Source organism: Comamonas testosteroni, from assembly GCF_000761245.1.
Classification (GTDB): domain Bacteria; phylum Pseudomonadota; class Gammaproteobacteria; order Burkholderiales; family Burkholderiaceae_C; genus Comamonas; species Comamonas testosteroni_C.
Genome location: NZ_AWOR01000099.1, coordinates 57,672 through 115,342 on the forward strand (window position 1 = coordinate 57,672; position 57,671 = coordinate 115,342).

Below are 57,671 nucleotides of genomic sequence, written 5' to 3' on the forward strand. Positions count from 1 at the left end.
ATTGCATTGATGGTGTGAATGCACTCACTGCCGGCGAACAGCGATGGGTTGGCAGGTGTTCAGCATTGATTGTGCATAAAAAAGCCAGTGCGGCAGAGCGCACTGGCTTGGGGTGGAGACCTTGGCTATCAGTCTTCGTAGGCGTCCATGGGCACGCAGCTGCAAAACAGATTGCGGTCACCATAGACGTTATCCACGCGGCCCACGGGGCTCCAATACTTGGCGCGGCGCAGGGCAGGCACGGGATAGGCGGCGGTTTCGCGGCTGTAGCCATGTTGCCAGTCCGCGGCCAGCAAGGCCTCTGCCGTATGGGGGGCGTTCTTGAGCGGGTTGTCATCCCGGGGCAGTCTGCCGGCCTCCACCTCGGCAATCTCGGCGCGGATGGCGATCATGGCCTCGATGAAGCGGTCCAGCTCATGCAGGCTTTCACTCTCGGTCGGCTCCACCATCAGCGTGTTGGGCACGGGAAAGGACAGCGTGGGTGCATGGAAGCCGTAGTCGATCAGGCGTTTGGCCACGTCCTCGGCCATCACGCCGCAGCTGTCCTTGAAGTGGCGCAGATCCACGATGCATTCATGGGCCACGTGACCATACTCGCCCGCGTAGAGCGTGGGGAAGTGGTCCTTGAGCCGCACGCTGATGTAGTTGGCGTTGAGTATGGCGGTCTCGGTCGCCAGTTTCAGGCCCGGCTCGCCCATCATGCGGATATACATCCAGCTGATCGGCAGAACGGCGGCATTACCTAGAGGCGCTGCGCTGACGGCACCCACCTGGCGGACGTCGCCTGCAGTGGCATGCCCCGGCAGAAAGGGCACCAGATCTTCGACCACGCACACGGGACCGACGCCCGGGCCGCCACCGCCGTGAGGGATGCAGAAGGTCTTGTGCAGGTTCAGATGGCTGACATCGCCGCCGAACTCGCCGGGCGCGGCAAGACCTACCAGGGCATTCATATTGGCCCCGTCCACATAGACGCGGCCGCCATGGCTGTGCACCAGCTGGCACAGCTCCTTGACCTCGGTCTCGAACACGCCGTGCGTGCTGGGGTAGGTGATCATGATGCAGGCCAGATTGGCGCTGTGCTTCTCACAGGCCAGCTTCAGATCCGCCATGTCCACGTTGCCGTTTTCGTCGCATTGGGTGACCACGACCTGCAGGCCCACCATTTGCGCGCTGGCCGGGTTGGTGCCGTGGGCGCTGCTGGGAATCAGGCAGATATTGCGGTGCGCCTCGCCGCGTGATTCATGGAAGGCCTTGATGGCCAGCAGACCTGCGTATTCACCCTGGCTGCCTGCATTGGGCTGCAGGCTGATGCCCGCGTAGCCCGTGGCCTGACACAGCCAGTCGCGCAACTGCTGGTCCAGCTCGGCATAGCCTTGCAGCTGGCTGGCGGGAGCAAACGGGTGGATGTCGGCGAACGCTGGCCAGGTGATGGGAATCATCTCGCTGGTGGCATTGAGCTTCATGGTGCAACTGCCCAGCGGGATCATGCTGCGGTCCAGGGCCAGGTCCTTGTCGCTGAGGCTGCGGATATAGCGCAGCATAGCGGTTTCGGAGTGGTGGGTGTTGAAGACCGGGTGGCTCAGATAGGTCGTGCTGCGCTGCAGGGATTCGGGGATCAGCGAGGTCGGGCCCTCGTCCATGGCCTCGATGGTGGGCAGAGCCTGGCCCTCCTGGGCAAAGATGCTCCAGATCAGCTCGACATCGGACCGGGTCGTGGTTTCGTCCAGGCTGATGCAGAGATATTCATTCCAGGCCTTGCGTAGATTGACCCCCCGGGATACGGCACGAGCCGCCAGGGCATCGGTCGCATCCCGGGTATGCAGACTCAGTGTGTCGAAGGCTGTGTCGTGGTGACGGGCGCTGAAGCCCAGCCGGGCCAGGCCCCGGCTCAGGATCGCCGTCAGGCGCGCTACCCGCTGGGCAATGCGCTTCAGTCCCTGGGGGCCGTGGTAGACGGCATACATGCTGGCGATCACGGCCGGCAGGACCTGGGCCGTACAGATATTGGACGTCGCCTTTTCGCGGCGGATATGCTGCTCACGTGTCTGCAGCGCGAGGCGATAGGCGGGCTTGCCATGCGCATCGACGCTGACGCCCACCAGGCGACCAGGCAGGCTGCGCTTGTATTCGTCGCGGCAGGCCATGAAAGCTGCGTGCGGGCCGCCTGCGCCCATGGGCATGCCGAAGCGCTGGCTGTTGCCCACGACAATATCGGCATCCCATTGGCCGGGCGGTGTCAGCAGGGTCAGGGCCAGCAGGTCGGTTGCCACGATGGCGGCCGCCTGCTTGGCGTGAATGGCTTGCACATCGGCCTTCCAGTCCACGATCCAGCCGCTGGAGGCCGGGTACTGGATGACGGCTGCAAACAGGTCGCCCGCCAGCGCGGCCTCCCACTCCTGCTGGCTGTTGGCGATCACCACTTCGATGCCGATCGGCCGGGCGCGGGTCTCGATGACTTCAATCGTTTGCGGGTGCAGATCGCCGGCCAGCACGATGCGATGGCTTCTGGATTTGACAGAGCGCCTGGCCAGCGTCATGGCCTCTGCGGCTGCCGTGGCTTCGTCCAGCATCGAGGCATTGGCAATCGGCATGCCGGTCAGGTCGGTCACCATGGTCTGGAAGTTGACCAGTGCCTCCATGCGTCCCTGTGAAATCTCGGCCTGGTAGGGGGTGTAGGCCGTGTACCAGGCGGGGTTTTCGAGGATGTTGCGCAGGATGACGCCCGGCGTGTGCGTGCCGTAGTAGCCCTGGCCGATAAAGCTCTTCAGAACCTGGTTCTTGCTGGCGATGGCCTTGAGTTCGGCCAGCGCGGCGGCTTCGGTAATCGGCGGCGGAAGATCCATGGGCCTGGCACGAGCGATGGAGTCGGGCATCACATCGCGAATCAAGGCGTCCAGCGAGGGCTTGCCGATGGCGGCCAGCATTTTTTGCTGCTCCTCGGCGTCCGGGCCTATGTGACGGGGGATGAATTCGTGGCTGTTTTCCAGCGCTTGCAGCGAAGCGACGGGGGCGGGAGGCGACATCAGCATGGGAGGGACCTATTCTCAAATACTGTGACTGACGGTTTGCATGCCAGGCATGCGTGAATGCGGTATGCCTGAAGGCATACAGCCGGTGCTTCAAGCAGCGCTGACCTGTTCCAGCGCGGTGTTCATCAGGGCCAGGCGTTCGCTTTCCTGGTCGGCATATTCCCAATCGGGATATTTGCTGCGTGCCACCGTGTTCAGCCATTGCTGGCAGGCCAACGCAAGCAGGGCCTGCTTGTGCAGATCGGCATCGATGCGGCCTGCGATCTTGAGCTGACCAAAGGCGGTGGCCACGTGGGCGCGACAGACCGAGCGCAGATAGCTCTGGTTCATGTCGTCGCTGGCCAGCCATTGGGCCTTGGCCGCTTCGTCATGAGCCAGCATGTCCTGGGGCACGGGCAGATCCCAGTCGCTCAGTTGCTGACGCAGAAAGCGCAGGGTCTTGGCGGGCTTGCCGTCCGTCTGCTCCTGGTACCACTCTTCAAGTGCGGCCAGTGTGTCGCTGCCGTCATCGTTGCCGAAGGGGCTGAAGTCGTCACCGCAGTCGTAATAGAAGTCCTGGGCCGCGATGCGCGCAAAGGCCGGGTGACTGGTCTCGCGGGCGAGGCCGACGTCCGGATCGTCGAAATACAGAATGGTGCTCATGGCTGCATGCAAAAACGGCCTTCGCAATGCGAGGGCCGTTGATACGCTTAGTTGTCCTTGGCGAAATCGTTGTAGGCGGTCTCTTCCATCAGACCTTCGAGCTCGCCCACATTGCTCATCTTGACCTTGAAGAACCAGCCCGCAGCCAGCGGGTCGCTGTTGGCGAGCGACGGGTCATCGCGCAGGGCTTCGTTGACTTCGACGATCTCGCCGGTCACGGGCATGTAGACATCGGCAGCGGCCTTGACGGACTCGACCACGCCAGCCACATCGCCGGCCTTGAAGGAGGATCCCACGGTAGGCAGGTCCACAAACACCACATCGCCCAGCGCATCCTGTGCGTGTACGGTGATGCCGACGATGGCGGCATTGGTGTCAGCGGCGTTGATCCACTCGTGTTCTTTGGAATACTTGATGCTCATGGAAAGCTCCAGATGGGGGATTCAGGGGAATCGGGTGTTGTTTGAGAAAGGTCCAGCTCGCACTTTAGCGGTGTTCTGGCCGCTGTTTGGCAAACTGGCCCGTCTCATGCGCGGCGGCAGACCTAGCCGCGGTAGTAGCGGGTGGGAACGAAGGGCGTGGCGACCACCTTCATGGGCACGGGCTTGCCGCGCACCATGGCGAAGATTTCCGTATCGATGGCGGCATAGTCGGGCTCGACATAGGCCAGCGCCACAGGCTGGTTGAGCGTGGGGCTGAGCAGACCGCTGGTGATGTGGCCGATATGCTGTCCGTCCATGTTTTCCAGCACGGCGGGCTCGCGCACGGGAATGCGCTCCAGCGCGATCAGACCCACGCGCTTGCGGCGCAGCGACTGAGGGTTCTGCAATTGCTCCAGCACGATGGCCGCACCGGGAAAACCGCCCTCGCGCTCGCCGCCGCTGCGGCGCACCTTCTGCATGGCCCAGTTCAGCGCGGCTTCCACCGGCGTGGTGCTGGTGTCTATGTCGTTGCCGTACAGGCAAAGTCCGGCTTCTAGGCGCAGCGAGTTGCGCGCGCCCAGACCGATGGGTGCCACCTCGGGCTGCGCCAGCAGAGCTTCGGCAAAGGCTTCGGCAGCTTCGCCGGGCAGGGAGATTTCAAAACCGTCCTCGCCCGTATAGCCGCTGCGCGTGATGTAGAGCGCATGGCCTTGCCAGTCGAAGTGATTGCCGGTCATGAAGACCAGTTGCGTCACACCGGGAATCAGACGCGAGAGCGCCGCAGCGGCTTGCGGGCCTTGCAGGGCCAGCAGGGCGCGCTCGGGCAGTGGGACGACCTCGCAGCGGCTGGCGATGCTGCTCTTGATATGAACGATATCGGCCTCTTTGCAGGCACCGTTGACGATGAGGAACAGATCATCGCCGCGGTTGACGAACATCAGATCGTCCAGAATGCCGCCTTGCTCATTGAGCAGCAGGCCGTAGCGCTGCTTGTGCAGGCCCAGGTCCATGACATCGACGGGCATCAGCGATTCGAGCGCGGCAGCGGCATCGGGGCCGCGCAACAGCAGCTGGCCCATGTGCGAGACATCGAACAGGCCGGCGGCCTTGCGCGTGTGCAGATGCTCGGCCATCAGGCCTTGAGGGTATTGCACGGGCATTGAGTAGCCGGCAAACGGCACCATGCGGGCACCCAGCTTCTGGTGCAGGGCAAACAGCGGCGTGGAACGCAGATCGGAAGAAGTGGCAGCAGCAGTCACAGGCAAGCGCTCCGGTGGTCAAAACCAAATGAGTGGCCATGCATGACTGAGCCATGCTTGGCGGGCTTGCCCTGCTGTCCGCTTTACCTGAGAGATTCACTGCACGCATTGCATCGGGCAGTTTGCTCCTTCGGTGGATGCCAGCGCACATACGAAATGACGGCCTGCATCTCTCTCCAGCAAGGGACGCTGCAGGTTTGCACACCTTGCAGCGCTTGTCAGTCCTTTTGCCTGAGCGTTTTGACACCGGGTGGGGCGTCTGCGCCTTCGGCGGTGCGAGGCAGCTTCAAGCTGCCGGCACTCTCTCCTGACGTTGACGATTCTAGCGGTGGGCAGGGTGCCTGCACCACCGCAATGAATGGATTTTGGGGTTTTCGAGCACAGATCGTCGGAATTGAGCTTGCGCTTTCACTGCGGTTCCGTGTTCATGGTGGGCGTGCGAGGGACATCGACCTCTTGGCGTGGAAACACCAGTTGGTAGGGCTGCTCGAAGCAGGCCGTCACGGCCTGGCCCTGGCGCATGCCGGGCTTGAACTTCCAGCGTTCGAGCGAGCGCATGATGGACTTCACGATGCGGGGATCGGTATCGGCGGGCTGATAGGCCACACGGCCGAGCTGACCCTGAGCCGTGACTTCCAGGCGGAAGACCACCGTGGTTTCCAGCCCGTTTGGAAACCAGTGGGCGCTGATGAAAGGCGTGGTGTGACGGCGTGGCCGGGGTTGCTGATCGAGCTGGGCGGGAGGTGTGCAATCTGCATTGATCCAGGCAGGCCATTCCATGCTCTGTGGACGCTTTGGAGATGCCGCCGGGGCAGGTGTCAGCTCCGGCTTTGGGGAAACCGTGTCTGGTGTGTCGGCTCTCGCAAGCGGCTTGGGCTGGCTGTCATCAGGAAGGCTGGAGCAGGCGCCGAGCAGCAAGCTGAGCAGAGAAGCGGCGGCAAGGTGTGGGGTGCGCGTAAAGTCCATGAGCGCATTGTCGGCCATGTTTGTCGGCCATGTCGGCAGCGCTTTCAGGGTTGCGCCGGGCGCAGGTCCAGTCCCTTGCTGTCGGCCTCGGCGCAGGCGCGCCACCAGGCCGAGCCCGCATGCGGAGCGCCCAGGTCCAGGCGCTCGCCCATCATGGGCGTGGCGATCTCTATGCCGTGCTGTCTGCCCAGACTCAGGATCTGCTCGAACGGGTCCCACCAGGCATGCATGGCGAGGTTGAAGGTGCCGTTGTGTATGGGCAGCAGCCATTGGCCGCCGAGATCCCGGTGGGCCTGCACGGTCTGGGCCGGATGCATATGGACATAGGGCCAGTGGGCGTCGTAGGCACCGGTCTCCATCAATGTGACATCGAAGGGGCCGAAGCGCCTGCCGATTTCGGCAAAGCCGTCGAAGTAGCCGCCATCGCCGCTGAAGAAGACGCGCAGCGGCCTGTCGGCCTGGCGGTCTTCTATGGTCCAGGAAGCCCATAGGGTGCGGTTGCCGTCGCGCAGGCTGCGTCCCGAGAAATGCTGGGCGGGCGTGGCCGTGAAACGCAGGCCGTCGACCTCGCTGCCCTGCCACCAGTCGTGCTGCACGATCTTGTCGGCCGGCACGCCCCAGGCTGCCAGTCTGTCTCCCACACCCAGAGGGCAGAGAAACACTCCCACCTTGGGCGCGAGCACGCGAATGCTGGCACGGTCCAGGTGGTCGTAGTGGTCATGCGAGAGCAGCACGCCGCGCAGGGCCGGCAACTCGTCCAGGGCAATCGGCGGGGCATGAAAGCGCTTGGGGCCGGCAAACGATAGCGGCGAGGCACGCTCGGAAAACACGGGATCCGTCAGCCACCAGCCGCCGCGCAGCTTCATCAGCAAGGTCGAATGGCCCAGGCGATACAGGCTGCGTTCGGGCGCGAGGTCCAGCTCGGCCGTGCTCAGCGACAGCACCGGCAGCGCCTTGCCCGGCTCGGAATCGGCCGGCTTGTTGAAGAAGAACTTCCAGAGCGTCCCTGCATCGGGCTTGGGGCCGTCGGCCGGACGTGGATGTGTGTTGCGAAAGCGCCCGCTCGAGTACTGAGGCGAGTCCTCGTAGTCGGCGATGGGGGTGGAGAGGCTTGGTTTGCGAAACAAGATCGGACGCCTTAGTAAGACATTTGCTGCAGTTTGGGACGGTTTGCCGCGCTGCAAGAGCCGGCTTGCGAGAGGCCGTATCGCCGGGGCGGCCATTCCAATGATCCGATGGGGTGAATGCGACACTCGCTGCCTGAGGAGCAAATACACATGAATCCCATGGTTCGCAATCTGGAGAGCATGCTGGCGGCCGGCAAGGACGGTGCGCTGCTGCGCTATACCCTGGGCAAGGCCTATGCCGACGACGAGCAGATGGCGGTGGCGCGCGAGCATCTGCGCAAGGCCACGGCACTGGATGCCGAATACTCCGTCGCCTGGAAGCAGCTGGGCAAGGTGGAGCTGGCGCTGGGTGATGCGCAGGCGGCGCGAGCCGCCTGGCAGCAAGGGCTGAGCTGTGCCCAGGCCAAGGGCGATGCCCAGGTCGTCAAGGAGTTGCAGGTGTTTATGCGACGCCTGGACAAGCAGGCTGACGGCGCTTAGGAACTATCAAAAAAATAGCTGAAAGCGCTTTTGCATCAAGCGCTTTCAGCCAATTTGGTCTGATGTTAATCAGTGTGCGCCGGCGGCCGCGTCGGCGCCTCCTGCGGCAGCGGCCGGGCGCTTGGTGAACCAGATCAGCACGATCAGGCTCAGGAACAGGAAGGACGATGCCAGAAAGATGTCGTCGGCGGCCCGCGTGAAGGCCTGCTGATCGATCAGCCGGTTGATCTGGGCATAGGCCTGCTCGGCGCTCATGCCTGCTGCCTGCAGGTTTCTGACCGTGCTCGCAAACGTGCCCTGGCCCTGCACCAGCAGCTCGGTCAGATGCGCATGGTGCATGGAGGCCCGGCTTTCCCAGAGCGTGGTGGCAATCGAGGTGCCCATGGCGCCCGCCGTGATGCGCACGAAGTTGGACAGGCCTGCTGCGGCAGGAATGCGATCCGGCGTCAGCCCGCTCAGCGTGATGGTGGTCAGCGGAATGAAGAAAAAGGCCATTGCGCCGCCCTGAATCAGCGTGGGAATCAGGATATGGGCGAAATCGGTCTCCACGGTGAACTGCGAGCGCATCCACAGCACCATGGCAAACACGATGAAGGCAATGGTTGCCATCTTGCGCGGATCCCAGACACCGACCTTGCGGCCCACCATGGGCGTGAGCAGGATGGCCAGCAGGCCCACCGGGGCCAGGGCCAGGCCGGCCGAGGTGGAGGTGTAGCCCATCCATTGCTGCAGCCACAGCGGCAGCAGCACCACATTGCCGAAGAACAGGCCATAGGCGATCGACAGCGCGATCGAGCCGGCCGCAAAGTTGCGCCGCTTGAACAGGCGCAGATCGACGACGGGATGGGCGTCGGTCAGCTCCCAGACCACGAACACGGCAAAGGCCACCACGGCAATCACCGCAAAGGCGATGATTTCATTGGAGGCAAACCAGTCCAGCTCCTTGCCCTTGTCCAGCATCAGCTGCAGTGCCGCCACCCAGAGCACGAGCAGGGACAGGCCCACGGTGTCGATAGGCAGCTTGCGCGTGGGCGTTTCGCGGTTGCGGTAGATGCTCCAGGTCATGAGGGCCGAGAGCAGGCCCACGGGCACATTGATGTAGAAGATCCAGGGCCAGGAAATGTTGTCCGTGATCCAGCCGCCCAGCAGCGGCCCCACCACGGGCGCGACCAGCGTGGTCACGCCCCAGAGCGATAGCGCCACACCGGCCTTGGCGGGCGGATAGCTGGACAGCAGCAGGGTCTGCGACAGCGGAATCATGGGGCCGGCCACGGCGCCTTGCAGCACACGGAACAGCACCAGCATCTCCAGCGAGGAGGCAAAGCCGCAGAGCCAGGAGGTCAGCACGAACAGCAGCACGCTCATGGTGAACAGGCGCACGGCGCCGAAGCGCTGGGTGAGCCAGCCCGTCAGCGGCACGGAGATGGCATTGGCCACACCGAAGCTGGTGATGACCCAGGTGCCCTGGCTGGGGCTGACGCCCACATCGCCGGAGATGGCCGGAATGGCCACGTTGGCGATGGAGGAGTCCAGCACGTTCATGAAGGTGGCCAGCGATAGTGCCAGCGTGCCCAGAGCGAGCTGCGCGCCCTTGAGAGGGGCGATGGCAGGCGGCATGGGGCGGGCCGCCGGAGCCGGTGGCGAGGCGCCCGCTCCGGGGTCGTCAGAGGTCGTGGAAGTCATGGCTGATTCCGCGTCTTATTGCGCAGCTTGGGCTGCGGGCTGGGCGGGCTGAGCGGGTGCGGCCGGGGCGGGCAGATCGGCCAGCTGGGTCAGCGCCGGCAGCTTGTCGCCCGCGATGATGTGCTGGATGCGCTGCTCGGCCTGGGCCAGGCTGCCGTCATAGACCGTGGTCTGGGCCACGGGCTCGGTGCGCGGCGTGCTGGCCAGGGCCTGGCCGTCCTTGTCGCGGATGTCGACCTTCACGTCCATGGACAGGCCCACACGCAGCGGGTGCTGCTTGAGCGCTTCGGGCTCCAGGCTGATGCGCACGGGAACGCGCTGCACCACCTTGATCCAGTTGCCCGTGGCGTTCTGCGCAGGCAGCAGCGCAAACGCCGCACCCGTGCCCGCGCCCAGGCCCACGACCTTGCCTTCGTACGTGGTCTTGTCGCCGTAGACATCGGCGGTCAGCTCCACCTTCTGGCCCATGCGCAGATCGGCCAGCTGGCTTTCCTTGAAGTTGGCGTCCACCCAGAGCTTGTGCAGATCGACCACTGTTAGCAGCGGCGAGCCGGCGGCCACGCGCTGGCCCAGTTGCACGCCGCGCTTGGCCACAAAGCCGTCCACGGGCGCGATCAGGCGTGTGCGCTGCAGGGCCAGATAGGCTTCGCGCACCTTGGCTGCGGCCGCCATGACGGCGGGGAAGTCCTCGGCCGTCGCTCCCTTGGTCTGGGCTTCGGCGGCTGTCAGCTGGGCCTTGGCCGCGCGCACAGCGGCTTCTGCGGCCGCCACGGCGTTGCTGGCGGCCGTGGCCAGGGCCTTGGCATGGTCAAACTCTTCCTTGCCCACGGCACCGGTGGCCGTAAGCGGGCGGCGGCGCGCCACATCGTCGTTGGCCTTGGCGGCATCGGCCTTGAGGCGCAGCAGATCGGCTTCGCGCTGGGCCACCTGGGCGGCCAGCGGGGCGTTGTTGGCGTACAGGGTGCGAGTCTGGCGCGCGGTCTGGGCCAGTTGCGACTCGGCCTGGGCCAGTTGCACCAGATAGTCGGCAGGGTCCAGTTGCACCAGCAATTGGCCGGCCCTGACATAGTCGGTATCGTCGGCGCCGATGCTGATCACGGTGCCGCCGACCTGGGGCGTGATCTGCACCACGTTGCCGGCCACATAGGCGTTGTCCGTGGTCTGGTAGTTGCGGGCCACCATCCAGTGCCAGCCGCCCCAGGCGATGGCGGCCACGGCGACGACGGCCGCCACGATGGTCAGGCCCTTGCGGCGGCCCGCAGGGTTGGCGCTGGGTGTGGCTGCCGCAGGAGCTTGGGGAGCGTTCTGAGTAGGCTTGGTGTCGGTCATGATGTTGGCGCTTTGTTATCTGTGAAGCGGTTTTGCGCTATTGAAAAAGAGGAGCTGCTAACGCTTGTAAATAAAGGAATTGAAGGTGTTTTCACCTTGAATTCGTTAGTAGGAAAGCGATAGAAGCTATTGATTTTGTTGAGTGCGGTGTTTATTGCAGAGCAACGGCCGAGGTGTCGTCGCTCCAGCCGCCGCCCAGGGCTGCGGCCAGGGCCACACGGGTGTCCAACTCGCGTGCCTGCAGGTCCACGGCCAGGCGACGCTGGTTGATGAGCTGGGTTTCGGTGTTGAGCACGGTGATCTGGCTGCCCAGGCCGGCCTGATAGCGCTGCACGGCAAAGTCATAGGCCCGCTCGGCCTTGGATAGCGACTCGGTTTGCAGCTGCTGCTGGCGCTGCAGCGATTGCACGGAGGCAATGGCGTCGCCCGCCTGTTTGACGGCATCGAGCACGGCGCCGTTGTACTGGGCGATGACAGTGTCTAGATCGGCCTGTTTGCCGCGCAGCTGGGCGCGCAGGCGCTTGCCGTCGAAGATAGGCAGGCGCAGCGCAGGCGTGATGCCCATCTGGCGCGAGCTGCCCTGCAGCAGATTGTCCAGGCCCAGCGCGTTCAGGCCCACGAAGGCCGTCAGGTTCACATCGGGGTAGAAGTCGGCCTTGGCGGATTCAATGCCTTGCGTGGCCGCTTCCACGCGCCAGCGCGCTGCCACCACATCGGGGCGGCGGCCCAGCAGATCCGCGCCCAGTGCCTGGGGCACGGGCTGGATGCGCAGCACCGACAGTCTGGGCGAGAGCGCATTTTGCGCATCGGGCGCCTGGGCGCAGAGCACGGCAATCGTGCGGCGCGCCAGCGTGATCTGCTCGCCGAGCATTTCGATCTGGGTTTGGGCATCGGGCATGCCGGCCTGGGCCTGGGTCAACTCCACCTGGCTGTCCAGGCCCGCTTTGGTGCGCTGCTCGCTCAGGTTCAGCAGTGACTGGCGCTGACCCAGCGTGCGCTGTGCCACTTCCTTTTGGGCAATCAGCCGGGCCAGGGCGATATAGCTGCGCGCCACCTGTGCGGCCAGCTGGTTGGCGGCGGCGGCGCTGTCGGCCTTGGCAGCACGCGCCTGGCCCAGTGCGGCCTGCAGATCTGCGGCATGCTTGCCGAAGAAATCGGGCGACCAGGACAGGCCGGCCTGTAAGTTGCCGCTGTTGTAGATATTGCCCGCAATGGGGGCGGGAATCATGCCGTTGGCCGTGTAGCGCTGGCGTGTGGCGTCGGCGCTCAGCGTGCCGCGCACATCGCTGGCCGTGCTGCTGGCCGTGGCCAGGGCTGCGGCTTTTTCAAAGCGGGCGTTGCTGGCGGCCAGACTGGGGCTGCCGGCCAGGGCCTGATCGATGAGCTGATTGAGCTGGGCATCGCCCAGACCTGTCCACCATTGGGAGGAGGCCAGCGCCGTGGCGTCCGCAGCGCTGAGGCTGGCGGAGTCGTTCAGGCCGACATCGGCCGAGCCCAGTCGTGCCAGCGGCTGGTGCGCCGGCCCTTGCGAGGCACAGCCTGCCAGCGCGAGCACGGCGGCCAGTGCTGCGGTTGCCAGCAGCGAACGGCCGGGGGCGCACTCGGTGGCGGGTTTGCGTGAAGGTCTAGAGGTCATGGAAAAGTGCCAGTGGTTTTTATTGAAATAGGGCGGTGAAAAAGCAGGCAGCAGGCCAGCCTAGTGTCTGGGGTCGCGGCCTGCCTCGTTCGTTTGGATGGGGGGCTTGCCCGGCTCCTGGGTCAGGGCCTCGCGCAGCGCATCGCCGTTGACCAGCATGCGCTGCAGCATGGACAGCATCAGCGTGCATTCGCTGTGGCTGAAGCCGCGCAGATGGCCGTTGAGCACCTTGGTCAGCACCTTGGGCACCTGGGTGGCGACGCTGCGCCCTTCCTCGGTGAGCACCAGATGCACCACGCGCCGGTCGGTGGTGGAGCGCTCGCGACGCAGCAGTCCCTTGGCCTCGATGCGGTCCAGCGCGCGCGTCACCGAAGCCGGGTCCATGCCCAGGTCCTTGGCCAGCGTGCTGCTATTGGTGTCGGAGCAGACCAGCAGCTTGTACAGCGGCAGCCACTGCACATAGGTCAGTCCTTGCTCGGCCAGCTGGGCGTCGGCCAGCTGCAGGATGGAGCTGAGTACACGCCGCATGAGAAAGCCAATGCTTTTGTCCGGCGCGTAGACCCCTGCCTGGTAGAAGAAGCTGGACTCGTCCTGCGGGTCGATGATGGGGTCGGTCTGGTTTTGCAATGGCTCCACCAATATTTGCTTGGTCAATGATTGAGCTGGCAATTATTGTGCAGCTGCAAAAAAATGTCAGCAAGGTTTTGAATGGAGCGGGACCTGACTGCGCAGTTCCTGCTTTGGTTGCTATGAAAACAAAAGCAGTTTGCGCATTGTTGGTATGCACCAGAGCCTTGTCGGACTCATAAAAAAAAGCCCGGCCATGAAGACCGGGCTTGCACAAGACTGCTGCAGGCTCAGAGCGGAACGCGCAGCACGACCACGATCACCAGGCCCAGGGCCAGATTGAAGGAGACCCATTTGCGGATGCTCTCCAGCGCCTTGCCGCCAGCGGGCCAGTCCTTGAGCTGCACGGCCGCATCCAGGCGCTTGAACAGTGCAAAGCGGATATGGCCGAACACGGCCATCATCACCAGGCCCAGAATGCTCATCACGATCCAGTTGACCGGCATGTTGAACTGGCCGCCGGCCTGGGCCGCCATGGCGTGAATGCTGCCAATCATGCCGATGCCGGTGGCCAGCACGACGACCACCAACACCATGACCCAGGCAAAAAAGCGCTGCAGCACGCCATGCATCAGCGTCACGCGCTCGGGCGGCTGCAGGCCCTGGACGGCAGGGCGCAGAAAGAAATGCGCGAAAAACATGCCGCCCACCCAGATGATGATGGCCAGAAGGTGCAGAAGTTTGAACAGAATGAAAAGCATGGCTTGTGGGGCTTGATTGGGGAGATATCGCAAGCCTAACGGAGATCGTCCTACGGGTGGAACACACAGGCCGAAATAGCAGGGCTTTCGCTTTGCCCAGGCCTGATTAGACTTGGCTGCAAGCAACAGCAGCCAGCAATGGCGCAGGAGTCCTTATGTCAGAACAAGCCACCGTCGTCGCCTTCAAGCAGTCTTCCGGGCGGGTCGCCCTGCGCACCGGCAACGGCCGCTTTGTGCTGGCCGAGCAGACCGATTCCAGCGCGCTGCGCGAAGGACTGAGTCTGAACGGCAATATGAGCGAGTTCGGCCCCGAGGTCTGGAGTGACGACAGCGGACAGAACCAGTACGAAGTCTTTGTGCTGGGCTGGGATCTGTCGCAGGAAGGGGTCGAGCTCGAGATGTGAGTGCTCCTGAAAAAAGAGCTGCCAGCGCTTGATTGACAGGCGCTGGCAGCTCTTTTTTTTGGACTTTCCTGCAGCCGGGGCTTTCACCCCGGCGCGCCCTGTTACTTCTTCAGGTCGAAGCGGTCCAGTTCCATGACCTTGACCCAGGCAGCGACGAAGTCCTGGTAGAACTTCTGCTCGTTGCCCTTCTCTGCATAGACCTCGGCCACTGCGCGCAGAACGGCGTTGGAGCCGAAGATCAGGTCCACGCGGGTGCCGGTCCACTTCTTGGCGCCGCTCTTGCGGTCCACGCCTTCGTAGTTGCCATCCTCCAGGGGCTGCCACTGTGTGCCCATGTCCAGCAGGTTGACGAAGAAGTCGTTCGTCAGCTTGCCCGGAGTCTGGGTCAGCACGCCGTGGTTGCCGGCGGTGTTGATGTTGATGGCACGCAGGCCGCCGATCAGCACGGTCATCTCGGGGGCCGTGAGCGTCAGCAACTGGGCCTTGTCGATCAGCAGGGCTTCGGCGGGTGCCGGGAAACGTCCTTGCAGGTGGTTTCGGAATCCGTCGGCCTTGGGCTCCAGCGGCGCGAAGGATTCGGCATCGGTCTGCTCGTCGCTGGCGTCGCCGCGGCCGGGAGTGAAGGGCACGTTGATCTTCACTCCAGCGTCTGCGGCCGCTTTTTCAACGCCTGCGCCGCCGGCCAGCACGATCAGATCGGCCAGCGAGATGCGCTTGTCGCCGTCGGCAGCCTTGTTGAACTCGCGCTGGATTTCCTCGAGCTTGCCCAGTACCTTGGCCAGTTGCGCAGGGTTGTTGGCTGCCCAGTCCTTTTGCGGAGCCAGGCGGATGCGGGAGCCGTTGGCACCGCCGCGCTTGTCCGAGCCGCGGAAGGTGGAGGCCGAGGCCCAGGCCGTGGCCACCAGCTCCTGCACCGACAGGCCCGATGCCAGCAGCCTGGCCTTGAGGGCGGCCACATCGGCGTCGTTGACCAGTTCATGCTTGACGGCGGGAATGGGGTCTTGCCAGATCAGCTCTTCCCGGGGCACTTCGGGGCCAAGATAGCGTGCACGCGGGCCCATGTCGCGGTGGGTCAGCTTGAACCAGGCGCGGGCAAAGGCTTCGGCGAAAGCCTGTGGGTTTTCGAGGAAGCGGCGCGAGATCTTCTCGTAGGCCGGGTCCATGCGCAGCGACAGGTCGGTGGTCAGCATGGTGGGCTTTTTGTGGGGGCCGCCATGTGCGTCGGGGATGACATCGCCCGCGTCCTTGGCCACCCACTGAATGGCACCGGCAGGGCTTTTTTCCTGCACCCACTCGTACTTGAACAGGTTCTCGAAGAAGAAGTTGCTCCACTGTGCAGGAGTCTGGGTCCAGGTCACTTCCAGGCCCGAGGTGATGGCGTCTCCTGCCTTGCCGGACTTGAAGCTGCTGGCCCAGCCCAGGCCCTGGGCTTCCAGGCCGGCGGCTTCGGGCTCGGCGCCCACATGGCTGGCGGGGCCCGCACCATGGGTCTTGCCAAAGGTGTGGCCGCCGGCGATCAGCGCCACGGTTTCCTCGTCATCCATGGCCATGCGGGCAAAGGTGTCGCGGATGTCGTGCGCGGCCGAGAGGGGGTCGCCATTGCCGTCCGGGCCTTCGGGGTTGACATAGATCAGACCCATCTGCACGGCAGCCAGCGGGTTCTCGAGGTCGCGCTCGCCGCTGTAGCGGCTGTGCGGGTTCTGGGTGGGTGCCAGCCATTCCTTCTCTGCACCCCAGTACACATCCTGATCGGGCTCCCAGGTGTCCACGCGACCGCCGCCGAAGCCGAAGGTGCGAAAGCCCATGGTTTCCAGTGCGACGTTGCCGCACAGCATCATCAGGTCGCCCCAGGAAATCTGGTTGCCGTACTTTTGCTTGATCGGCCACAGCAGGCGGCGCGACTTGTCGATGTTGACGTTGTCAGGCCAGCTGTTGAGCGGGGCAAAGCGCTGCTGGGCGCGGCCCGCGCCGCCGCGACCGTCCTGAATGCGGTAGGTGCCGGCTGCGTGCCAGGCCATGCGGATGAACTGGGGGCCGTAGTGGCCGAAGTCGGCAGGCCACCATTCCTGCGAGTCGGTCATCAGGGCGCGCAGGTCGCGCTTGACGGCTTCATAGTCCAGCTTCTGGAAAGCCTGGGCGTAGTTGAAGTCTTCACCCAAGGGGTTGCTTTTGGCGGAGTGCTGGCTCAGCAAATCCACGCGCAGCTGATTGGGCCACCAGTCCTTGTTGCTGGTGGCGTTGCCTGCGGCGGCGGTTTCGCTGTTCTGTCCTTGGTGGAAGGGGCACTTGGATTCAGTAGTCATGGGGCTCTCCGTTTCAACGATCCGACAGGTCGGTAGGTCCAGGAAACAGATATCAATCAATGATTGATATCAATCAATACAACTCAATAGCTATTTGCGATTGGTTGAGATGAATTATCGGCGTGCGGCTGGCCTGAAGGGCGTGTTGTGCTATTGAAATTACTAAGCAGCGCCATAGGAAGAAATATGGGTCGAGCCTTGAGCCGACGGAAAGTCGGGTTCAGATACTTCGCAAAGTGGCTGAGACTGTGACTTTTTAAGCGTATGCGAGCCTGCCTGTTTGCACAAGCATGAGCCATCAAATCAGGTCGTTGACCTACCCGGCCTCAGCTGTGGCAGCGGCTCAGCCCGCTACCAGCTTGTGCACCAGATCGGCTGCGGTGGAGGCGCCGTATTTGCGCATCAGCCGGGCGCGGTAGATTTCTACGGTGCGATGACTGATGGCCAGTGCCTTGCCGATTTCCTTGCTGGTCATGCCTTCGAGAAGACGTGCCGCCACTTCGCGTTCGCGGCCCGTAAGCTCGGCCTTGACGGGGCGGTGGGCCGAGAGGTCCTCGAAGCTCCAGATGCCCGAGGCATGGGGGTCGTTGCGATCCAGCGTGCGGCCGCTGACATGGCACCAGAACACCTCGCCATTGGCGCGCTTCATGATGCGGTTGTCGGAATAGATGCCTGTGGTGTTCAGGATGGGAGCGATGCGCGCGCCCAGTCGCTCGTATTCGTCAACGCTGGGGTATAGCACCTGAAAGGTCTGTCCTATGAGTACTTCGCGCGAGGCATGGAACATTTCACACAATTGCCGATTACAGTCAATCATGATGCGGTTGCGCGAGATGACGAGACCTACAGGGGCGGCGTCGAACGCCAGCCGGTAATCCACAACCATGGTACTGCTCTTTACGAAAAACTACTTACTCAAGTACGTAGTATCGTAGCGCATCCAATTTCAAGGAGACATGTGTGAAAAAGCTCTACCCATCCGCAGAAGCGGCGCTGCAGGGCGTGGTGGCCGACGGACAATTGATGGCCGTTGGCGGCTTCGGCCTGTGCGGCATCCCCGAGGCCTTGATCGATGCGGTTTGCGCCAGCGGCGTCAAGAACCTCACGGTGGCATCCAACAACGCCGGCGTGGACGGCTTTGGTCTGGGCAAGCTGCTGGACACCCGCCAGGTCAAGAAGATGATCTCCAGCTACGTGGGCGAGAACAAGGAGTTCGAGCGCCAGTACCTGGCCGGTGAGCTGGAGCTGGAATTCACGCCCCAGGGTACGCTGGCCGAGAAGATGCGCGCTGGCGGTGCGGGCATTCCCGCTTTCTTCACCAAGACCGGTGTGGGCACGCTGGTGGCCGAAGGCAAGGAGCTGCGCGAGTTCGATGGCGAGACCTATGTGATGGAGCACGCCATCGTGGCCGATGTGTCCCTGGTCAAGGCATGGCGCGCGGACAAGAGCGGCAATCTGCAGTTCCGCCTGACGGCGCGCAACTTCAACCCTGCGGCAGCCACCTGCGGCAAGGTCTGCGTGGTTGAGGTCGAGGAACTGGTGGAAGTGGGCGAGATCGCCCCCGACGACATCCATCTGCCCGGCATCTATGTGCACCGCATCGTGCACAACGCCAACCCCGAAAAGCGCATCGAAAAGCGCACCGTGCGCGAAGCCTGAAACATGGTGGATGCGTCCTATTCGTCCTATTCGCCCGAGGCTGCCGCCCAGGCCGACGTACCGGTCTTTCGTGTGCTGGCTGCGCAGGAGCTGGAGCAACTGGAGCGCGAACGCTTGCTGGTGTGCCAGGTCGCGGCCCGTGAACTGGGGCTGAGCGACTGGAGCATGGACCGCTCGGGCCTGGCGCAGTTGCAGCAGTTGCTCGATCGCGGCCTGGTATCGGCCGACAACCTTTTGCTGGCCCGAGGACTGGGCGTGGTGCTGGGGGACGCGCTGAGCTGCGAAATGGACGATATGGACTGGCAGATGGTGAGCGACGAGTGGGGAACCGACCCCGTTGTGCGCTACCGCGAAACCAGCATCCAGGTGGGGGCTCGCGACATGGTCCTCAAACGGCTCGAAGACGGCCAGAGCGTCGATCTGCTGCACTTGCTCGATGGTGTGATTGCGCACCTGCAGCCCATGATCGACTCCGGCGATTACCAATAACGTCAATCAAGATTTATTCAGGAGGCTCTTATGCCCTGGACCCAAGACCAGATGGCCGCGCGCGCGGCCAAAGAACTCGAAGACGGTTTCTACGTCAACCTCGGTATCGGCATTCCCACGCTGGTGGCCAACCACACGGGCGACAAGGAAGTGTGGCTGCAGTCCGAGAACGGCATGCTGGGCATCGGCCCCTTCCCGACCGAAGACCAGGTCGACGCCGACCTGATCAACGCCGGCAAGCAGACCGTGACCACGCTTCCCGGCTCGGCCATTTTTGGCTCCGACCAGTCGTTTGCCATGATTCGCGGCGGCAAGATCAATCTGTCCATTCTGGGCGCCATGCAGGTGTCCGAAAAAGGCGATCTGGCCAACTGGATGATTCCCGGCAAGATGGTCAAGGGCATGGGCGGGGCCATGGACCTGGTGGCCGGCGTCAAGCGCGTCATCGTGCTCATGGAACATGTGGCCAAGAAAAAGGACGGCACGACCGACCTGAAGATTCTGCCCAGTTGCACCCTGCCGCTGACGGGTCTCGGTGTGGTGGATCGCATCATCACCGATCTGGGCGTGATGGACGTGACGCCCGAAGGCCTGAAGCTGGTGGAGCTGGCCGATGGCGTGAGCTTTGACGAGATCCAGTCCAAGACGGGTGTGACGCTGCTGAAATAAGCGGCGCTGCGCTCCCAGGCAAGAACCGCTGCGGCGGTTCTTTTTTTATGCCTTTTCTGCGGAATCAGCAGAATTAATAGCTGCCGGGGTCGATAGGGCAAGCGATGTAAGCTGTTTTTGCTTTAATTGTGACCCACGAATTATTGCAATCTGCAACAATCGAGTTTGATTGAGCAGACAGAAACAGAGCGCTTTGATGAGTGAGAACGCTGGTGCGCAAGGGCACGAGACCGATGTACATTTTTTGCGCGCAGTCACCGATATGGCCGAGCATACGGAGGTCATGACAGGCGATGCAATCTATACCGATAAGGGCATGAAGCTGGTGGACAAAGGCACACGTGTTGACAGTCGTCTCTATGACCGTCTGGTCATGCACAAGCTGCGTGACCCGATCGATGCCAACCTGGTCACGGGCGATCTGGTCGACGTGGCATCCCTGGTCGCTTTGGCGCGCCAGCAATGCGAGCAGGTCGATCTGCTGCATCGCATGGTGGCGTCCATCGGCGATGTCGAGCGTCTGCTGGCACCGCTCAAGAGCTTGCTGCTGCCCCAGGCCATTGCCTTCAAGCTCACCGTCATGCGTGAGCAGCGCACCGATCTCTACCAGCACAGCCTGCAGATGACTCTGGTGGCGATCTTTCTGGCGCTCAAGAACGGTTGGACCGAGCGCGAGTGCGTGCCGCTGGCCACGGCCGCACTGCTGCACGATGTGGGCATGCTCTATATGGACCCGGTCTGGACCGACCCGGACCATCGCTTGAGCGGCGAGGAGCGCAAACATCTGGTCGCGCATTCCGTCACCGCCATGCTGGTGGTGCGCAGTACCGAACTGTATTCGCGCGCCGTGGAAATCGCCGTGCTCGAGCATCATGAGCGCATGGATGGCTCCGGCTATCCGCGCGGCATCAAGGGCAACGCCATTTCGCCCATGGGGCAGGTGCTGCTGCTGGCCGAGGTGGTCTCGGCCTTCTTCGAAAAATTCACGGATATGCCGGGCCAGCGCCTGTCGCTCATGCTGCGCATGAACCACAAGAGCTATCCGGCTGATCTGGTGCATCTGATCTTGCCGCTGCTCTACGACGAAATCAGTCCCGGCAAGCCGCTGGCGCCGTTGCAAGCCGAGTTCTCGCACAGCATCGCGGCGCTGGAGGCCGCGCTGCGCAAATGGAGCGAGCTCAGGCGCGAGTTTCCCGAGCATTGGCAGCAAATGCCCGATGCACAGGCGGCGGTGCTCGTGGAGACCAGTCTTGCACAACTGCAGAAACAGCTGGCCGAAGCGGGCTCCCACCCCAGTCAGCAGCTGGATGTGCTGAGCTACCTCAAGGATGACGCCCTGGGCATGAGCGAGCTGGCCTTGGTCAACCGCGAAGCCCTGTGGCAGCTGCAGGCGATCATGAACGACTGTCAGCGCCGCTGGCCCACGCTGGGGGAGGGCGGCTCCACGCTGGAAGTCGCCGTGGCCGAATGGTGCGAGGCCTGTGCCCAGTTGATGCCACAGGCCGGCCGAAGCTCGGCCATGAATGCCGACAGGCAGTCGTTGAATTGACTGCATTGACAACGAGCTTCGCCCGGGACGGCTGTCCTCAAGCTTGATAGCCGCAGGCGCTTGGTTGACGGGCGCTACATAGGTATTTCTTCAAGATTTTGTGCATCACGTCGCAGTGCGGCGTGCTTTGCAGCGTCTGCTGGCGGCATTCTGAAAAAGTATTTTTGATAGCGCGTGATGTCCAATCAACAGGGGCCAGCCGCATCTGCTACCAGCCTTAGGGCTTTGTTTTGCGCAGAAATTCGGATAACTGTATATTTGTACAGTATCAAAGAGTTTTCGCATGCGCACCCAGCCCTTGACATCCTTGCCCCGTCCTGGCTCACAGCTAGGCATGACGGCGCCCGTCCGGCAGCAGGCTGGCGCAGATCAGGGCGTGCGGCCGGTTCTGCACGCTACGGGCAGCCCGCATGTGTCCGCCATACAGATTCCCGGAGTCTGGCGCGGCACCGACTGGCAACTGGGTGCCTGCCGGAATGTGTGGCCCAGTGGCCATGCGGCGCTGGACTGCGAGCTGCCCGGTGGCGGCTGGCCCGGCAACGCCTTGATTCAGCTGCAGCAACCCGCGCACTGTCATGCGGAGTGGGCCTTGCTGCTGCCCGCGCTGGCTGCAGGAGTGCGGCAGCATGCGGCTTCGCGCGGGGATGCGCGGATGGGGCAACTGGTGCTGGTGGCTCCGCCCTATCTGCCCTTTGCCCCGGCCTTGCAGGCCGCTGGCATTGACGCAAAGCGGCTGTGCGCGGTGCAGCCGGGGCGCAGTGCCCAGGATCTGGCCTGGGCCTGCGAGCAGGCGCTGCATTGCCGGGATGTGCTGGCGGTGCTGGCCTGGTTGCCCGAGCTTCCCGCATCCACGCTGCGCCGCTTGCAGCTGGCTGCCGCTTCGCAGGGCCGACCTCTGTGGCTATGGCAGGAGTCGCAGGCCGAGCCGCACAGCTCTCCCGCAGCATTGCGGTTGAGACTGGAGAGAGTTACGGCAGACTCCGCTGCCCAGCAGGCGCCGGGTTTGCAGATACAGATACTGAAGCGCCGTGGGCCTTTGCTGGAGCGCCCCATACCGCTCCCGCTTTCACAGTGGGCCTGGCAGCCCGTTTTGCAGGCACAGGCACAAAGACATGCGCGCCAGAGCGAGGAGGCTGCCATGCTCATGCAAGGGCGCATGACAGCCGCCGCTCCTGCCACGGCCTCGCCTTGGATGACGGAGGCATGAGATGGGCAGCGCAGAGCACTGGATAGCCTGGCCTCTGGCCTGCCTGAGCGAGTCAAGCCCGGTGCCCGAGAGTGCCTGCTGGTGGGCGCTGGAGTTTTCGCCGCGTGTGGCCTTGCTCGAAGACGCCTTGCTCATGGAGACCAGCATGGTGCAGCGCCTTTGGGGCGGGACCGAGGTCTTGCTGGCGCGGCTGGACAGTGCTTTTGCCCAGGCCTGTCAGGCCGCTGTGCCCGGCCTGCCGGAGTCCGGGGGCGGCGATGCGGCATTGCAGCCGCTGCGCGGACAGGGCAGCACGGCCTGGCAGGCTTTGGCACGGCTGCGGCTGCAGCAGGGTCGGCCTTGCGGCTCCATCCCTGTTTCCTTGTCCATGCCTGAGCCATCGCTGCATGCCGATGCGCTTCCGCTATGGACGCTGAGCGCCCTGGAGCAGCACAGCGCCGTGCTGCTGCGCCTGGGCTGCCGGTGCTGGGGCGATGTGCGCGCACTGCCGCGCGCGGGGCTGTCGCGCCGTATTGGAGCCAAGGCCTTGCGTGCGCTCGACGAGGCCTATGGCCTGCTGCCCCAGCCGCTTGACTGGCTGCAACCGCCTCAGCAGTTCGAGTTGCGCCACGACCTAGGTTATCCGGCCCACCATGCCGATGCCGTGCTCCATGCCGCGCAGCCGCTGTTGCGCGCGTTGCAGTCCTGGCTACAGGCCCGTCACCATGCGGTGCTGGCGCTGCAATTGCGCTGGCACCATGATCTGCGCCGTATCGACGGCCAGGAGCTGCCGGCCTGGGAAGCGCTTGTCATCCGCACGGCCCAGCCCACGCAGGGCATGGCACATTTGCAGCGTCTGCTGCGTGAGCACCTGGGCCAGCAGCGGTGGCGCGCACCCGTGGACATGCTGGAGTTGCAGGCGCTGGAGACGGTTGCCTGGGCGGCCGAGCCGCTGAGCTGCCTGCCTGCTGCCCAGGGCCAGAGCCCGTCGGACAGTCTGGCCTGGCATGAATGGGTGGAGCGCCTGAGCGCCCGCTGGGGCGAGGAGGCCGTGCAGATGGTGCAGCCGCTGGCCGACCACCGCCCCGAGCGCATGCAGCGCTGGCAAGCTGCTGCGACTTTGCTGCAGAGCAAGAATCCGGCTGCTGCAAGAGACGCTACCCAGGCTGGAGCAGGAGCGCAGCTCAGGCAGCAAGGCACGCATCGCGGCCGTCAGCCCGACTGTGCCGACCCCTGGCAAGCCCTGTGGCCGCCCTGGCTGCTGCCCCAGCCCCAGGCCTTGTCCGTGCAGGGCAATCGTCCCCAATGGCATGGGCCGCTGCAGCTCAAGGCTGGCCCCTACAGGCTGGAGTCCGGCTGGTGGGATGCGTCTGCCAATGCCCAGGCCGGCGCGCCGACCGGCCTCGCCGAGCGTGACTATTTCGTGGCCTATAACGCCGTGGTCGGACATGTCTGGATTTACCGCGAGCGCGTCCGTAGCGAACACCTGATGGGCATGACAGCCAGCCCTGCCAGCTGGTTTGCGCAAGGCATGTATGGCTGAGCAGATCATGGCCGAGCCGCCCGCTCCCGCTCTGCGCCTCGCAGGGCCGCCGCCTGCCGTCATACCTGCCAGTCCCGTGGCTCAGGGCATGGCCAGAGGGCCGCTGGCCTATGCCGAGCTGCACTGTCTCTCGCATTTCAGTTTCCTGCGCGGTGCTTCATCGCCTGCCGAGCTGGTGCACCGGGCCAAAAGCCTGGGCTATGCGGCGCTGGCGCTGACCGACGAATGCTCGGTAGCCGGTGCCGTGCGCGCCTTTGAAGCGGCGCGGGACTGCGGCCTGCATCTGATTCATGGCAGCGAATTCGCCTGGGGCCCGCTCAGGATCGTGGTGCTGGTGCGTGATCTGCAGGGTTGGGGCAATCTCTGTGAATTCATCACCGCTGCACGCAGCCGGGCTGACAAAGGGGACTATCTGGTCGATGAATCCAGCCCCTGGAAGCTGCTGAATCAAGGCTGCGAGTGCCTGCTGCTGCCGCAGCGCGGCAAGCTGGATGCATCGGATCTGATAGCTGTAATCGATTGTCTGAAAAGCGTTTCAGGCTATCTTGATGCTGAAAACCTTTGGCTGGGTGTGGGGCTGCATCTGGCGCCCGACGACAGCCTGTGGCTGCAGACTCTGCAGCAGGCGGGCGCGGCACTGGGGCTGCGCTTGCTGGCCTGCGGGGATGTCCATATGCATGCGCGCTCACGCAAGCCGCTGCAGGATGTGGTCACGGCGATCCGCATGGGGCGCACCGTGGCCGAATGCGGCTTTGCGCTGCAGCCCAATGCCGAGCGGCATCTGCGTTCGCGTCTGCGGCTGGCTTCGCTCTATCCCAGGGCCATGCTGGAGGCGACGCTGGAGCTGGCCGGGCGTTGCAGCTTCAGCCTTGCCGAGATTCGCTACCACTATCCGAAGGAGAGCGTGCTGCCCGGCATGACGGCCACGCAGACCCTGGCCTGGCTGACCTGGGAGGGCGCGGCGGGGCGCTATCCCCAGGGCATTCCCGAGAAAGTGCGCGATCAGCTGCACAAAGAGCTGGCGCTGATCGAGAACAAGAAGTACGAGATGTACTTTCTCACCGTGCATGACATCGTGCGCTATGCGCGCAGCGTCGGCATTCTCTGCCAGGGGCGCGGCTCGGCGGCCAATTCTGCGGTCTGCTACTGCCTGGGCATCACCGCGGTAAACCCGCATGGTGGCAATCTGCTGTTCGAGCGCTTTATCAGCAAGGAGCGCGGCGAGCCGCCTGATATCGATGTGGACTTCGAGCATACGCGGCGCGAAGAGGTCATTCAGTACATCTACGACAAATATGGGCGCGATCGCGCCGCGCTCACGGCCGTGGTCAGCTGCTGGCGCAGCCGCAGCGCGCTGCGCGATGTGGGCAAGGCACTGGGCTTGCCGGCCGATCTGATCGATGCCCTGGCCAAGGGGCAGTACTGGTTCAGCGAGCATGCCCAGGCGCATGCCGAGGCTGTCGAGGTGGCCGATTCGGCAGAGGAGGACCAGGCGCCCGAAGCTTTGCCCGAAGACTGGGTGCAGCGCAAGCTCCAGGAGGCCGAGGTGCTGGCACGCGAAATGAGTTGCGCAGTGGGCGCGCATCGGCTGCGCCTGTGGATAGAGCTGGCCTGGCAGCTCAAGGACAGCCCGCGCCACCTCAGCCAGCATGTGGGCGGTTTTGTGCTGACCGAGGGCAAGCTCACGCGTCTGGTGCCCGTGGAGCCTGCCACGATGGCCAGGCGCTCCGTTATCCAGTGGGACAAGGACGATCTCGATGTCGTGGGCCTGCTCAAGGTCGATGTGCTGGCCCTGGGCATGCTCACCATGCTGCGCAATGCTCTGAACGAGCGCGCCCGCTGGCGCGGCGAGCCATGGGAGCTGCACCAGATTCCGCAGGAGGATGCCGCGACCTACGAGATGATTTGCCAGGCCGATACCGTGGGCACTTTCCAGATCGAAAGCCGCGCCCAGATGAGCATGTTGCCGCGCCTGCAGCCGCGCACTTTTTATGATCTGGTGGTCGAGGTTGCCATCGTGCGCCCCGGCCCGATTCAGGGCGGCATGGTCCATCCCTATCTGCTGGCACGCGAGCGTGCGCGCCGCAAGCTGCCGCTCAAGCTGGAAAAGCCGGAGCTCGAAAATGCGCTCAAGCGCACTTTGGGCGTGCCTATTTTCCAGGAGCAGGTGATGCAGATCGCTATCGATGCTGCCAAGTTTTCGGCCGGCAAGGCTGATGAGCTGCGCCGTTCCATGGCGGCCTGGAAGCGCAAGGGCGGCGTACACAAGTTCGAGCGCCCGTTGATCGACGGTATGGTGGCGCGTGGCTACAAGCTGAAATTCGCTCAGGCCATCTTTGCGCAGATGCTGGGTTTTGGCGAATATGGCTTCCCCGAAAGCCATGCCTACAGCTTTGCACTGCTGGCCTATGCCAGCGCCTGGCTCAAGCGCCATGAGCCGGCCATCTTTCTGCAGGCTCTGCTCAATGCCCAGCCCATGGGCTTTTATTCGCCGTCCCAGCTGGTGCAGGATGCGCGCCGCCATGGCGTGCGTGTGCTGCCGGTCGATGTCTGCCATAGCCACTGGCATTGCACGCTGGAAGCCCCTTTGCAAGCCATGCGCGGCGTGGCCCAGCCCCAGCCGGCTGTGCGCCTGGGGCTAAACCGGGTTGCCAGGCTGGGCAAGGCCGCAGCGCTGCGAATCGAAGGTGAAGCTGCGCAGGCTGCGTGGAAGGACGTGAGCGATCTGGCGATCAGGGCCCGGCTGGACAAGGCGGACATGGAAGCCCTGGCCGCGGCGGATGCGCTGCGCAGTCTGGCCGGTCACCGCCGCCAGCAGATGTGGGATGCTGCTGCGCAGGTCGGCCTGCCGCCCATTTTTGCGCAGGCCGCCATTCATGAGCCCAGGCTTGAGCTACCCCAGGCTGCCGAGGGCGAGGAAATCATGTTCGACTATGCCGCCACCGGGCTGAGCCTGCGCCGCCACCCGCTGGCCTTGCTGCGTCCCAGGCTGGCGCGCCATGGGCTGAAAACCGCAGCCGAGCTGCGTCAGATGCTGCCAGGCCAGAAGGTGCGCGCCTGCGGCATCGTCACCGTGCGCCAGCGCCCGCCTACCGCCAACGGCACGCTGTTCATCACGCTGGAAGACGAAACCGGCGTCATCAACCTGGTGGTCTGGAGCCAGACCTTTGCCCGTTGGCGCTCTGCTTTGCTGGCCTCGCGCCTGCTGGCCGTGGAGGGCATCTGGCAGCGCAGCACGGCCCCGCAACTGGAGGCGTCGGAATCAGCAGGGGATATGCCTGTGGCACGGACAGGGGATGAACCTGCGGTTCGCCATCTGGTTGTGATGAAGGCCAGGAATGTGACCCGCTGGCTGGGGCGGTTTGCCGAGGTCGGACTGAACAGCCGGGATTTCCATTGAGCGCAAAGGGGGCTGAGCCGGTCACATTGGAGAGTCGGAGCCACAGAAAACGCAATCTCATTTTATTGATATGTCATAACGGATTCACGATCGCTTACCAAGATTGCGAGCTTTTCCGCCCTTTGAGATTGGCTTGCGTATGCAGACACCTGTTCATTTTTCCGCACACAAGAAAACATTCGTGCTTCGTGCCGTCGCCCTGGCAACAATATTGACTTTGGCTGGCTGTGGCGGCGGTGACGGTGGCAATCAAGACCAGCTGGCCGAGTACGTGATTCCTGGCCCGCCTGCAGGGCTGGGCACAGAGACGATCAACGTCACAGCGCAAGCGGCGACCAGCATGCCGGTGTCGCGCACCGATGTACCCAGATACCGCGAAGATGCCACCGTCTTCAACTCCGGCAGGCATGATGCAACGGCCAATGGCAACAACTCCTGCTACGCCGATCACACCACCAACAGCACGCTGCGCATTCTTTCGGGCTTCCTCGATATCTGGGAGCCTTCCGAGCGAAAGATGAACGGCTTCAAGAAATCCGATTTCACTGGCATCTTTGCGCCTGGCGCGACCACACCGGATACCAACGTCGCCGGAAAGCAGGGGTGTGAGGCTTTCGCTCTGACCACGTGGAACGGTGTCTGGCATGTGCTTACAGCAGACAACACCAATAGCACGCCAGGCCAGGCTCCGGTTGCAGGGACCACGGGAACGATCAAGAAGAGCGAGCTATTCCTGCAGAATATGGCGTACTCGTCCAAGCTGACCACGCAAACGATCTACACCGATGCGCAAAAGGAAGAGATCAAGCTGGACGACACCGGCAACAAGGTCACGCGCACGGTCATGGGCGGCTCGCTGGGGCCGCTGGGCCAGGCCTGGGATGATCTGGCAAAGAATCCCAGCTCAGGCTGGGGTGATACCAATATCCAGACCAACCCCGAGTTCGGAGCGGTGCTTCAGTTCGTTGACAACGCCACAGTCGGCAATATTGCTTCAGACAATGGGCCCAAAGGCTTTTACAAATTCGCCCGTCCGTATCGCTGGTCGGCTGCAGACAGCAGGCTGCCTGTCGTCAAAGTGCTGCCGGAGCTGATGTCGCGCCGCGCCGCAGGTGACGATGCCGCTGCGGCACAGGTCAAGGCTCAGCAGGACTCCGATTTCCCCAGCGGCCATACGGCCGAATTCGTGCGCTATTCAATGGCTATTGCCTATATGGCGCCGCAGCGTTTCCATGAAGCCCTGGCGCGCGGGCTTGAGGCTGGTGAGAACCGCATTCGTGCGGGCATGCACTCGGCGCTGGGCGTCATGGGCGGGCGCATGCTGGGCTCGTCCGTATGGATGCCCTTTCTGAAGGGCGCTGGCGATCGAGGTCTGAGCTATACCGAAGCACAGCGTCAGCTCGTGTTTCAGCAAGCACAAGCGCAGTTGCGAAGCAAACTGGGTGTGAATACCGGCGTGGAGCTTTGGATCGTTGCGCACTCGGCCAAGCCCGGCGAAGACCGCTTTGCGGATTTCGCGACCACCAAGGCGGAATATCTCAGGCGGCTGACATTCGGTTTTGCACAAGACAAGGCCAAGGCTGGCAAGCCTGCCGTTGTACCCAAAGGAATGGAAACCCTGCTGGAGACCCGCTTCCCCTATCTGACGGTTGACCAGCGGCGAGCCGTGCTCAAAACCACGGCCATCGATTCCGGCTACCCAGTGCTTGACGATGAAGAAGGCTTTGGACGGCTGAACCTGTTCGATGCGGCCAGCGGCTACGGCAGGCTGGAGGCAGATGTGACCGTCACCATGAACGACAGCATTGAAGGCTTCTGTGCTTCGGGCTTCTGCACTTTTGACCGTTGGCGCAACGACATCAGCGGCGCGGGCAAGCTGACCAAGCGCGGAAACGGCACTCTGGCATTGACAGGCGCCAATACATATAGTGGCGGCACCGTGGTTTCCGCGGGCACCTTGCGTGCGGACTCTTCCTCCGCGATAGGCACCGGCGCGATATACATCGATGGTGGTACTTTGGCGACCAATGGGGAGCAGCTCAAGGTGAGCGGCTCTTACACCCAGAAGTCGGGGGAGTTGAACTTGGCGCTGTCCAGCAGCACTGCAGGTACGTTGGCTGTGGCCGACCACGCTGCGCTGGCCGGTACTTTGAACGTGAGCTTCATCAGTGGCTACACCCCCAAGGCAGGTGACAAGATTGTGGTGTTGACCGCCAAAGGCGTGCACAACAAGTTCACCAGTGTGGTGGTGGATGGTTTTGCAAAGTCCTCTGCGAGCTATGGCGACACCAGTGTGACCATCACATTGGCCAGTTGATCGGGCTTGGGGTAGAAGGCCTGCGCGATCTCGTGGCGCAGGCCTTTTTGCGTTTGCAAAAGAGGCCCGCACTTCCAGGATGCAATGACGCAGCAGCCTTCCCGGGTCGTGGCCGCGGTTCATCCATATGACGAAATTTCGACCAGTGGTCTGCTCGAAAGCAATGGCCTTGCTATTTGCAGATGCGAGGAGGTGAGCTGCCGAGGTGATTTCTACAAAGCCTCTGCAGTCGTTGGCCAGCTACCTCAATCCAACGACGCAATCCCTTGATAATACTAATTACATTGTGTTGCGATTTGCGCTAAGCGAGTGACGCAGCAAGCTGCTTTGCCGGATCGGCCCCCATTTCATGTATTGGAGTGGCTGCTTTGCCGGCTATTTACTTTTATATGGAATGGATGGAAGCGATGAGATTGACCAAGCTGAACATTGGTGCCCGACTGGGCCTGGGGTTCGCAGTGGTGTTGGCATTTGCTGTGGTGATCACGGTTATCGGCATCTGGCAGCTGCACTCGGTGGGCAAGGCCACGCAGCAGATGATGCAGGAGCCGCTGACCAAGGAGCGCCTGATCAGCGACTGGAACAGCAATGTCAGCGTGGCCGTGGCTCGCACCACGGCCATCGCCAAGAGCAGCGACGCAAGTCTGGTGCAGTTTCTGGCGGCGGATGCGGCCGCCACTACCAAGAGCACGGCCAATGTGCTCAAGCAGATCGAGCCCCTGATCACCCAACCTGCGGAGCGCGAGATCCTGGACAGGATCATGCAGGTGCGCAAGACCTATCTCGCTAGCCGAGACAAGGTCAGTCAGCTCAAGGCCGAAGGCATGGCCGAAGAGGCTGAGTCCACGCTCATCAACAGCTATGTGCCCGCCGCCCAGGGATATCTGAAGCTGCTCGGAGAGCTGCTGAACCTGCAGCGCGCCAGCCTCGATGCCAAGGCGGCGGAGGTGGAGCAGATCGAAAGCAACAGCAAGACGTACTTCCTGGTTCTGGCCTTGCTGGCTCTGGCCATCGGCACTGTCAGCGCATGGCGTCTTACGCAAGGCATCACTGCTCCGCTCAAGCATGCTGTCGGCGTGGCCCGCCGCGTGGCCGATGGTGATCTCACAGCACAGATCCATGTGAGCAGCAGCGATGAAACCGGGCAACTCATGCAGGCCTTGCACGATATGAATACCAGCCTGGACAGGCTGGTGGGACAGGTGCGTCAGGGCACGGACAGCATTGCCACAGCGTCGGGCCAGATTGCAGCGGGCAACCATGACCTGTCAGCGCGCACGGAAGAGCAGGCCAGTTCCCTGCAGCAGACCGCTGCCTCCATGGAGCAGCTCACTTCCACCGTCAAGCAAAATGCCGATAACGCCAGTCAGGCCAATCAGCTGGCGCTGTCGGCCTCCGATGTGGCTGTCAAGGGAGGCATGGTGGTGTCGCAAGTGGTGGAGACCATGGGCGCCATCAGCCACTCATCGCGCAAGATTTCCGACATCATCGGCGTGATCGACAGCATTGCCTTTCAGACCAATATCCTGGCGCTGAACGCCGCCGTGGAAGCGGCACGCGCCGGTGAGCAAGGCCGCGGCTTTGCCGTCGTGGCGTCGGAAGTGCGCTCCCTGGCCGGCCGCAGCGCAGAAGCAGCCAAGGAAATCAAGCTGCTGATTCAGGCCTCGGTCACCAAGGTGGAGGAGGGCAGTGCGCAGGTCAGCCAGGCTGGCCAGACCATGGATGAAATCGTCAGCAGCGTGCAGCGCGTGACGGACATCATGGGTGAGATCACTGCCGCCAGCCATGAGCAGACCAGCGGCATCGAGCAGATCAACCGCGCAGTGGCCGAGATGGATCTGGTGACCCAGCAGAATGCGGCCCTGGTGGAAGAGTCCACCGCTGCTGCGCAATCCATGCAGCAGCAGACCAGCGACCTGTCGCGGATGGTCAGCGTCTTCCGCCTCAAGAACGTCTGATTCTGCAGAGCAACCGGGACCGAAGCCGACGGGCTTACCTGCGGCAGTGCAGGAGGCTGTATGCCTTCTGGCTGCCGCCGATCCCTGGCATGCAAAACATGGCTGGAACAATCCAGCACCATCTCGCCTGAAAGCATGCATGAGTCTTTCAATATGGGCAGTCCAGCAGATTTCTGGTTGCGGTACTGGAGACAGCGAGTCCTCCGGGAGGCCGGGCAGCAAGACGCGCCAAAGCAGTCAGAAAGCCCAGCGGCAGCAATTGAGCAAAAAACAGAGCCTGCTTACGGCGGTGGATGCTGCGGCAGCAAACCGGTTGCTGTCGTTCGAGACCCTGCAGTTCATGTCAGCTTTTCCTGAAGCCTCTCATTCTGGACAGGTCTATTGAACATTTCAGGCCGGCTGCTGCTGTGTGGTGCAGTGAATGCCGCCACCGCCTGCTGCGATTGCGTCAATGTTGAGTTGCACGATGTCGCGTCCGGGAAATTGCTCACGCAGGATCGCTTTCGTGTTGCGATCGGCTTGCACATCACCAAATTCAGGGCATAGCACCGCGCCATTGCATACATAGAAGTTGATGTAGCCGGCAGCAAAGTCCTTGTTCTCATACTGCGGCCGAACATGGTCAGGTCCTGGCATGGTCACAACTGCTAGCGGAAGACCACGTGCGTCCGTGGCTTTGCGCAGGATGTCGAGATGGCGACGTGTGACCGCATGCTCAGGCGACGATGAATCGCTTTCGAAACCGGCCACCACCACGCCAGGAGCGCAGAAGCGGGCATAAAAGTCGGTATGGCCATCGGTAATGTCTTGACCCGCAATACCTGGCAACCAGATGACTTTCTCGATACCGAGCACTCGGCGCAGCTCTTTTTCGCATTGCGCCTTGCCTACGCCAGGGTTGCGGTTGGCGTTGAGAACGCAGCTTTCCGTGATGATGGCCGTGCCGCGGCCATCGACTTCGATACCGCCCCCTTCCAGAACGAGGGAGCTTTCAAGAATGGGAACACCCGCGCGCCCGGCGACGAAGCCGGCCACCAGCGCATCGTCCTCGTAGTCCTGCTTTTCACCCCAACCATTGAAATTGAAGTTCACACCGGCTAACGCTCCGCCAACCCCTTTCACGAAGACCGGCCCCGTGTCGCGCATCCAGAGGTCGTCGATGGGGTGCACCACCAGCTTGACCTTATTGCCGCACAACCGCGCCGCAAGATCGTAGTCTTCCTCGTTGACAAGCATGTGAACGGGTTCAACACTGGCAATCGCTTGTGCGATGCGTACCAAGTTTGCCTGCGCGCCCGATTTCAGACGTTTGCCCCACACATCATCATTGGCGCCAAAGGCCATCCAGGTGGCAGAGTGGCGCTCCCCTTCGTCAGGCATGCGCCAGCTACCGGCTGCCAGAGCTGGCAATCCATGCATGCCAGCGGCTGTGCTGGCTGTCAGGCCAATAGCGGCATTCAGGAAATGTCGTCGTTGCATATGGCTCACCCGGTCTTAGATGATTTCCTGTTGCGTGGTGCAATGAATGCCACCGCCGCCGGCAGCGATAGGGTCGATATTGATCTGGATCACTGCGCGTCCTGGGTACAGCTGCGCATATATTTCCTTGGCAATCGAATCAGCTTTCGCATCCCCGAATTCGGGCAAGAAAATGGCGCGGCTGCTTGCATAGTAGTTGATGTAGCCAGCGGCGAAAGTGTCCGGATTATTTCCCGGGCGAATCTGGCCGGGTCCATCAACAACGGCGATTTTTAGCGGCTGATTGTCGATATCGGTGGCACTTCGCAAGATATCCAGGTGCTGCCTGGTCAGCGCATACTCATAGGAGTCAGGGTTCATGTCGCGGTGAGCAACCACCACGCCGGGACGTACAAAGCGAGCATAGAAGTCCGTGTGGGCATCAGTGATGTCCTTGTTCTTGATGCCGGGCAACCAGATGACCTTGCGAATACCCAGCAAACGGCGTAACTCTGCTTCGCAATCGGCCTTGCTCCAGCCTGGATTGCGATTGCTGTTCAGCACACAGCTTTCCGTGATGATGGCCGTTCCCTTGCCGTCAACCTCCAATGCTCCACCTTCAAGGACCAGGCGTGTGGCAAGCAGCGGCAATTTCACATAGGCACTTACCATATCGGCGACCAGGCCGTCATGGTCAAACTGCTGTTTTTTCCCCCAGCCATTGAAATTGAATTTCACACACGCTCGCTCGCCATTGGGCTTGCGTACAAAGACGGGGCCAGTGTCGCGCATCCATAAATCGTCAAGTTTGGCGGGAATAAGCGTGACACGCGGATCAAGCAACTGCCGCGCAGTTTCCAATTCACTTTGGCGAACCAGCATGTTGACGGGTTCGTAGGCTGCAATGGCGTTGGCGATACGCGCCAGTGCCAGTTGAACCTGCGGTACTTGCGCACGTGTCCAGATCGCGCTCGAGGCGCCATACGCCATCCATGTCGCCTTGTGTGCTTCGGCCTCGTCGGGCATAAGCCAGTCCTGGCCCTGATTGCTGGTGCTGCCGTTGTCCAAGGGCGGAGTGGCCGGGTTTGTGTCTGGACCGCTATCACTACCTCCGCCACACGCTGCAAGCAAACCCAACAACGCCATCGTGCCGCCACCCGACGCGCAGCTACGCATGAAATATCGACGTGTACTCATCACTCATCCTTATCAATCAAAAGAATCAATGCGAGGAAATTGCCACCGCATTGCAATGGACGGCATTGTGGTAGGAGTGTCGTATGAGGACAAGTGATATGATTTTGTTAAATGTATTAAGTTTTCTCATATGTCAGAGCATCGCATTCCTTCTCTGAAGTTGTTAATGGGGTTTGAGGCTGCAGCCCGACATGGCAGTTTCTCGCGTGCGGCTGACGAACTGCATGTGACACAGTCGGCAATCAGCCATCAGGTGCAGCAGTTAGAAGAGCAGGTCATGCAGCCGTTGTTCCGGCGGGCAGGGCGGGGGGTGGAACTAACCGTCGCAGGTGAAGTGCTGCTGCGCAGCGTTCAACGTACACTGACCGTTTTGCGCAGTGGCCTTGGAAGAATCGCCACTTATCTGGATCCGGGATTGGTGGTGCTGGTATGCCCGGCACCCTTGCTACATGGCTGGCTGCAGCCAAGATTGCGAGAACTGCAAGCTCAACTGCCCGAGCTATGTCTGCTGCTGTCCGTGGATGAGAGTGCCCGTTTTGTCGACGAAATTGATGTCGATATCGCTATCGGAAACAGGCCTCTTTTGCAGCCTGGCTTGCAGGAAATACCACTATTTCAGGATGAATGGGTACTCGTAGCGAACACCGATCTGGCACGGAAGTTAGCTGTAGTGCCGCAGACACAGCACCATTTGCATGCGGATTTGATATGTCTGGAAGAGAGTCTGACAAGTGACGTAACTGCTCAGCTGTTCCTGGGGCCGCTAGCACGCTTCAGGAAGCGAGCCATTTATGACGACGCTCGCCTCTTGACCGAGGCTGTTCTGGAAGGAGGCTGTATTGCTTGTCTACCGCGTCTATTGGTAGACGCCAGCCTCGCACGTGGTCAATTGCAAATACTTCCGGAATATCCGCGCTTGCCTGGCTCTACCTGGTGGTTGTCGGGGATGGAGAAGCAGGCGCGTTCGCAAATTGTCCTGCAGGTATTCAATTGGCTACGTGTGCAGAGTACTGAGCTTCATTCCTAGGCCCGGGGCATTCGAGATTTGATACATCCGTTCATTTTTTGATGACGCTCCACAATGAAGCCGTCACTGAGTCCGAGTGCGTTGATGACTTATTTTGGTCGTGCGTAGACAAGCAGATACGAATGAGCTCCGGCGCGAAGTCGAGAATCGGCGGCCTGCCCTTGCCTTCGTTTACCGGCTGCGTACTTGAGTCAGCAACTGCTTGCAGTTCACATCGTCGTCAGCGGCAGGCACGGTCAGTGGTACCAGAGCCAGTGCCGCTGGCGCAAAAACGGCAGCAGCCACTGCAGCACCGGCACGGGCCGCCAAGGGTCCTGGCTCCAGGCCGACATCGGGTTTGGCAAAGCTGCCGCGCACATAAAGCGGTGTGCGCAGTGAGAAGAACTTCCACTTCAGCGATTCCGGGACGATGCGCAGATTGAGCTGTTCCTGCGCCAGGTTGATCTCGCCCGTGGCTTCAACAACGGCCTCAGTCGTGGCCAGCTTGGCCATGCGCGGGCGGGCCATGCCTTGTTGCACATTGAAGTCGGCCACGGCACAGCGCAGCTGCACTTCCTTGTCGCTGCCAAACAGCTTGGCGATGACGATGGAGCCTACGTTCAGTCCCGCGAGGTCCAGCAGCTGCGAACTGAAAGTGCCGTCGCGCACAAACAGGCGTAGCGAGCCATTGCCTGTGCCCAGCCACTGTGCCAGTGACTCGCCTTGTCCGGTGAGCGCGACTGCGCCATCGAGCCGGCCCAGGCTTTTCTTCATCTTTTCAATCGTGGGAAACAGAGCGGAGAGCTTGAGCGACTGCACCTGTGCGTTGAGTTTGGCAGCAACTGGCTTGGCGTGGCTGTCCACGCTGGCGTCGATATTCAGCGTGCCTTCGGCAAGGCCGAACTTCAGCGGCGAGAGAGTGAGTCTGCCGTTGTCCAGCAGCGCATGCACGCTGAGGTTTTGCAGGGGCAGAGCTTCGGGCCGCAGGATATGGCTGCTTTCATAGCGCAGGTCGAGATCCATCTTGTCCCAGTTCTCGGTCTGGAACCGAACTTGCGGCAGTACCTTGCCGTTGACGGGCTGGGGCTTGTCGGTGCTGCCGGACGGGGCTGCGCCTATGACTGGGCCCAGATCCACCAGTCGCAGTTGTTTGGAGCGCAACTGTGCCGTCAGCTTTGGCCGGGGCTGGGCGGAGCGGTATTGGAGGTCGCCGCTCAAATCACTCTGACCTAGCTTGCCCTGAAACTTTTCGTATTGCCAGACGGCCTTGCCTGGCGCTAGGCTGCCGATCAGACGGCCGTTGGTCTCGAACGGCGGAGTGGCGGGCAGCAGCAAGCCGCTGAGTTCGAACAGGTCGGCCATGCTCTTGCCGCGCACCTGAACTTGAAAGTCCAGTCCGTCCAGTGTCTTGGGATTGTCGAGAATCCCCTCGGCAAATGCTTGCAGGCTGCCGACCTTGGCTGAAATGCGCAGCGGAAAGCGCAGTCTGTCCTGGCGCAGATCCAGTACAGGGCCCGCCAGACCCTGGGCCTGAATTTGCGCGCGGCTCTTGCCTTGGTGCAGATAGCCAGCGAGGCCAAAGCGCACGCCATAAGGCTGATCGGCACTGACCGGTCTGCGCAGCGTGTCGATACGGGCGCGCACGGCCATGTTCTTGACGGCGTCGGACCAGCCCAGAACGCCGTCGCTGATGCGCAACTGGCCCATTTCAAAACTCCACTTCGGGCCGCTGCTTGCCGGCTTGTCGAAAGTCCAGTTGTTCTCGCCCTTGTCGTTGCGGGCCAGCACCAGGTCGGGGGCCTGCAAAAGCAGGCTGTCAAGCTGTACATGCCGGCCCAATAGCGGCCAAAGGCGCAGGCTGGCCGTGGCATTTGCTGCGGTGATCATGGTGCGCGCATCGCGTTCGGGCGGTTGGCGGCCGGCATCGGCTATGGCGTCGTCGTCATCTACGCTTGTCTTTTTTTCGTTCACTGCCTGGCCTTGCTCGGACAGGCCAGCGGAGTTGAGTTCCTTGGGCGCCGCAGGCAATACCGGCTGCTTGCCATCGGATTTTTCAGGTGCTTGATGAACCAGCCAGCCTTCTGGCTGCGAGAGTGTCAGGTCACTGGCATGTACCACCACGCCGGGCACCCAGTGGCGCCAGCCCGTATCGAGAGGCTGTGGCCAGGTCCACTGCAGCTGCAGGTCACCCTTGATGGCAAAGTCTCGGCCCGTGGACGTGCTGACTTTTTCATTGATCCATGGCCTGAGCTTGTTCCAGTCCATGAAGGCAATCAGCAGTGCCGCAGCCAGAATCAAGGCCAGCAGCAGCGCCATCGCACTGGCTGCCCAGCGCAGCCAGTGGCGCGTCAGGCGAGGATGTGCAGGATTGGATTCAGAGGCTGAAGTGCTGGCGTTATCGACCATAGCGGTTGCATCCTTTTTGCCACATGCTATTACGCATAGGTGTACTGCCTCGTCATCCAATTGCCTGACGCACGCAGGTCCGTATGCTATGAGTTCAGAAATTGCCACCGGTCGAGGAAACGGTGGAGCAGCTCGAAGCCTCCTGGTGTTGTGGGCGCAACCGTCTGAAGCAATGGCTCCAGCGCATCAAGAAAGGCAGCTCCATTGCGCAAGAGACTTCAGTATCGACTTTCTGGCGCTTGTGCTTCTCCAGCGCACCGTGTCAGTGCGGTCAAACGGCAAGATTGCCGATGGACCAGGAAACACCAGTATCAAAGTTTGCCTTCAACTCGTCCGCAGCATGTTCCAGCTCGGTTAGAAACATCTCCATGGCCGCCGCCATCGCGTAGCCGGTGCGCTGATAGGCGCAGCTGTGCAGCAGCGCTCCGGCATCGTGCAGCGCACGCCAGCTCAGGCGCTCGGCTGCCACGTCTTCCGCCACATTGTCCGGCAGCATGAAGGCCAGTGCCTGGCCGCTTGCCACCAGGCGCCGGGCCATGGGGATGCTGCTGGTTTGCACCAGCGGCAGGGTCCGGCTCAGCGCACCGTCGCCCAGACGCTCCAGCATGCTGCGCAACTCCATGTCGGGAGTCATCATGATCAGCGGATAGGCTAGGCAGTCACGCAGACGCAGCAGTCGCGGCCGCATGCGCAGAGGGTGATCCGGAGCCATCACCACACCCAGGGGCTGTGCCCAGGAGCGCATCTCCTCGACACCGGCAGGAGGCGTTCGGCGCAGGCAATAGGCCACATCGATCTCGCCTTGCGCCACATGACGCAGAAGCTCTTCACCGATGCCGGCACGCACGCTGAAGGTGATGTCGGGATAGCGGTGATGCATGGCCGCAATCACCTGGGGCACGAGGTATTCGGCCGTCGCGTGCGGCACTCCCACGCTGACATGCCCGTGCCGCAAGGCATTCAGGTCTTCGACCTGGGCCAGGGCATTGTCAAAGTCTCGCTGGCTGCGCCTGACTGCTGCCAGCACGATCTCGCCGGCCACCGTCAGCTGCATGCCTCTGGGCAGTCGGTCGAACAGTGGCTGACCCACCTGCGCTTCGAGATTGAGGATCTGCTGGTTGACCGCTGCCGCGGTCAGGTGCAGCGTTGCCGAGGCCTTGCGCACCGAACCCCGGCGCGCCACCTCGTCAAAGCATCGAAAAGCCTGAGAAATTGCTGGCATGTCCTGAGTGTAAATTTTTTTCTGACGCCTCTTAAAAAACAAACAGCTATTCCTGACGCTCTTGAACTTCTAGAGTGGCAGCCATCAATCCCTTCTGACACAGAAAGAACCCCATGGCTACCACCGTTGACCAGGTCACCCAACGCCGACGCGGCACAGGTCTTATCGCTCATGACAGCGCTCTGAGCGCCGGCGGCTACACATTGATCGCCCCCCAGACGGCCGACGGGCATGTCTATCTCATAGATATCCAGGGGCAGGTGGCTCATGAGTGGAAGCTGCCCGTGCGCGCCGGTCGCCATGCGGTCATCCTGCCTAACGGCAATCTGGGCTACAACGGCAACCACCGTGAATCGCCGGACCTCTATGCGCCATGGTCCATGTGGCACGGCGGCGATTTTTATGAGGTCAGACTCGACGGGGAGGTGGTCTGGCGCTATGAAGATCCGGCTCATCACCATGATGCACAGTGGTTGCCCAATGGCCATTTGCTCTACGCTGCTTGCGCCCCTGTGCCCCAGGGCTTTGCAGAACGCGTGCCGGGCGGCAGCTCCCAAGGGCCGGACGAGGTGATGTACGGCGATGTGATCCGGGAAGTGGACCGCACAGGTCGATTGGTCTGGGAGTGGAAGGCCTGGGAGCATCTGGAGCCCGAGCACTTTCCCATTCACCCCGGTTTTGGCCGCTATCACTGGCCGTTGGTCAACGGCCTTGGGCTTGCTGTCGATGGAACGGTGCTCATGAGCCTGCGCACGACCTCGGGAATCATTGGCGTGGACAAGGCCAGTGGCAGCGTGAAGCTGCATATCCCGCCATCGGTTGTCTCGCACCAGCATGCCCCAGTTCCGCTGGCAAACGGCCATATCCTGACCTTTGATAACGGCAACTTCCGCCAGGGAGCCCATGTGGCTTTCTCGCGTGTGCTGGAAATAGATCCTGTCTCCACCAAGATCGTGTGGAGCTATCAGGATGAGATGGTCAATGCCTTCTACACCGCCTTCATGGGCAGCGCTCAGCGGCTGTGGAACGGCAACACGCACATCACGGAGTCAGCCACCGGGCGCCTGTTTGAAGTGACACCGCAAGGCGAGGTGGTCTGGGAGTTCATCCTGCCCTGGTTTGGCGAGTATCCCGATGCCGCTGCACGACGCACAGGTCCGGGCCGCTTGAACACGGTGTTCCAGACATGGCGCTACCAGGCAGAGCAACTGCCTTGGCTGTCCCGCTGAGCCATTCCAGTTCCAGCAGAAAGATCATCATGCAAATACGACGCAGACAGTTTGCAGCCTGGGCGCTGGGCGCTCCGCTGCTGCAGCAGCTATCACTGGCAAGCCAGGCGGCTGCCCAGCCCTGGCCTGTCCAGGCACTGACGGTGGTGGTTCCCTTCGCGCCCGGAGGCAGTGTGGATGTGGCCGCCAGGCTGGTGATGCCGCGTCTGGCAGAGCGCCTGGGCCAGCCCGTGATCATCGAGAACATGGTCGGCGCATCGGGGACTATTGCAACGCAGCGTGTCATCAAGGCCAGGCCCGATGGCTACACCTTGCTCTTCGGTGTGGCCAGCTCGGTGCTGGTCGCGCCCATGATCTCGCCGACCAAGTTTCGCTACGACGGTCTGCATGAGTTGAAACCCGTGGCACCCGTGGCCTCTTCGGTGTTTGCGCTGGTCGCCCGCCCGGGCCTGACTGCCGCCACTGCCGACGAGCTCATCCAGCTCGCACGCCAGAGCCCGGGGCGGCTGACCCTGGGCACCGACGGCGTGGGCACCAGCCTGCATCTGACGGGGGAGCTCATTCAGCAAATGTCCGGTATAGATCTGGTACATGTTCCCTACAGGTCTGGTCCGCAGGTGCTGACCGAGCTTGCAGGTGGTCAGATCGACCTTGCCGTGCTGCCTGTTGCGCTGGCTCAGCCGTTTGTCCTGGAGGGCAAAGTCAAGGCATTGGGCGTGACATCCCGCCAGCGTCTGGCCACCTTGCCTCAAGCGCCAAGCCTTTCGGAGACGTCGGCCCTTCGTAATCTGGAAGTCGAGGCCTGGCAAGGCTTGCTGGCTCCCGCGCATACGGATGCCCGTATCGTCAAGCGTCTGGCCGATGAAATCGCGATCCTGCAAGCGGACCCCGAGATGGCCAGAAAACTAACGGAAGCCGGCTTCAAGCCCATGCGCATGGGGCATCCTCAGTTCCTGGCCTATCTGGAGCAGGAGAAAAGAGTTCTGGAGAACACGATTCGCAAAGCCAATATCCGAACGGATTAGCATTAGTCGGCGCGAAGTCGCAACACTGTCTGACTAGGGCACAGACTGTCGCTGATCTGGTCGCAGTTGTGGTCGGCGCATCCAAGATGCTCCGAGCTCAAGCGCAATGGCGTGCTAGATGGAGCAGCTGCTTAGCAGACGCGCCGCTTCGATGGCGCGGCTCATGACGCCATGAACGCCAGCAATCGGGCCAGCCACTAAAATCCCGCGCCATGCATAACTCCCACGATCCCAAGGTTCTGCCTGTGCGCGATGGCGTCAGCCCTAGCTGTGTGGTGTTGCCCTCCCAGGGAGGGGGGCTGCTGATCGACTTCCTGTGCGACCGCCTGCCCGCCGTCGGGCGCGCAGGCTGGCTGCGCCGCATGGCTGCCGGTCAAGTGGTCAGCGAAACGGGGGGCATAGCCGGTCCGGACGCCGCATTCATGCCAGGGCTGCGCTATTACTACTATCGCGAATTGGAGGGCGAGCCAGAGATGCCGTTTGCGGCGGAAGTCATCCATCGCGATGCGCATCTGCTCGTCGCCGACAAGCCACATTTTCTGCCTGTGGTGCCGGCTGGCCAGTATCTGCAGAACACGCTGCTGGTCAGACTCAAGCGCGAGCTCGATCTGCCCGAGCTGTCGCCGATTCATCGCATCGACCGCGACACAGCGGGGCTGGTGGTGTTTTCGGTGCAGCGCTCCACACGCGGCATCTATCAAGGGCTGTTCAGGGACAGGGCCATTCACAAAGTCTACGAGGCCGTGGCGCCGTACCGTGCTGAGTTGAGCTTTCCGCGCGAGCACGCGAGCCGCCTGGAGGAGAGCGGGCATTTCTTTCGCATGCATGAGGTGGCGGGCGAGCCCAACAGCCGCACCCTGATGGAAGTCATTGAGCACAACAGCACCTGGGCGCGCTACCGGCTCAGTCCGGTTTCGGGCAAGCGCCATCAGCTGCGTGTGCATATGGCGGCGCTGGGCCTGCCGCTCAGGGGCGATGCCTTCTATCCCGTGGTCAATGACCCGGAGCCGGGCGACTATTCCAGGCCCTTACAGCTGTTGGCGCGCAGCGTGGCCTTCGATGATCCCCTGACTGGACAACGGCGCGAGTTCACCAGCCGGCGCAGCCTGCAGGCGCTGCCGCGCGACTGAGCGCAGTCTTTCCCGACCCTTGCCAGGGCAGGGGAAACGCCGAGCGCTGCAATTTATCGGACAAAACTGTCCGATAATTGGCGCCATGTCCACCACCCGCCCTCCATCCGCCGAACGCCGCGCCCAGTTGCTGGACGCGGCCGATGCCGTGTTTGCCGAGCATGGCGTGACCGCTCCCTTGGATCTCATCGTCGAGCGTGCCCAGGTAGGCCGCGCCACGCTGTATCGCCAGTTTCCGGACCGTCGCGCCATCATGCTGGCGCTGCTGGAGCGCTCGGTCGAGAAGACCCGGGCCGCCGCAGCCGCCTGGCACGACGACGACCAGGCCTTTTTCAAGCTGCTGGCTCTGGTGGGAGAGCGCATCGCTGTCTCCGCCACGCTGGTGGACTACTGGCGTACGGTGGACCAGAGCGACGCAGAAGTCATTTATGCGCGCCAGCAGATGTGGCTGGTGTTCGAGGAGCCCATGAAGCGTGCGGTGGCCAAGGGCCTGTGCAAGCAGGCCTTGAATGCCAAGGATCTGTCCCTGGTGTTCGGCATGCTGGGCGGTGCCCTGCGCGGCGAAACGCCTGCCCAGCGCAAACAACTGGCACGTCGCGCCCTGCAAATCATTCTGGATGGAATCAAGGCCTGAGGTTTATGAGTCAAGCTGCAGCACAGGCCACTGGGGCTCAAGCCAATCAAGAAGGCCCGAAACCTTCCAGCAGCCAGGCTTCAGCTCCTCCAGCCATTGCGCAAGGGCCCGTCATTCTGCTGCGCCGCCCGCCGGACTGGGCCGAGCATGAGAAGCCCGCGCTGCCGGGCTCGCCGGCCATGCCCCATCACGAGCCCTGGGTCCGCGTCTGCTATGGGCTGATTGCAGTCCTGGTCGGACTGACCGGTGGCCTTGGCAATGCCTTGTTCACTGCCAATCTGCCAACGATTCAGGGACAGCTCGGGCTGACCTCGGTCGAGGCCGCCTGGCTGACGGGCGCCTACGTCATGTTCAATATGACGGCCAATCTGCTGGTCTACAAATTCCGCCAGCAGTTCGGCATGCGCCTGTTCACCGAGATCGGTCTGGGCTGCTACGCCGCACTCAGCGTGCTGCATCTGTTGCTGGGCAGCTATGACAGCCTGATTCTGCTGCGCGCGGCCAGCGGCCTGGCTGCCGCGACTTGCTCGTCGCTGAGCACGCTCTACATGCTGCAGGCTGCACCACGCACCTATGTGCTCAAGATGCTGGTGATCGGCGTGGGCGTGGGCCAGCTGGCGACGCCGCTGGCCTGGATTCTGTCGCCGGGTCTGCTCTACAACAGCGAGTGGCACAACCTCTATCTGTTTGAAGCCGGCCTGGCGCTGATGTCCTTTGCCGCCGTGGTGCTGCTCAAGCTGCCTTCGGGCTTGTACATCAGGACCTTCGAGAAGCTGGACTTCGTCACCTTCAGCCTGATGGTGCCGGGCCTGGGCCTGTTGATTGCCGTACTGGTCCAGGGCTACTCGCGTTGGTGGTTCGATACGCCGGGGCTGGCCTGGATGCTGGTGGCAGCGATCGCGCTGCTCAGCGCAGCGCTTTACATCGAGCACCATCGCGCCAACCCCATGTTCCACACGCGCTGGTTCGCGCAGATGCCGACGATTCGTTTTGTGATCGGTGCCATCTTGCTGCGTTTTCTCACGGCCGAGCAAAGCTATGGCGTGGTGGGGCTGATGCGCACGCTGGGCATGACATCCGATCAGATGCAGCCACTGTTCATGGTAATTCTGCTTGGAACGCTTATAGGTGTTTCGTTGTCTGCTATCACTTTCGGTGTTCCCAATATGGGCAAGCAGATTGTGGTGGCGATTGCGCTGTTTGCCGTGGCAGCGTTTCTCGATCACCACCGCAGCAGCGTGGATCGTCCTTCGGACTTTTTCTTCAGCCAGTTTCTGCTGGCGGTGGGTTCGGGCGTCTTCATGGGCCCGCTGATGCTGACGGGCATCATCCAGGGCCTGAAGTTCGGCGCCAACCATATGCTCACCGCCGTAGTCACCATTTCCATGACCCAGGCCATGGGCGGTTTGCTGGGTTCGGCCTTGTTGAGCACTTACCAAACCTACCGTGAACAGATCTACTCCGTGGCCCTGGTGGCGCAGATAGACCCGACCGACCCCGTGGTGGCCGAACGGCTCAAGATACAGAACCAGATCTACGGCAAGGTTACGCCTGATCCCGCCATGCGCGCCAACCAGGGAACGCTGCAGCTGTCGCAAATCGTGCGGCGCGAAGCCAATGTGCGTGCCTATAACGATGTGTTTGCGTTGACGGCCGCCATCGCCTTGTTGTATCTGCTCTGGAGCCTGGGAGCCTCGGCGCGCGTGCGCCAGGCTGCCGCCATGGTGCGCGCCATGACACGGCAAAGCGGCAACCAGGTAGCGGCAGCCGCTGGGACCGACGGCACACCCCAGCGCGCACCTTCGGTGGCGCCGGTTGCAGAGCCTGAGGCAGCAAGCGCTCATGAGTCCGATGCATCGCAGCGTGTCACGGTGCTGGTGCAGCCCACGGCCACCGATGCCTATGGTGATGTGGAAGAGGGCGCTCAGACCGAGTCCGCCAGTCCGGCGCGGACCGTGGTGATCGAAGGTGCGCAGGCCCGGCGCCTTGCCGCCGCCGCGCAGGCCGCCGAGACCCGCGAGCGGGCCGTGCTGGCCAGCCGTGACCCCCTTCAGGACAATGCCCAGGCGCTCGAACTTGAGGCCGAGCTGGAGCAGGAAATCGACATGGACACCCGCAGCAGCCCTGCGGCCGCTGATGGCGGCCGGGATGGCTCCGGCCCCGAAGGCAAGGAACTCAAACCGATAACAGCAAGAGATTGAGCATGAGCGACAGTCAACAACCCCATTCCCCCGCTGCCTCTGCGGCGACAGCTGCCCCTTCACCCGCTGCAGCCTTGCCTCCCACGCCAAAGAAGATCAAGCCTTCTTTGCGCAGCGTGCTCATCATGCTGGTGGTGGCCTTGGCAGGCATGCTGCTCGTGCTTCGGGCCTGGAATCTCTGGCCCTTCAACAGCTCGGTGGTGACCACGGACAATGCCTATGTGCGCGGCGCCGTCACCGTGCTGGCACCGCAGGTCAATGGCTACGTGACCGAGGTGCTGGTCAAGGATTACGAGCAGGTCAAGGCCGGCCAGCCGCTGGTGCGCATCGACAGCCGCAGCTATGAAGCGGCCGTCGCCCAGGCACAGGCACAACTGGCCAATGCCCAGGCCCAGCTGAGCAATTCCGAACAGACACAGGCCCAGAACCGTGCCACGCTGAGCGCCAGCCGCGCAGGTCTGGCTGCCGTGGAGGCAGAGGCCCAGCGTTCGCAGGCGGAGCTCAAGCGTGTGCAGGAGCTGGCCGAGCGCGGCTCCGTGTCTCTGAACGAACGCGACAAGGTGCGTGCTACCTCGCGTCTGGCCGCGACCAATGTGGCCAAGGCCCAGGCCGACATCGCGATCAATCAGGAAAAGATCAAGGCCACGACCGTGGGCCGTGACTCTCTCAAAGCCCAAGTGCAGATGGCCGAGGCGCTGCTGCGCCAGGCCCAGATCAATCTGGACAACACCGTGGTCCATGCGCCCAGCGACGGACAGGTCAGCGAGGTATCGGTACGCAAGGGCCAGTACGTGGCCGCTGGTACGCAACTGATGTATGTGGTGCCGCCTACTTACTGGGTGGTGGCCAACTACAAGGAAACCCAGACCGCCCGGGTGCAGATCGGCCAGCTCGTGAGCTTCAGCGTGGATGCGTTGGGCGGCTTGCGCCTCAAGGGCCATGTGCTGGAGATTGCGCCGGCCACGGGTTCGGAGTTCAGCGTGCTCAAGGCCGACAACGCCACAGGCAATTTCACCAAGGTCGTCCAGCGTCTGCCCATCAAGATAGCCATCGACGAGGGCCAGGCCGATGCCGCGCGCCTGCGCCCCGGCATGTCGGTCATCGTGCGCCTCGATACTGCACAAAAAGTAGGGCATTCAGCGAAGACAACACAAGCGATTGAGGCCGATTTGGCTCAAAAATCTCAAGCGCCCGCAGTTTCCGCATCCGAACAGGCCAAGCCATGAAGAACGCCCTTCATACCGTGCGTGCCTTGCCCCTGGCGCTTGCATTGCTGATGGCCGGCTGCAGCGTGCCCAGTCAGACCCGGGCCCCAGACAGCGCTCAGCCTGCGGTGCCGGCCAGCTGGAGCACGGATCAGGCCGTAAGCGATGCCGATGCTGTCCAGGCCGGCTGGTGGCAGGCTTTTGGTGATGCGCAGCTGAGCCGCTGGGTGGAGCTGGCGCTTGCGCGCAACAACGATGTACTCACTGCCATGGCCCGGGTGGAGGAGGCACGCGCGAATCTCGATGTGACGGGTTCTGCCGCTGCACCGCAGCTGTCGCTCAGCGCACCGGGCTCGGCCAACCGCAGCCTGAGCGCGCGAACCGGCCAGATGGTGCATGTGCGCTCGGCCCAGCCCGTGTTGCAAGCGAGTTGGGAGCTGGATCTCTGGGACCGCCTGGGCAGTCTGAGCCGGGCTGCCGATCAGCGCTTGCAGGCCAGCCAGGCGGATCGCGATGCGGTACGTCTGACGGTGGCCGCGACCGTGGCGCAGGCCTATATCGCTCTGCGCTCGCTGCAGGCCCAGCTGGCCGTGGCCGAGGACACGGTGAAGTCGCGCGAGGACGCGGTGCGTCTGCTCACCGATCAGGTGCGTGTGGGTTATATCTCGCGGCTGCAGCAAAGCCAGGCGCTGGCCGAGCTGGAGAGCGTGCGGCAATCGGTGCAGCAGCTGTCTCTGGCGCTGCAGCGCCAGCGCATAGCGCTGATGCAGCTGGTGGGCGGCAGCGGTGATGACCAGGCACAGGGCTTGGCACGCTCCACCTTGAGCGACCATGCTAGGCTCGAGTCCATGAGCTTGCCCGCCATGCCTGCACCTGGCTTGCCGTCGGGCTTGCTGGAGCGCCGCCCCGATATTGCGCGGGCCCAGCTGCTGTTGGCGGCCAGCGACAGCAATCTTGCGGCACAGCGCGCGGCCTTTTTGCCCCAGGTGAGCCTGAGTGCGAACTTCGGCAGCCTGTTCATCAACGCGCTGGATTACAACCCGGCCCGAGTCTGGTCGCTGGGCGGCAGCATTCTGGCGCCACTGTTCAACGGCGGTCGCCTGCAGGGCCAGTTCGATGCGGCCTCTGCCCAGCGCGATCAGGCGGCCTATGCCTATCGCGGCGTGGTCATCAAGGCTTTTGGCGACGTGGAAACAGCTCTGGTCAGCTCCCAGCAACTGCAAGCGCAGTGGGAGCATGCCAAGGAACGCGAAAAAGTGCTGGGTCGTACCCTGGGCTTTGCCAAGGATCGCTATGAGGCCGGCTACGCCAGTTATCTGGAGGAACTGGATGCCCAGCGCAATCTGTTTGCCGTGCAGCAGGAAGTGCTGCGCCTGCGTCAGAGCCAGCTGGAGAACGCCGTGGCCCTGTACCAGGCGCTAGGCGGCGGCTGGCAAGCCGGCGGCTCGGCCCGGTTGCAACCCTGAAGTCCGGCATGGAAGCTCCTGAAATATGAGCTGCTTACGCTTTGCAGCAAAAGGTTTCAGGGTGTCTTGAAATAATACCAGAGGCCGGTTGCAGCCAGTGCCAGTACCAGCAGCCACAGAAATCCGCCCTGGCCTCGGGGGACTTCGCCGGGCGCGGTTGCCGTGGACTGAGAGCTGGTTTGCGCGCTGGCCCGCACCGATTGCCGTTGCAGGATCTGCCAGTCCAGCGCAATGCCATCCATGGCCGCATCGATATGGTCCTTGGCCTGGGCCAGACCCAGGCCTGTGGCCTCGCGCAGCAGCTTGATGGCTTCGAGCTTGTTGCCGCGTGCCATGGCGTCTTCCACCTTGGCCCTGGTCGCAGTGGGCACTGCGTTCTCGCCGGACATCAACGCCCCTATGGCTTCTGCATGATCGCCGCTCACGGTGACGTTGGTGATGGTCTTGCCATTGATGGTGGTGGTGGTGGTCTTGATGGAGGTAAAGGAGCTGCCGGGCGCGGTGTCGGCCCTATTCAGCTGGTCCAGCAGCAAAGTGGCATCATTCATGCCCAGTTTTTCCACCTGCTCGCGCAACTGCTGCACCGCTTGCGTCTGTTCTGCTGCACCATGCTGGACAAAGTCCGGATCGTCGCTGGCTTCCAGCAGGTCTTTGGCCTCCTTGAGCCCCAGCCCGCCTTGCTCGCGCAGCTGTTTGATTGCTTCGATCTTGTGACCGCTTTGCCAGTGCTTGAGGATCTCGGGCGGAATCTGTGTGGGCATGAGTTGCTCTTTATGTTTGTGGCTGTTGAACCTGGCGTCAGCCGCAGTCCACCTGCAGGTGGCTGAAGTCCCTGGTGCGCAGCCTGGCATCCTCGATGAAGGCCATGAGCCGTGCGCCGTCCTGCCAGCACCAGTGGAATTCCTCGTGCGACTGCAGCGTCAGTAGCGAGCGCCAGTGCGAGTTGCCGGGGCATTCCTCGGCCTCGGGTGTGGGGTCGTAGCCCAGACTGTCCCAGGAGGGGCGGCCCAGCAGATAGTCGCGAGGCAGATCGCCGCTTTCTTCAAGTCCATGGAGCCAGTCCTGGATTTCATCGAACTCCACTGGCCAGTCCTTGCGCAGCTCCTCGTGACGAGGAAGATCGACGCCGTTTTCAAAATGCAGCGCACGGCTGCCCGTGACCCACCGGTGGGGAGCCTGGATCTCACGCATGCCGCTGATATCCGGCCAGTAGAACGCCTTGAGATAGTCCTGGTCGCGCCAGAAGATGGCGTCGTCCTCGTCAAAGCCGTAGAACAGCGATAGCAGGCCGCTGGGCGGCAGCTCTGCTGGGCGACCGGGGCCGTCGGGGAGCTCGGCAAAGTTGATCTGTCCGACAAACAGGTAGTGGCCGTCCGGATGCTCGGGCCAGTCAAAGCCCGCAGGCACCACGGGCAGGCCACCAAAGCGGCTTTGCAGGGGCTCGCCCATGGTGGGGCCCAGGCGAACGGCGACGGCGGGTTGGGCCAGATTCAGGAAGTATTGCTTGTGCGCCTTCAGCAGTGGCGAGGCATCCAGGTGGTTTTCCAGCGTTGTGAGGTCCATGAAGCTTGGTGCATTGAGTTTGCAGGCCATTCTGGCCCAGACAGCGACCTGGCCTCGCCAGAGACCGTCCGCTAGATGCAACAAAACGTCTGTTCGTGGTCTTCCTGGAGTCTGATGCTTTCAAATTCATAGCTGAATGTGCAAGTATGCATTGGACTTGAGGCGAAATCGGTTCAGGGTTTCCAAGGGGCTGTTGCACGAAACCGTAACCGGCCTGTCCAGCTGATCGGTCCATGCCTTGTAGGTGCGCAGTGCCATGGCATGCAGCGGGCCTATGTGTTGCGGCAGTCGGGCCAGGATCTCGGCCTCGCTTTGCACGGCCGGGCCCTGGGCCTGCAGCAGCTCGTCATGGCCCGCGCCGCACCATTGACGTACGCTGTCTGCGGTCACTTCCAGATGGCCTTGAAACGCCCATTGCCGGCCATGCACAAAGCCCTTGTTCAAACAATGCTGTCCGTACATGGTGCGCCTGGCGGCCGCGGGGATGTCAAAGCTGTCGTAATGCCAGTTGAAGATGGTGGCTTGCGCTGGCAGGCTCATCAGTTGCTGGGCGCTGGGGGTGATGCGGACTTCGCTCCAGCCGATATTCGGACAGGGGTTGCGCCAGACGCCTGCGCCCATGGCGCGGGCCAGCATTTGTGCGCCAAAGCAGTGTCCTAGCACGGGGATGTCGTGCTGCAATGCACTTTGCAGCAGGCAGCGTTCCTCATCGATCCAGTGCAGCTGCTCGTTGGCGCAATGGTTGCTGCCCAGCACGATGATGCCGCGATAGTCGCGCGCATTGGCCGGGGATGCGCCTTCTGCACAGGGATCTATCAGCACATGGGCAATGTCTTGTTGGCGCAGATGGTCGAGCAGGATGCCGGGGCCTTGCGATGCTTCGTGCTGGAGGATGGCGACAGGCTTCATGGGAGGTGGGCTTGAAGGGCAAGCCGGTTGTGGTGAAGCCTTGAATCTAGGAATTAAGGCCTCAAGCCCTTGTATGGAATGTAGCTGTTGCTATCAAGATTGCATAAAGAAGGACCGCTCGGTCCGGCGCCATCCAGGCTTTCCAATTTCCGCCAGCGTGCCATACTGGGCTGCCGGCTCGCTGGCGTGAGGCGGTCTCTATCACTGCAAAAGCATGGTTATGTCACAGAGCAAACATGGGCTTCAGGGGGATGGAAAAGCCGGGCAGGGCAGCAGCCCGTCGGCATTGACACTGGCTGCGCTGGGCGTCGTGTTCGGCGATATCGGCACCAGTCCGCTCTATGCGTTCAAGGAGGCTTTTACCGGCGTTCATGGGCTGACGGTGGGCCCCGAGAATGTGCTGGCCGCGCTCTCGGCACTGCTGTGGGCCGTGATCGTCATCGTCGCCATCAAATATGTGTGGGTGGTGCTCAGCCACGATAACGATGGCGAGGGCGGCGTGCTGGCGCTGACTGCGCTGGCTCACCGCGTGATGGGCGATCAGTCGCGGCGCTCGCGCTTTGTGGTTGCAGCCGGAGTGTTTGCTGCCGCACTGTTCTATGGTGACGCCATTATCACGCCGGCCATTTCCGTGCTCTCCGCCGTGGAGGGCATGAGTATCGCCACGCCGGAGTTCGAGCATTTCATCGTCCCCATCACCATAGGCATTCTGATTGGGCTGTTCTCCATTCAGATGAAGGGCACCAGCGTGGTGGGGCGCCTGTTCGGCCCGGTCACCATTGTCTGGTTTCTCTGCATTGCCTGGGCAGGCGTGGCCAGCATTGTGCAGACACCGATGGTGCTGCAGGCCGTCAATCCGCTGCATGCGCTTCGCTTCGCCCTGCAGCACACGGACAAGGCCTTCTTTCTGCTCTCGGCCGTGTTTCTGGCCATGACAGGTGCTGAGGCCCTCTATGCCGACATGGGGCACTTCGGCAGCCGGGCTGTGCGCTTGGGCTGGTATGGGCTGGTATTCCCGGCTCTGATGCTCAATTACTTCGGCCAGGGTGCCTTGCTGTTGCGCGATGCGGCGGCCGCCAGCAATCCCTTCTTTCTGCTGGCATCGCCATCCTGGCTGCTGATTTTTGTGGTGCTGGCTACGGCTGCCACGGTGATTGCCTCTCAGGCGACCATCTCGGGCGCTTATTCCATGACGCTGCAGGCCAGCCGTCTCGGGTATCTGCCGCGTGTGCGGGTGCTGCACACCTCCGATCAGGAGCAGGGCCAGATCTATATCCCCAGCGTGAACTGGCTGATGCTGCTGGCCGTGATCGCGCTGGTGCTGGCCTTCAAGTCCTCGGGAGCATTGGCGGCGGCCTACGGTATTGCGGTCTCGGGCACCATGCTGATCACCACCATGCTGGTGGGCTTTGTGGTCTATCTGGGACGCAGCCGTGCAAGAGCCGTCACGCTGGCAGCTCTGGCCTGCTTTGCAGTGCTGGAGATAGGCTTTTTTGCCTCCAACCTGACCAAGCTGGAGCAGGGCGGCTGGTTGCCGTTGACCCTGGGCGCCATCATCTTCATCGCGCTGATGACCTGGCGTGACGGTACCCAGCTGGTGGCCGAGCACAGGCGCCGCCTCGATATTCCCATGAGCGATCTGATGAGCTCGCCCATGAGCGGCGTGCCTGTGGTGTCAGGCACGGCGGTCTATCTGACTTCAGACCCCAAGCTGGTGCCGAATGCGCTGTTCCACAATCTCAAGCATTTCAAGGTCATGCACGAGCAGACGGTGTTTCTCCATGTGATCAACGAGAACATACCCTATGTGCATGAGGGCGAACGCCTGCAGCTCAAGTCCATGTGCAACGGAGTGTGGGCACTGGACATCCATTTCGGCTTTCGCGAGCAGCCCGATATTCCGGCAGCGCTGCAGCGCATCACCCCGGATGCCGATGGCGAGATGCCGAACCTCGACCCCATGACGACCAGCTTTTTTGTGGCCAGGGTGCAGGTGGTGGATGGGCCGGGCGGTCTTTCCGCCTGGCGCTGCGCGCTGTTCGGCTGGATGTCCCGTCAGTCGGCCAGCGCCGCCACTTATTACAAGCTGCCTGCCAACCAGGTGGTGGAGCTGGGCACGCAGGTAGTGCTTTAGATGGCGTAAAGGGCAAGCCAGTCATGCACTGGCTGCTATCTTTATAGAGTAGCCTTAATCGCCCAGTGCATCCAGAGCGCGGGCCGAGTAGACCATGGCGGCGCCTGCATTCAAGGCCACGGCCACGCCCAGAGCTTCGGCAATTTCCTCCCTGCTGGCCCCTGCGGCCTTGGCGGCCTTGGTGTGCACGGCAATGCAGCCGTCGCAGCGCGTCGTCACACCCACGGCAATGGCAATCAGCTCGCGTGTCTTGGCATCGAGATGACCGGTCTTCTTGCCGGCGCCGGACAGGGCCTTGTAGCCCTCCATGGTGCCTGGGCTCAACTCGGAAAACTCTCCCAGCCTGCCTGCCAATTCCTTGCGGTATTCGTTCCAGTCCAGCATTGCCAGCTCCTTGTTGAATGAAGCATTGATTGTGTGCTACTGGCACCGGGCATTCAAGCAGCAAGCGTTTCGTCCGCTGATTGGCAATCTTGGGTTCGAAGGAGTCAGCAGGGATTTTCAGGCTGTATGAAAATACAGGTCTCATAGTTGGCATCCAGCCGTCTTTTCGCCGAGCATTTTGTGAGCGTCACCGTGACCGCATCCCAAGCCGCCATTCTTCCGCCGCACCGTTTCTACTATCTGCACAACTTCCAGCAGGCGCTGGACTGGTTGGCGCAGCGCTATGGCGATCTGCTCAGCGAGCAGGAGGCCGAATTCATCGGCGGCTTCGCGCACCTGCCGCAGAACTCCAGGGCGCTGCTGGTACGCATGCTGATGCGGCGCGGGCCCTGGTTTCGCGCCAGCAAGCTCGCCTACGAGGAGATTCCGGTGACGGTCGACGCCGCAGCGCCCCTGCTGGAGCTTGGCTGGCTCAGTGCCACCGAGCCCATGGAGGCGGCTGAACTGTTCGGCCTGCACACCAAACCCGAGCTGCTGCAGATCTTGACTGGCTTTGAGCTGTGCTCTTCCATGCGCAAGGCCGAGATGCTGCAGTTGCTGGCCGAGATGCAGCCCGAGCCCCGGCCCTATGCCGTCTGGCACCCAGAGGCCGTGGAACCGGTATGGCGCGTCATGGTGGGCGAGCTGGGGGAGCGTCTGCGGCTGATGTTCTTTGGCAACCTCTACCAGGACTGGTCGGAGTTCGTGCTGGCCGACCTCGGTATTTTCCGCTACGAGCCGGTGGTGCTGGACGCTGACTCGCGTGCATTTCAGCACCGCGAAGATCTGGACTTCTATCTGGAGATATCGGCCCGGCGTCAGGCTCTGGATGAAGGCGTGGAGCCCGCTCAATTGCTGTCCGCGCTTATTGAAAGTCATAGCGAAAACCCGTGGCTGGACATGCGCAGGGCCAAGGTTTTGCTCAAGCTTGGCCAGGTGTGCGAGAGGCTGCAGGACTGGCCCCTGGCGGCTCGGGCCTATACGGCCAGCCGTTATGCGGGTGCACGCCACCGTCATATTCGCGTGCTGGAGCGCATGCAGTGCTTTGATCAGGCGCTGGCGCTTGCCAGCCAGGCGCAAGCAGCGCCTGAAAGTGAGGAGGAGCGTCAGCGCGTGGCGCGCATGCTGCCGCGTCTGAGCCGCAGCCTGGGACTGGGGCACACGGGGCGCCAGCGAACTCTGGCCCCGGCCGTGGCAGCCCTGCGCAGCGATGTGCTGCTGGACCGACCCGCCCAGCCCATGGCGGTGGAGTACGCGCTGCAAGCCCATTGGCATGGTGCTGATACGCCCGTGTTCTATGTGGAGAACGCGTTGGTCAACTCTCTATTCGGTTTGCTGTGCTGGCCCGCCATCTTTGCGCCGCTGCCGGGGGCGTTTTTTCATCCCTTCCAGAGTGGGCCGGCCGATCTGGGGGCACCGGATTTTGTGCCGCGTCGCCAGTCGCTGTTTGATGCCTGCTTGGCAGAGCTGGAGGACGGTCGCTACCAGGCCACGATTTGCCAGCGTTTTGCCGACAAGCAAGGAGTTCAGTCGCCGTTTGTGTTCTGGGGCACATTGACGCAAGAGCTGCTGGAGCTGGCGCTCGATTGCATGCCAGCCGCCCATCTGCGGATTCTGTTCACACGGTTGCTGCTGGACGTGAAAGCCAACCGCACCGGCTTTCCTGATCTGGTGCGCTTCTGGCCCCGGCGGTCCGGCGCCGATTCACGCTACGAGCTGGTGGAAGTCAAAGCGCCGGGAGACAAGCTGCAGGACAACCAGATTCGCTGGCTGGCCTATTGCTCGGAGCAGGGCATTCCCGTGCGCGTCTGCCATGTGCAATGGCGTGACGAAGGCAGCATTCCATGAAGCCTGCGCTTAGCGTGGCAGTACGCGCACTGTGCGAGTTTACGGCGCGGGGCGGCGATCTGGATCTGCGCTTCACGCCCGCGCCCAGTGCACTGGAGGGCATGGAAGGCCACGCCGTGGTGCAGAAACGGCGTAAAAACATCAGCGGCTACGAGACAGAGCTGGTGCTCGGCGGTCGGTTCCAAGAGCTGCAGGTTCGCGGCCGGGCCGATGGCTTTGATAGCGTGCAGCAGCAACTCGAAGAGATCAAGACATACCGGGGGCGGCTCGACGGCGTGCGCCCTCATCACCGGGCCTTGCACTGGGCCCAGGCCAGGGTCTATGGGCATTTGCTGTGTCAGGAGCGCGGCCTTGAGCGGCTCAAGCTGGCGCTGGTCTATTTCCAGATCGGCAGCGCAGAGGAGACTGTGCTGGTGGAGGAATGTTCTGCCACCGAACTGCAAGCCTTTTTCGAATCGCAATGTGCCCGTTATCTCGACTGGGCACGCAGCGAGGCCGCCCACCGTCAGGCGCGTGATGAGGCCATGGCGCAGCTGCAGTTCCCCATGCCGGCCTTCAGAGCCGGACAGCGGGAGCTGGCCGTGGCTGTCTATCGCACGGCCCATGCCAGCGCGGGCGGCCGCTGTCTGATGGCTCAGGCCCCGACCGGCATTGGCAAGACCCTGGCCACGATTTTTCCCATGCTCAAGAGCATGGCAGCAGTCATGGCCAAGGGCGCCTCGGAGGCTGATGAAGCCGGTCTGGACAAGCTGTTCTTTCTCACTGCCAAGGGCACGGGCCATGGACTGGCACTGCATGCGCTGGGCCAGTTGCAGCAAGCCTTGCCGCAGCCCATGTCGGCGGCCGCCGCGCCGCCGGTTGCGTCCTTGCGCGTCTTGGACATGCAGGCGCGCGACAAGACCTGCGAGCATCCCGACAAGGCCTGTCATGGAGAATCCTGTCCGCTGGCGCGCGGTTTTTTTGAGCGACTGCCTGCGGCCAGGCTGCAGGCGCTGCAACTGCCGCTATGGGATGCGCCGGCGCTACGGACTCTGGCCTTGGAACATGGAGTCTGCCCCTATTACCTGTCGCAGGAGCTGGCGCGTTGGGCCGATGTAGTGGTGGCCGACTACCACTATTACTACGACAGTGCCGCCATGCTCTATGCGCTGGCCTTGCAGCAGGACTGGCGCGTGGGCGTGCTGGTGGACGAGGCGCACAATCTGCTGGAGCGCGCGCGCAGCATGTACACGGCACCGCTGTCCCAGTTTGATCTGGCACAAGCCCGCCAGGCCGCGACCGGAGCTGTCAAGAAGGCACTCGATGCGCTGCAGCGTCAGTGGCTGGCGCTGAACAAGGCCCAGGATCAGGCCTGTTATCAAAGCTATGAGAGCATCCCCGTCGCACTGCTGGGCACTGTGCAGCGGGCCGTGGGTGCAATAGCGGATCAGTTGGCGGAGCAGGAGGCAGACGGCCATGCGGCCACAGTGGGGCAGCCCGCGCTTGCCGACCATGCCTTGCTGGATTTTTACTGGGAACTGCTGCATTTTCAGGCCCTGGCCGATCAGTTCGGGCCGCATGCGCTGTTTGACGTTCAGCTGAGCGCGCAGCCCATGCGTTCGGGCCGCGTGCGCACCCCGGCATCCACGCTGTGCATTCGCAACGTCCTGCCCGCGCCGCATCTGGCGGCGCGCCATGCAGCGGCACAGGCCACCGTGCTGTTTTCAGGCACGCTGAGTCCGCCCGGGTTCTACCGTGACCTGCTGGGACTGCCCGCCGATACTGCCTGGCTCGATGTCCCCGCACCGTTTGCGGCCCGGCAGTTGCAGGTGCATATTGCTCGCCATATCTCCACACGCTGGCGTGATCGCGAGGCCTCTCTGGCTCCCATGGCGGATCTGATCACGCAGCAGTACGCGCGTCAGCCCGGCAACTATCTGTGTTTTGTCAGCAGTTTTGAGTATCTGCAGCAAGTCGCTGCAACCTTGGAGCGGCGGCACCCGCAACTGCCGCTTTGGCAGCAGCAACGCGGAATGGACGAAGCAGGGAGGGCCGAATTCCTGGCCCGCTTTGTCGAAGACGGCCAGGGTCTGGGTCTGGCCGTTCTGGGCGGGGCTTTCTCCGAAGGCGTGGATCTGCCCGGCAGTCGTCTGATCGGTGCTTTTGTTGCTACGCTGGGTCTGCCCCAACTCAACCCTGTCAACCAAGCCATGCAGCGCGCCATGGATCACACGATGGGAGTGGGGCTGGGCTATGACTACACCTATCTTTACCCGGGCTTGCGCAAGGTGGTGCAGGCAGCTGGCCGGGTCATACGCAGCGAGCACGATCGCGGCGTTCTGGTGCTGATGGACGACCGCTTCGCACGTGCCGAGGTGCGTGCGCTGCTGCCCGCCTGGTGGCAGATCGAGGGGGGACCGAGGTTTCTGAACCCATGGTAGCCAGAAACGCTCGCTCACATCTCCGTTTGTAATCCTGCTCGAACGGCTTTCGCATGCCTTGATACTCGGGGCAAAGGAGAAAAAGGCCATGAATTCCCGCGAAACCTACGACTCTCAAACCCACGCTAACGGGGAAGAGGGCAGCCAGGGATGGGATGCAATCGATGGGGCGCTGCAGACGGTTTATGGCGATCAGCAGCCCGCGCATTTCGGGACGCTGATCAAATTTCGGCTTGGAGGAGAAGAGCCGCTGGACGGCGTCAGCGTCTATCGCAGCGAGCAGGGCGCGCCGCACTGGCACTATGTCAGTTATGGCTTCAGCGACCTGTATGGCGATCTGGATGACAGCTACGACATCGCTCCAGGCAAGCCCAGTGGCTATGGTTTCGAGTTGAGTTTCAGGCTGATGCGTGCCGCCAGTGAGCAGGAACCACCTAGTTGGCCTGTTAACTTTTTGCAAAATATTGCTCGATATGTATTTCGCACCGGCAATGTGCTGGCCCCCGGGCACTGGATGACGGCCAACGGCCCGATCAAGGCCGATGCCGACACGCTGCTCACTGAGATGGGCTTTGTGCAGGATCCCGAGTTGCCGGCCATTCATACGCCCTATGGCGACCTGATGTTTCTGCAGCTGGTGGGGTTGACCAGTGACGAGTTGCGCGAGGTACGCAGATGGAATGTGCTGGGAGCGCTGCAGTCCCTGCAGAGTTATATGCCGCTGTGGATCACCGATCTGGCCCGACCCAGTCTGCATGACTTGCCCGATGTGCAGCTCGCCATCGACGCGGGGGCGGTACGAGAAGGCTCCAAG

45 protein-coding genes and 2 riboswitches (1 of these 47 only partly in view) are annotated in these 57,671 nt (G+C 62.5%); of the genes, 24 read left to right on the plus strand and 21 right to left on the minus strand.

Annotated features, from left to right (window positions below; translation table 11 throughout):
- Positions 1 to 128 precede the first annotated feature (128 nt).
- From gcvP to P353_RS25635, 6 genes are all read right to left on the minus strand, one after another.
- Complete coding sequence (gene gcvP, locus P353_RS25610; protein WP_034375870.1) at positions 129 to 3,032, minus strand: aminomethyl-transferring glycine dehydrogenase; 2,904 nt, start codon at positions 3,030 to 3,032, stop codon at positions 129 to 131.
- 90 nt (positions 3,033 to 3,122) lie between these two features.
- Entirely contained in the window at positions 3,123 to 3,674 is a 552-nt protein-coding gene (locus P353_RS25615) for a MolR family transcriptional regulator (protein ID WP_034375872.1), read from the minus strand.
- Between the two features lie 47 nt (positions 3,675 to 3,721).
- Positions 3,722 to 4,096 (minus strand): glycine cleavage system protein GcvH, encoded by a 375-nt coding sequence (gcvH, locus tag P353_RS25620; RefSeq protein ID WP_034375874.1) that lies wholly within the window; start codon positions 4,094 to 4,096, stop codon positions 3,722 to 3,724.
- 122 nt (positions 4,097 to 4,218) lie between these two features.
- Entirely contained in the window at positions 4,219 to 5,355 is a 1,137-nt protein-coding gene (gene gcvT, locus P353_RS25625) for a glycine cleavage system aminomethyltransferase GcvT (RefSeq protein ID WP_198529157.1), read from the minus strand.
- A 64-nt stretch (positions 5,356 to 5,419) separates the two neighbouring features.
- Positions 5,420 to 5,545, minus strand: a riboswitch (glycine riboswitch).
- A gap of 19 nt (positions 5,546 to 5,564) precedes the next feature.
- Positions 5,565 to 5,675: riboswitch (glycine riboswitch) on the minus strand.
- An 88-nt stretch (positions 5,676 to 5,763) separates the two neighbouring features.
- Positions 5,764 to 6,135, minus strand: coding sequence for an energy transducer TonB (locus P353_RS30115; RefSeq protein ID WP_232776918.1), 372 nt, complete (start codon positions 6,133 to 6,135; stop codon positions 5,764 to 5,766).
- Positions 6,136 to 6,365: 230 nt separating this feature from the next.
- A complete protein-coding gene (locus P353_RS25635) occupies positions 6,366 to 7,448 on the minus strand; it encodes an MBL fold metallo-hydrolase (RefSeq protein WP_034375882.1) in 1,083 nt (360 codons plus the stop codon).
- A 150-nt stretch (positions 7,449 to 7,598) separates the two neighbouring features.
- Here P353_RS25635 and P353_RS25640 point away from each other — a divergent pair, with 150 nt between their 5' ends.
- Complete coding sequence (locus tag P353_RS25640; protein WP_034375885.1) at positions 7,599 to 7,928, plus strand: hypothetical protein; 330 nt, start codon at positions 7,599 to 7,601, stop codon at positions 7,926 to 7,928.
- Positions 7,929 to 7,997: 69 nt separating this feature from the next.
- Here the strand turns inward: P353_RS25640 and P353_RS25645 are convergent, their stop codons facing one another.
- From P353_RS25645 to P353_RS25665, 5 genes are all read right to left on the minus strand, one after another.
- Entirely contained in the window at positions 7,998 to 9,611 is a 1,614-nt protein-coding gene (locus P353_RS25645; protein WP_034375888.1) for a DHA2 family efflux MFS transporter permease subunit, read from the minus strand.
- Between the two features lie 15 nt (positions 9,612 to 9,626).
- Positions 9,627 to 10,940, minus strand: coding sequence for an HlyD family efflux transporter periplasmic adaptor subunit (locus tag P353_RS25650; RefSeq protein WP_034375890.1), 1,314 nt, complete (start codon positions 10,938 to 10,940; stop codon positions 9,627 to 9,629).
- Between the two features lie 151 nt (positions 10,941 to 11,091).
- The gene (locus tag P353_RS25655; RefSeq protein ID WP_034375892.1) at positions 11,092 to 12,576 is read right to left on the minus strand and encodes an efflux transporter outer membrane subunit; all 1,485 of its coding nucleotides are present in this window, start codon (positions 12,574 to 12,576) and stop codon (positions 11,092 to 11,094) included.
- Positions 12,577 to 12,636: 60 nt separating this feature from the next.
- Entirely contained in the window at positions 12,637 to 13,203 is a 567-nt protein-coding gene (locus P353_RS25660; RefSeq protein ID WP_052085025.1) for a MarR family winged helix-turn-helix transcriptional regulator, read from the minus strand.
- A 230-nt stretch (positions 13,204 to 13,433) separates the two neighbouring features.
- The gene (locus tag P353_RS25665) at positions 13,434 to 13,904 is read right to left on the minus strand and encodes a CopD family protein (protein ID WP_034375895.1); all 471 of its coding nucleotides are present in this window, start codon (positions 13,902 to 13,904) and stop codon (positions 13,434 to 13,436) included.
- Between the two features lie 155 nt (positions 13,905 to 14,059).
- Here P353_RS25665 and P353_RS25670 point away from each other — a divergent pair, with 155 nt between their 5' ends.
- The gene (locus P353_RS25670; RefSeq protein ID WP_034375897.1) at positions 14,060 to 14,308 is read left to right on the plus strand and encodes a hypothetical protein; all 249 of its coding nucleotides are present in this window, start codon (positions 14,060 to 14,062) and stop codon (positions 14,306 to 14,308) included.
- Between the two features lie 101 nt (positions 14,309 to 14,409).
- Here the strand turns inward: P353_RS25670 and katG are convergent, their stop codons facing one another.
- Complete coding sequence (gene katG / locus P353_RS25675; protein ID WP_034375899.1) at positions 14,410 to 16,611, minus strand: catalase/peroxidase HPI; 2,202 nt, start codon at positions 16,609 to 16,611, stop codon at positions 14,410 to 14,412.
- Positions 16,612 to 16,954: 343 nt separating this feature from the next.
- Positions 16,955 to 17,497 carry a PAS and helix-turn-helix domain-containing protein gene (locus P353_RS25680; RefSeq protein ID WP_003055436.1) on the minus strand — a complete coding sequence of 181 codons (543 nt, stop codon included), beginning with the start codon at positions 17,495 to 17,497 and terminating at the stop codon, positions 16,955 to 16,957.
- A 74-nt stretch (positions 17,498 to 17,571) separates the two neighbouring features.
- Here P353_RS25680 and P353_RS25685 point away from each other — a divergent pair, with 74 nt between their 5' ends.
- The 10 genes from P353_RS25685 (at position 17,572) to P353_RS25730 (ending at position 31,766) form a co-directional block, all read left to right on the plus strand.
- Positions 17,572 to 18,270: a CoA transferase subunit A gene (locus P353_RS25685; protein WP_034375901.1), complete on the plus strand. Its 699-nt coding sequence runs from the start codon at positions 17,572 to 17,574 to the stop codon at positions 18,268 to 18,270.
- A gap of 3 nt (positions 18,271 to 18,273) precedes the next feature.
- A complete protein-coding gene (locus tag P353_RS25690; protein ID WP_034375903.1) occupies positions 18,274 to 18,759 on the plus strand; it encodes a DUF3806 domain-containing protein in 486 nt (161 codons plus the stop codon).
- 30 nt (positions 18,760 to 18,789) lie between these two features.
- Positions 18,790 to 19,428: a 3-oxoacid CoA-transferase subunit B gene (locus tag P353_RS25695; RefSeq protein ID WP_034375906.1), complete on the plus strand. Its 639-nt coding sequence runs from the start codon at positions 18,790 to 18,792 to the stop codon at positions 19,426 to 19,428.
- Positions 19,429 to 19,624: 196 nt separating this feature from the next.
- Positions 19,625 to 20,977 (plus strand): HD-GYP domain-containing protein, encoded by a 1,353-nt coding sequence (locus P353_RS25700; protein WP_034375908.1) that lies wholly within the window; start codon positions 19,625 to 19,627, stop codon positions 20,975 to 20,977.
- A gap of 283 nt (positions 20,978 to 21,260) precedes the next feature.
- Positions 21,261 to 22,184 carry a translesion DNA synthesis-associated protein ImuA gene (gene imuA, locus P353_RS25705; protein ID WP_080750688.1) on the plus strand — a complete coding sequence of 308 codons (924 nt, stop codon included), beginning with the start codon at positions 21,261 to 21,263 and terminating at the stop codon, positions 22,182 to 22,184.
- Position 22,185: 1 nt separating this feature from the next.
- Positions 22,186 to 23,706, plus strand: a complete 1,521-nt coding sequence (locus P353_RS25710) for a Y-family DNA polymerase (RefSeq protein WP_034375913.1) — start codon at positions 22,186 to 22,188, stop codon at positions 23,704 to 23,706.
- Positions 23,699 to 27,106, plus strand: coding sequence for a DNA polymerase III subunit alpha (gene dnaE / locus P353_RS25715; protein ID WP_034375917.1), 3,408 nt, complete (start codon positions 23,699 to 23,701; stop codon positions 27,104 to 27,106). Before P353_RS25710 ends, dnaE begins: the two co-directional genes overlap by 8 nt.
- A gap of 181 nt (positions 27,107 to 27,287) precedes the next feature.
- Positions 27,288 to 29,423 (plus strand): autotransporter-associated beta strand repeat-containing protein, encoded by a 2,136-nt coding sequence (locus P353_RS30210; RefSeq protein WP_269799982.1) that lies wholly within the window; start codon positions 27,288 to 27,290, stop codon positions 29,421 to 29,423.
- A gap of 407 nt (positions 29,424 to 29,830) precedes the next feature.
- A complete protein-coding gene (locus P353_RS25725) occupies positions 29,831 to 31,381 on the plus strand; it encodes a methyl-accepting chemotaxis protein (protein WP_034375923.1) in 1,551 nt (516 codons plus the stop codon).
- Positions 31,382 to 31,520: 139 nt separating this feature from the next.
- Entirely contained in the window at positions 31,521 to 31,766 is a 246-nt protein-coding gene (locus P353_RS25730) for a hypothetical protein (RefSeq protein WP_034375926.1), read from the plus strand.
- A 5-nt stretch (positions 31,767 to 31,771) separates the two neighbouring features.
- On the opposite strand, the gene P353_RS25735 is transcribed toward P353_RS25730, so the two are convergent.
- Both P353_RS25735 and P353_RS25740 read right to left on the minus strand, forming a co-directional pair.
- Positions 31,772 to 32,869 carry an agmatine deiminase family protein gene (locus P353_RS25735; protein ID WP_034375929.1) on the minus strand — a complete coding sequence of 366 codons (1,098 nt, stop codon included), beginning with the start codon at positions 32,867 to 32,869 and terminating at the stop codon, positions 31,772 to 31,774.
- A 6-nt stretch (positions 32,870 to 32,875) separates the two neighbouring features.
- Positions 32,876 to 34,036 (minus strand): agmatine deiminase family protein, encoded by a 1,161-nt coding sequence (locus P353_RS25740; protein WP_232776921.1) that lies wholly within the window; start codon positions 34,034 to 34,036, stop codon positions 32,876 to 32,878.
- Positions 34,037 to 34,166: 130 nt separating this feature from the next.
- On the opposite strand from P353_RS25740, the gene P353_RS25745 reads away from it, so the two are divergent.
- Positions 34,167 to 35,063 (plus strand): LysR family transcriptional regulator, encoded by an 897-nt coding sequence (locus P353_RS25745; protein WP_034375934.1) that lies wholly within the window; start codon positions 34,167 to 34,169, stop codon positions 35,061 to 35,063.
- Positions 35,064 to 35,234: 171 nt separating this feature from the next.
- Here the strand turns inward: P353_RS25745 and P353_RS25750 are convergent, their stop codons facing one another.
- Positions 35,235 to 37,448: an AsmA family protein gene (locus tag P353_RS25750; RefSeq protein WP_034375935.1), complete on the minus strand. Its 2,214-nt coding sequence runs from the start codon at positions 37,446 to 37,448 to the stop codon at positions 35,235 to 35,237.
- Positions 37,449 to 37,719: 271 nt separating this feature from the next.
- Positions 37,720 to 38,670 (minus strand): LysR family transcriptional regulator, encoded by a 951-nt coding sequence (locus tag P353_RS25755; protein ID WP_034375938.1) that lies wholly within the window; start codon positions 38,668 to 38,670, stop codon positions 37,720 to 37,722.
- A 113-nt stretch (positions 38,671 to 38,783) separates the two neighbouring features.
- Between P353_RS25755 and P353_RS25760 the strand changes: the two genes are divergently transcribed.
- From P353_RS25760 to P353_RS25790, 7 genes are all read left to right on the plus strand, one after another.
- Positions 38,784 to 39,899, plus strand: a complete 1,116-nt coding sequence (locus tag P353_RS25760; RefSeq protein ID WP_034375941.1) for an aryl-sulfate sulfotransferase — start codon at positions 38,784 to 38,786, stop codon at positions 39,897 to 39,899.
- Between the two features lie 29 nt (positions 39,900 to 39,928).
- Positions 39,929 to 40,924, plus strand: a complete 996-nt coding sequence (locus P353_RS25765) for a Bug family tripartite tricarboxylate transporter substrate binding protein (RefSeq protein ID WP_034376182.1) — start codon at positions 39,929 to 39,931, stop codon at positions 40,922 to 40,924.
- 212 nt (positions 40,925 to 41,136) lie between these two features.
- A complete protein-coding gene (locus P353_RS25770) occupies positions 41,137 to 42,054 on the plus strand; it encodes a pseudouridine synthase (protein ID WP_034375943.1) in 918 nt (305 codons plus the stop codon).
- Between the two features lie 85 nt (positions 42,055 to 42,139).
- A complete protein-coding gene (locus P353_RS25775; protein WP_034375945.1) occupies positions 42,140 to 42,688 on the plus strand; it encodes a TetR/AcrR family transcriptional regulator in 549 nt (182 codons plus the stop codon).
- 5 nt (positions 42,689 to 42,693) lie between these two features.
- Complete coding sequence (locus P353_RS25780; protein WP_113707762.1) at positions 42,694 to 44,889, plus strand: MFS transporter; 2,196 nt, start codon at positions 42,694 to 42,696, stop codon at positions 44,887 to 44,889.
- A 2-nt stretch (positions 44,890 to 44,891) separates the two neighbouring features.
- Complete coding sequence (locus tag P353_RS25785; RefSeq protein ID WP_034375947.1) at positions 44,892 to 46,115, plus strand: HlyD family secretion protein; 1,224 nt, start codon at positions 44,892 to 44,894, stop codon at positions 46,113 to 46,115.
- Positions 46,112 to 47,560, plus strand: a complete 1,449-nt coding sequence (locus P353_RS25790; RefSeq protein ID WP_034375950.1) for an efflux transporter outer membrane subunit — start codon at positions 46,112 to 46,114, stop codon at positions 47,558 to 47,560. Before P353_RS25785 ends, P353_RS25790 begins: the two co-directional genes overlap by 4 nt.
- Positions 47,561 to 47,616: 56 nt before the next feature.
- On the opposite strand, the gene P353_RS25795 is transcribed toward P353_RS25790, so the two are convergent.
- The 3 genes from P353_RS25795 to P353_RS25805 form a co-directional block, all read right to left on the minus strand.
- Complete coding sequence (locus tag P353_RS25795) at positions 47,617 to 48,321, minus strand: ribosomal protein L7/L12 (RefSeq protein ID WP_034375951.1); 705 nt, start codon at positions 48,319 to 48,321, stop codon at positions 47,617 to 47,619.
- 37 nt (positions 48,322 to 48,358) lie between these two features.
- Positions 48,359 to 49,123 (minus strand): YwqG family protein, encoded by a 765-nt coding sequence (locus P353_RS25800; protein WP_034375954.1) that lies wholly within the window; start codon positions 49,121 to 49,123, stop codon positions 48,359 to 48,361.
- 126 nt (positions 49,124 to 49,249) lie between these two features.
- Positions 49,250 to 50,032 carry a type 1 glutamine amidotransferase gene (locus P353_RS25805; protein ID WP_034375956.1) on the minus strand — a complete coding sequence of 261 codons (783 nt, stop codon included), beginning with the start codon at positions 50,030 to 50,032 and terminating at the stop codon, positions 49,250 to 49,252.
- Positions 50,033 to 50,252: 220 nt separating this feature from the next.
- Between P353_RS25805 and P353_RS25810 the strand changes: the two genes are divergently transcribed.
- A complete protein-coding gene (locus tag P353_RS25810) occupies positions 50,253 to 52,166 on the plus strand; it encodes a potassium transporter Kup (RefSeq protein WP_196491425.1) in 1,914 nt (637 codons plus the stop codon).
- Positions 52,167 to 52,220: 54 nt separating this feature from the next.
- On the opposite strand, the gene P353_RS25815 is transcribed toward P353_RS25810, so the two are convergent.
- Entirely contained in the window at positions 52,221 to 52,550 is a 330-nt protein-coding gene (locus P353_RS25815; protein ID WP_034375959.1) for a carboxymuconolactone decarboxylase family protein, read from the minus strand.
- 213 nt (positions 52,551 to 52,763) lie between these two features.
- On the opposite strand from P353_RS25815, the gene P353_RS25820 reads away from it, so the two are divergent.
- The 3 genes from P353_RS25820 to P353_RS25830 all read left to right on the plus strand — a co-directional run.
- Positions 52,764 to 54,437 carry a VRR-NUC domain-containing protein gene (locus P353_RS25820; protein ID WP_034376191.1) on the plus strand — a complete coding sequence of 558 codons (1,674 nt, stop codon included), beginning with the start codon at positions 52,764 to 52,766 and terminating at the stop codon, positions 54,435 to 54,437.
- Positions 54,434 to 56,857: an ATP-dependent DNA helicase gene (locus P353_RS25825; RefSeq protein WP_034375962.1), complete on the plus strand. Its 2,424-nt coding sequence runs from the start codon at positions 54,434 to 54,436 to the stop codon at positions 56,855 to 56,857. Before P353_RS25820 ends, P353_RS25825 begins: the two co-directional genes overlap by 4 nt.
- Positions 56,858 to 56,945: 88 nt before the next feature.
- Positions 56,946 to 57,671 carry the 5' portion of a suppressor of fused domain protein gene (locus P353_RS25830; RefSeq protein WP_034375965.1) on the plus strand. It continues 402 nt past the right edge of the window, so the window shows 726 of its 1,128 coding nt (coding positions 1-726); the start codon lies at positions 56,946 to 56,948; its stop codon lies off the right edge, out of view.

Bases quoted from the DNA above. Each gene is read 5' to 3' on its own strand.
- gcvP (WP_034375870.1), bottom strand. From the start codon at position 3,032: ATGCTGATGTCGCCTCCCGCCCCCGTCGCTTCGCTGCAAGCGCTGGAA.
- P353_RS25615 (WP_034375872.1), bottom strand. From the start codon at position 3,674: ATGAGCACCATTCTGTATTTCGACGATCCGGACGTCGGCCTCGCCCGC.
- gcvH (WP_034375874.1), bottom strand. From the start codon at position 4,096: ATGAGCATCAAGTATTCCAAAGAACACGAGTGGATCAACGCCGCTGAC.
- P353_RS30115 (WP_232776918.1), bottom strand. From the start codon at position 6,135: ATGGAATGGCCTGCCTGGATCAATGCAGATTGCACACCTCCCGCCCAG.
- P353_RS25640 (WP_034375885.1), top strand. From the start codon at position 7,599: ATGAATCCCATGGTTCGCAATCTGGAGAGCATGCTGGCGGCCGGCAAG.
- P353_RS25645 (WP_034375888.1), bottom strand. From the start codon at position 9,611: ATGACTTCCACGACCTCTGACGACCCCGGAGCGGGCGCCTCGCCACCG.
- P353_RS25650 (WP_034375890.1), bottom strand. From the start codon at position 10,940: ATGACCGACACCAAGCCTACTCAGAACGCTCCCCAAGCTCCTGCGGCA.
- P353_RS25655 (WP_034375892.1), bottom strand. From the start codon at position 12,576: ATGACCTCTAGACCTTCACGCAAACCCGCCACCGAGTGCGCCCCCGGC.
- P353_RS25665 (WP_034375895.1), bottom strand. From the start codon at position 13,904: ATGCTTTTCATTCTGTTCAAACTTCTGCACCTTCTGGCCATCATCATC.
- P353_RS25670 (WP_034375897.1), top strand. From the start codon at position 14,060: ATGTCAGAACAAGCCACCGTCGTCGCCTTCAAGCAGTCTTCCGGGCGG.
- katG (WP_034375899.1), bottom strand. From the start codon at position 16,611: ATGACTACTGAATCCAAGTGCCCCTTCCACCAAGGACAGAACAGCGAA.
- P353_RS25680 (WP_003055436.1), bottom strand. From the start codon at position 17,497: ATGGTTGTGGATTACCGGCTGGCGTTCGACGCCGCCCCTGTAGGTCTC.
- P353_RS25690 (WP_034375903.1), top strand. From the start codon at position 18,274: ATGGTGGATGCGTCCTATTCGTCCTATTCGCCCGAGGCTGCCGCCCAG.
- P353_RS25695 (WP_034375906.1), top strand. From the start codon at position 18,790: ATGCCCTGGACCCAAGACCAGATGGCCGCGCGCGCGGCCAAAGAACTC.
- P353_RS25700 (WP_034375908.1), top strand. From the start codon at position 19,625: ATGAGTGAGAACGCTGGTGCGCAAGGGCACGAGACCGATGTACATTTT.
- imuA (WP_080750688.1), top strand. From the start codon at position 21,261: ATGCGCACCCAGCCCTTGACATCCTTGCCCCGTCCTGGCTCACAGCTA.
- P353_RS25710 (WP_034375913.1), top strand. From the start codon at position 22,186: ATGGGCAGCGCAGAGCACTGGATAGCCTGGCCTCTGGCCTGCCTGAGC.
- dnaE (WP_034375917.1), top strand. From the start codon at position 23,699: ATGGCTGAGCAGATCATGGCCGAGCCGCCCGCTCCCGCTCTGCGCCTC.
- P353_RS25725 (WP_034375923.1), top strand. From the start codon at position 29,831: ATGAGATTGACCAAGCTGAACATTGGTGCCCGACTGGGCCTGGGGTTC.
- P353_RS25730 (WP_034375926.1), top strand. From the start codon at position 31,521: ATGAGTCTTTCAATATGGGCAGTCCAGCAGATTTCTGGTTGCGGTACT.
- P353_RS25740 (WP_232776921.1), bottom strand. From the start codon at position 34,036: ATGAGTACACGTCGATATTTCATGCGTAGCTGCGCGTCGGGTGGCGGC.
- P353_RS25745 (WP_034375934.1), top strand. From the start codon at position 34,167: ATGTCAGAGCATCGCATTCCTTCTCTGAAGTTGTTAATGGGGTTTGAG.
- P353_RS25750 (WP_034375935.1), bottom strand. From the start codon at position 37,448: ATGGTCGATAACGCCAGCACTTCAGCCTCTGAATCCAATCCTGCACAT.
- P353_RS25755 (WP_034375938.1), bottom strand. From the start codon at position 38,670: ATGCCAGCAATTTCTCAGGCTTTTCGATGCTTTGACGAGGTGGCGCGC.
- P353_RS25760 (WP_034375941.1), top strand. From the start codon at position 38,784: ATGGCTACCACCGTTGACCAGGTCACCCAACGCCGACGCGGCACAGGT.
- P353_RS25765 (WP_034376182.1), top strand. From the start codon at position 39,929: ATGCAAATACGACGCAGACAGTTTGCAGCCTGGGCGCTGGGCGCTCCG.
- P353_RS25770 (WP_034375943.1), top strand. From the start codon at position 41,137: ATGCATAACTCCCACGATCCCAAGGTTCTGCCTGTGCGCGATGGCGTC.
- P353_RS25775 (WP_034375945.1), top strand. From the start codon at position 42,140: ATGTCCACCACCCGCCCTCCATCCGCCGAACGCCGCGCCCAGTTGCTG.
- P353_RS25780 (WP_113707762.1), top strand. From the start codon at position 42,694: ATGAGTCAAGCTGCAGCACAGGCCACTGGGGCTCAAGCCAATCAAGAA.
- P353_RS25785 (WP_034375947.1), top strand. From the start codon at position 44,892: ATGAGCGACAGTCAACAACCCCATTCCCCCGCTGCCTCTGCGGCGACA.
- P353_RS25790 (WP_034375950.1), top strand. From the start codon at position 46,112: ATGAAGAACGCCCTTCATACCGTGCGTGCCTTGCCCCTGGCGCTTGCA.
- P353_RS25795 (WP_034375951.1), bottom strand. From the start codon at position 48,321: ATGCCCACACAGATTCCGCCCGAGATCCTCAAGCACTGGCAAAGCGGT.
- P353_RS25800 (WP_034375954.1), bottom strand. From the start codon at position 49,123: ATGGACCTCACAACGCTGGAAAACCACCTGGATGCCTCGCCACTGCTG.
- P353_RS25805 (WP_034375956.1), bottom strand. From the start codon at position 50,032: ATGAAGCCTGTCGCCATCCTCCAGCACGAAGCATCGCAAGGCCCCGGC.
- P353_RS25810 (WP_196491425.1), top strand. From the start codon at position 50,253: ATGTCACAGAGCAAACATGGGCTTCAGGGGGATGGAAAAGCCGGGCAG.
- P353_RS25815 (WP_034375959.1), bottom strand. From the start codon at position 52,550: ATGCTGGACTGGAACGAATACCGCAAGGAATTGGCAGGCAGGCTGGGA.
- P353_RS25825 (WP_034375962.1), top strand. From the start codon at position 54,434: ATGAAGCCTGCGCTTAGCGTGGCAGTACGCGCACTGTGCGAGTTTACG.